This is a genomic window from Gemella sp. 27098_8_155 (genome assembly GCF_041433725.1).
Classification (GTDB): Bacteria; Bacillota; Bacilli; order Staphylococcales; family Gemellaceae; genus Gemella; species Gemella haemolysans_D.
Genome location: NZ_JAPWCA010000002.1, coordinates 1 through 57,671, shown reverse-complemented (window position 1 = coordinate 57,671; position 57,671 = coordinate 1). Strand labels below are relative to the sequence as shown.

Annotated in this window: 50 protein-coding genes, 1 tRNA gene and 1 other RNA gene (1 of these 52 running past the window's edge); 46 read left to right on the top strand and 6 right to left on the bottom strand. The window is 29.8% G+C overall.

The genetic code is table 11. The annotated features are described in order from the left end of the window. The 8 genes from O5Y44_RS01315 to O5Y44_RS01280 all read left to right on the top strand — a co-directional run. A protein-coding gene (locus O5Y44_RS01315) for a hypothetical protein (RefSeq protein WP_371465272.1) crosses the window boundary here: on the top strand, nucleotides 1-734 show its 3' portion. It extends 703 nt beyond the left edge of the window; 734 of the gene's 1,437 nt are visible here — the last part of the coding sequence; the start codon falls outside the window, past its left edge; it ends in the stop codon at nucleotides 732-734. Nucleotides 735-744: 10 nt separating this feature from the next. Further along, nucleotides 745-945, top strand: coding sequence for a YqgQ family protein (locus tag O5Y44_RS01310; protein ID WP_003146438.1), 201 nt, complete (start codon nucleotides 745-747; stop codon nucleotides 943-945). Nucleotides 946-955: 10 nt separating this feature from the next. Next, nucleotides 956-1,240, top strand: coding sequence for a DUF1507 family protein (locus O5Y44_RS01305; RefSeq protein ID WP_271965060.1), 285 nt, complete (start codon nucleotides 956-958; stop codon nucleotides 1,238-1,240). A 1-nt stretch (nucleotide 1,241) separates the two neighbouring features. Further along, entirely contained in the window at nucleotides 1,242-2,456 is a 1,215-nt protein-coding gene (locus O5Y44_RS01300) for an FtsW/RodA/SpoVE family cell cycle protein (protein WP_271987811.1), read from the top strand. A 319-nt stretch (nucleotides 2,457-2,775) separates the two neighbouring features. Beyond that, the gene (gene queA, locus O5Y44_RS01295) at nucleotides 2,776-3,804 is read left to right on the top strand and encodes a tRNA preQ1(34) S-adenosylmethionine ribosyltransferase-isomerase QueA (RefSeq protein WP_371465269.1); all 1,029 of its coding nucleotides are present in this window, start codon (nucleotides 2,776-2,778) and stop codon (nucleotides 3,802-3,804) included. 21 nt (nucleotides 3,805-3,825) lie between these two features. Further along, on the top strand, nucleotides 3,826-4,980 hold the full coding sequence (gene tgt / locus O5Y44_RS01290; protein WP_271965064.1) for a tRNA guanosine(34) transglycosylase Tgt: 1,155 nt from the start codon (nucleotides 3,826-3,828) through the stop codon (nucleotides 4,978-4,980). Nucleotides 4,981-5,070: 90 nt separating this feature from the next. Then, nucleotides 5,071-5,334, top strand: coding sequence for a preprotein translocase subunit YajC (gene yajC / locus O5Y44_RS01285; RefSeq protein WP_271965065.1), 264 nt, complete (start codon nucleotides 5,071-5,073; stop codon nucleotides 5,332-5,334). Nucleotides 5,335-5,711: 377 nt separating this feature from the next. Further along, complete coding sequence (locus O5Y44_RS01280; protein ID WP_371465267.1) at nucleotides 5,712-9,245, top strand: Rib/alpha-like domain-containing protein; 3,534 nt, start codon at nucleotides 5,712-5,714, stop codon at nucleotides 9,243-9,245. Between the two features lie 47 nt (nucleotides 9,246-9,292). Here the strand turns inward: O5Y44_RS01280 and O5Y44_RS01275 are convergent, their stop codons facing one another. From O5Y44_RS01275 to glyA, 4 genes are all read right to left on the bottom strand, one after another. Continuing rightward, the gene (locus O5Y44_RS01275; RefSeq protein WP_048802077.1) at nucleotides 9,293-9,763 is read right to left on the bottom strand and encodes an S-ribosylhomocysteine lyase; all 471 of its coding nucleotides are present in this window, start codon (nucleotides 9,761-9,763) and stop codon (nucleotides 9,293-9,295) included. Nucleotides 9,764-9,878: 115 nt separating this feature from the next. Then, nucleotides 9,879-11,192, bottom strand: coding sequence for a uracil-xanthine permease family protein (locus O5Y44_RS01270; protein WP_271986865.1), 1,314 nt, complete (start codon nucleotides 11,190-11,192; stop codon nucleotides 9,879-9,881). 36 nt (nucleotides 11,193-11,228) lie between these two features. Next, on the bottom strand, nucleotides 11,229-12,587 hold the full coding sequence (gene guaD / locus O5Y44_RS01265; RefSeq protein WP_271986866.1) for a guanine deaminase: 1,359 nt from the start codon (nucleotides 12,585-12,587) through the stop codon (nucleotides 11,229-11,231). Between the two features lie 188 nt (nucleotides 12,588-12,775). Further along, nucleotides 12,776-13,993 carry a serine hydroxymethyltransferase gene (glyA, locus tag O5Y44_RS01260; RefSeq protein WP_371465264.1) on the bottom strand — a complete coding sequence of 406 codons (1,218 nt, stop codon included), beginning with the start codon at nucleotides 13,991-13,993 and terminating at the stop codon, nucleotides 12,776-12,778. A gap of 519 nt (nucleotides 13,994-14,512) precedes the next feature. On the opposite strand from glyA, the gene O5Y44_RS01255 reads away from it, so the two are divergent. The 6 genes from O5Y44_RS01255 to murB all read left to right on the top strand — a co-directional run bounded on the left by O5Y44_RS01255 (nucleotide 14,513) and on the right by murB (nucleotide 21,993). Further along, nucleotides 14,513-15,463: a ribose-phosphate diphosphokinase gene (locus O5Y44_RS01255; RefSeq protein ID WP_003146418.1), complete on the top strand. Its 951-nt coding sequence runs from the start codon at nucleotides 14,513-14,515 to the stop codon at nucleotides 15,461-15,463. A gap of 95 nt (nucleotides 15,464-15,558) precedes the next feature. Continuing rightward, nucleotides 15,559-16,116 (top strand): aminoacyl-tRNA hydrolase, encoded by a 558-nt coding sequence (pth, locus tag O5Y44_RS01250; protein WP_371465262.1) that lies wholly within the window; start codon nucleotides 15,559-15,561, stop codon nucleotides 16,114-16,116. Between the two features lie 218 nt (nucleotides 16,117-16,334). After that, on the top strand, nucleotides 16,335-19,886 hold the full coding sequence (mfd, locus tag O5Y44_RS01245) for a transcription-repair coupling factor (protein ID WP_271965074.1): 3,552 nt from the start codon (nucleotides 16,335-16,337) through the stop codon (nucleotides 19,884-19,886). After that, a complete protein-coding gene (locus tag O5Y44_RS01240) occupies nucleotides 19,879-20,442 on the top strand; it encodes a DNA-3-methyladenine glycosylase I (RefSeq protein WP_371465260.1) in 564 nt (187 codons plus the stop codon). The genes mfd and O5Y44_RS01240 overlap by 8 nt, the downstream gene beginning before the upstream one ends. Before the next feature lie 134 nt (nucleotides 20,443-20,576). Continuing rightward, entirely contained in the window at nucleotides 20,577-21,098 is a 522-nt protein-coding gene (locus O5Y44_RS01235; protein ID WP_371465258.1) for a GrpB family protein, read from the top strand. Next, nucleotides 21,091-21,993, top strand: a complete 903-nt coding sequence (murB, locus tag O5Y44_RS01230) for a UDP-N-acetylmuramate dehydrogenase (protein ID WP_371465256.1) — start codon at nucleotides 21,091-21,093, stop codon at nucleotides 21,991-21,993. The genes O5Y44_RS01235 and murB overlap by 8 nt, the downstream gene beginning before the upstream one ends. Nucleotides 21,994-22,036: 43 nt before the next feature. On the opposite strand, the gene O5Y44_RS01225 is transcribed toward murB, so the two are convergent. Then, on the bottom strand, nucleotides 22,037-23,284 hold the full coding sequence (locus O5Y44_RS01225; RefSeq protein WP_371465255.1) for a replication-associated recombination protein A: 1,248 nt from the start codon (nucleotides 23,282-23,284) through the stop codon (nucleotides 22,037-22,039). 151 nt (nucleotides 23,285-23,435) lie between these two features. Here O5Y44_RS01225 and ssrA point away from each other — a divergent pair. The 17 genes from ssrA to O5Y44_RS01140 all read left to right on the top strand — a co-directional run bounded on the left by ssrA (nucleotide 23,436) and on the right by O5Y44_RS01140 (nucleotide 35,713). Then, nucleotides 23,436-23,792, top strand: a transfer-messenger RNA (tmRNA) gene (ssrA, locus tag O5Y44_RS01220). Between the two features lie 226 nt (nucleotides 23,793-24,018). Next, nucleotides 24,019-24,264 (top strand): hypothetical protein, encoded by a 246-nt coding sequence (locus O5Y44_RS01215; protein WP_371465253.1) that lies wholly within the window; start codon nucleotides 24,019-24,021, stop codon nucleotides 24,262-24,264. 139 nt (nucleotides 24,265-24,403) lie between these two features. Then, nucleotides 24,404-25,123, top strand: a complete 720-nt coding sequence (locus O5Y44_RS01210) for an MBL fold metallo-hydrolase (RefSeq protein ID WP_204644283.1) — start codon at nucleotides 24,404-24,406, stop codon at nucleotides 25,121-25,123. A gap of 6 nt (nucleotides 25,124-25,129) precedes the next feature. Then, the gene (locus tag O5Y44_RS01205) at nucleotides 25,130-25,753 is read left to right on the top strand and encodes an NfeD family protein (protein WP_371465251.1); all 624 of its coding nucleotides are present in this window, start codon (nucleotides 25,130-25,132) and stop codon (nucleotides 25,751-25,753) included. 21 nt (nucleotides 25,754-25,774) lie between these two features. Then, complete coding sequence (gene floA, locus O5Y44_RS01200; RefSeq protein ID WP_271986875.1) at nucleotides 25,775-26,764, top strand: flotillin-like protein FloA; 990 nt, start codon at nucleotides 25,775-25,777, stop codon at nucleotides 26,762-26,764. Between the two features lie 23 nt (nucleotides 26,765-26,787). After that, nucleotides 26,788-27,267 carry a crotonobetainyl-CoA--carnitine CoA-transferase gene (locus O5Y44_RS01195; RefSeq protein WP_271965085.1) on the top strand — a complete coding sequence of 160 codons (480 nt, stop codon included), beginning with the start codon at nucleotides 26,788-26,790 and terminating at the stop codon, nucleotides 27,265-27,267. Continuing rightward, nucleotides 27,264-27,596, top strand: coding sequence for a hypothetical protein (locus tag O5Y44_RS01190; protein ID WP_271965086.1), 333 nt, complete (start codon nucleotides 27,264-27,266; stop codon nucleotides 27,594-27,596). The genes O5Y44_RS01195 and O5Y44_RS01190 overlap by 4 nt, the downstream gene beginning before the upstream one ends. Nucleotides 27,597-27,613: 17 nt before the next feature. Then, a complete protein-coding gene (locus tag O5Y44_RS01185) occupies nucleotides 27,614-28,162 on the top strand; it encodes a hypothetical protein (RefSeq protein ID WP_271965087.1) in 549 nt (182 codons plus the stop codon). A 60-nt stretch (nucleotides 28,163-28,222) separates the two neighbouring features. Beyond that, a complete protein-coding gene (locus tag O5Y44_RS01180) occupies nucleotides 28,223-29,527 on the top strand; it encodes a thymidine phosphorylase (protein WP_271965089.1) in 1,305 nt (434 codons plus the stop codon). 10 nt (nucleotides 29,528-29,537) lie between these two features. Beyond that, nucleotides 29,538-30,176 (top strand): deoxyribose-phosphate aldolase, encoded by a 639-nt coding sequence (deoC, locus tag O5Y44_RS01175; RefSeq protein ID WP_271965091.1) that lies wholly within the window; start codon nucleotides 29,538-29,540, stop codon nucleotides 30,174-30,176. 260 nt (nucleotides 30,177-30,436) lie between these two features. Further along, a complete protein-coding gene (locus O5Y44_RS01170) occupies nucleotides 30,437-31,768 on the top strand; it encodes a DEAD/DEAH box helicase (protein WP_048803064.1) in 1,332 nt (443 codons plus the stop codon). Further along, a complete protein-coding gene (locus O5Y44_RS01165) occupies nucleotides 31,768-32,643 on the top strand; it encodes a deoxyribonuclease IV (protein ID WP_271965747.1) in 876 nt (291 codons plus the stop codon). The genes O5Y44_RS01170 and O5Y44_RS01165 overlap by 1 nt, the downstream gene beginning before the upstream one ends. A gap of 18 nt (nucleotides 32,644-32,661) precedes the next feature. Next, the gene (locus O5Y44_RS01160; protein WP_204644273.1) at nucleotides 32,662-33,111 is read left to right on the top strand and encodes a Fur family transcriptional regulator; all 450 of its coding nucleotides are present in this window, start codon (nucleotides 32,662-32,664) and stop codon (nucleotides 33,109-33,111) included. Continuing rightward, nucleotides 33,111-34,034, top strand: a complete 924-nt coding sequence (gene truB, locus O5Y44_RS01155; RefSeq protein ID WP_271965748.1) for a tRNA pseudouridine(55) synthase TruB — start codon at nucleotides 33,111-33,113, stop codon at nucleotides 34,032-34,034. Before O5Y44_RS01160 ends, truB begins: the two co-directional genes overlap by 1 nt. Before the next feature lie 10 nt (nucleotides 34,035-34,044). Next, nucleotides 34,045-34,962, top strand: coding sequence for a bifunctional riboflavin kinase/FAD synthetase (locus O5Y44_RS01150; protein WP_271965749.1), 918 nt, complete (start codon nucleotides 34,045-34,047; stop codon nucleotides 34,960-34,962). Between the two features lie 155 nt (nucleotides 34,963-35,117). Further along, nucleotides 35,118-35,390 (top strand): 30S ribosomal protein S15, encoded by a 273-nt coding sequence (gene rpsO / locus O5Y44_RS01145; RefSeq protein ID WP_003146386.1) that lies wholly within the window; start codon nucleotides 35,118-35,120, stop codon nucleotides 35,388-35,390. Nucleotides 35,391-35,639: 249 nt separating this feature from the next. Further along, a tRNA-Arg gene (locus O5Y44_RS01140) sits at nucleotides 35,640-35,713 on the top strand. A 68-nt stretch (nucleotides 35,714-35,781) separates the two neighbouring features. On the opposite strand, the gene O5Y44_RS01135 is transcribed toward O5Y44_RS01140, so the two are convergent. Continuing rightward, on the bottom strand, nucleotides 35,782-36,036 hold the full coding sequence (locus O5Y44_RS01135) for a NifU family protein (protein WP_003146384.1): 255 nt from the start codon (nucleotides 36,034-36,036) through the stop codon (nucleotides 35,782-35,784). Between the two features lie 492 nt (nucleotides 36,037-36,528). Here O5Y44_RS01135 and O5Y44_RS01130 point away from each other — a divergent pair, with 492 nt between their 5' ends. The 15 genes from O5Y44_RS01130 to O5Y44_RS01060 form a co-directional block, all read left to right on the top strand. Next, nucleotides 36,529-36,891: a HesB/IscA family protein gene (locus tag O5Y44_RS01130; RefSeq protein WP_271965750.1), complete on the top strand. Its 363-nt coding sequence runs from the start codon at nucleotides 36,529-36,531 to the stop codon at nucleotides 36,889-36,891. Between the two features lie 36 nt (nucleotides 36,892-36,927). Next, on the top strand, nucleotides 36,928-38,118 hold the full coding sequence (locus tag O5Y44_RS01125) for an NAD(P)/FAD-dependent oxidoreductase (RefSeq protein WP_271965751.1): 1,191 nt from the start codon (nucleotides 36,928-36,930) through the stop codon (nucleotides 38,116-38,118). Nucleotides 38,119-38,324: 206 nt separating this feature from the next. Continuing rightward, nucleotides 38,325-39,899 (top strand): aminotransferase class V-fold PLP-dependent enzyme, encoded by a 1,575-nt coding sequence (locus O5Y44_RS01120; protein WP_271965752.1) that lies wholly within the window; start codon nucleotides 38,325-38,327, stop codon nucleotides 39,897-39,899. Continuing rightward, entirely contained in the window at nucleotides 39,899-40,117 is a 219-nt protein-coding gene (locus O5Y44_RS01115; protein WP_003144942.1) for a DNA-dependent RNA polymerase subunit epsilon, read from the top strand. The genes O5Y44_RS01120 and O5Y44_RS01115 overlap by 1 nt, the downstream gene beginning before the upstream one ends. Continuing rightward, nucleotides 40,110-41,780 carry a ribonuclease J1 gene (gene rnjA / locus O5Y44_RS01110; protein WP_172497835.1) on the top strand — a complete coding sequence of 557 codons (1,671 nt, stop codon included), beginning with the start codon at nucleotides 40,110-40,112 and terminating at the stop codon, nucleotides 41,778-41,780. Before O5Y44_RS01115 ends, rnjA begins: the two co-directional genes overlap by 8 nt. Nucleotides 41,781-41,782: 2 nt before the next feature. Further along, on the top strand, nucleotides 41,783-42,451 hold the full coding sequence (gene sdaAB / locus O5Y44_RS01105; protein WP_271986882.1) for an L-serine ammonia-lyase, iron-sulfur-dependent subunit beta: 669 nt from the start codon (nucleotides 41,783-41,785) through the stop codon (nucleotides 42,449-42,451). Between the two features lie 11 nt (nucleotides 42,452-42,462). After that, nucleotides 42,463-43,335: an L-serine ammonia-lyase, iron-sulfur-dependent, subunit alpha gene (sdaAA, locus tag O5Y44_RS01100; protein WP_371465245.1), complete on the top strand. Its 873-nt coding sequence runs from the start codon at nucleotides 42,463-42,465 to the stop codon at nucleotides 43,333-43,335. Beyond that, on the top strand, nucleotides 43,328-45,337 hold the full coding sequence (recG, locus tag O5Y44_RS01095; RefSeq protein ID WP_271986884.1) for an ATP-dependent DNA helicase RecG: 2,010 nt from the start codon (nucleotides 43,328-43,330) through the stop codon (nucleotides 45,335-45,337). Before sdaAA ends, recG begins: the two co-directional genes overlap by 8 nt. Before the next feature lie 9 nt (nucleotides 45,338-45,346). Further along, nucleotides 45,347-45,982, top strand: a complete 636-nt coding sequence (locus O5Y44_RS01090; RefSeq protein ID WP_371465243.1) for a class A sortase — start codon at nucleotides 45,347-45,349, stop codon at nucleotides 45,980-45,982. Beyond that, nucleotides 45,975-46,961, top strand: coding sequence for a phosphate acyltransferase PlsX (gene plsX / locus O5Y44_RS01085; RefSeq protein WP_371465239.1), 987 nt, complete (start codon nucleotides 45,975-45,977; stop codon nucleotides 46,959-46,961). The genes O5Y44_RS01090 and plsX overlap by 8 nt, the downstream gene beginning before the upstream one ends. Before the next feature lie 5 nt (nucleotides 46,962-46,966). After that, complete coding sequence (locus O5Y44_RS01080) at nucleotides 46,967-47,197, top strand: acyl carrier protein (RefSeq protein ID WP_003144982.1); 231 nt, start codon at nucleotides 46,967-46,969, stop codon at nucleotides 47,195-47,197. A gap of 225 nt (nucleotides 47,198-47,422) precedes the next feature. Further along, complete coding sequence (locus tag O5Y44_RS01075; RefSeq protein WP_371465237.1) at nucleotides 47,423-48,733, top strand: isochorismatase family protein; 1,311 nt, start codon at nucleotides 47,423-47,425, stop codon at nucleotides 48,731-48,733. 121 nt (nucleotides 48,734-48,854) lie between these two features. Further along, nucleotides 48,855-50,021, top strand: a complete 1,167-nt coding sequence (locus tag O5Y44_RS01070; RefSeq protein WP_271986888.1) for an ATP-grasp domain-containing protein — start codon at nucleotides 48,855-48,857, stop codon at nucleotides 50,019-50,021. A gap of 11 nt (nucleotides 50,022-50,032) precedes the next feature. After that, complete coding sequence (locus O5Y44_RS01065; protein WP_371465233.1) at nucleotides 50,033-51,115, top strand: zinc metalloprotease; 1,083 nt, start codon at nucleotides 50,033-50,035, stop codon at nucleotides 51,113-51,115. Nucleotides 51,116-51,590: 475 nt separating this feature from the next. After that, on the top strand, nucleotides 51,591-57,671 hold a 6,081-nt coding region (locus O5Y44_RS01060; RefSeq protein ID WP_371465231.1), incomplete at its 3' end, for a Rib/alpha-like domain-containing protein.

Below are 57,671 nucleotides of genomic sequence, written 5' to 3'. Positions count from 1 at the left end.
CTCTTAACATATTAAAAAGCATTGGAATATTATTAATAGTTTCCTTAGTATTAAATCTCCTGTTGATATTTGGATATTCAGGAACGCTAGATATTGCCCTGGTTTCAAATATTGCGCTTTTAGGTTCTATTTTTATGGGACAGCTTAGTAAAAAGAATGATAATTTGAAATTCATGTATTCTGGTGCGATCTCAATTGTCTATCTAGCCTTGGTTTCAATATTATTTGATACTTATATAGTTTTATATATTTTTTCTTTTGTATTAGGAGTATTTATAGAATTATTCTTAGTTAAGAAAAGAGTTTATATAGCACTAATTTGTATGGTAGTCTTTTGTCTGCTTGGTGAAATATTGTTATTCGCAGGTGTTAATACGAAAAGTATAATTAACAGATTTAGAGTTTCGAGGGTTGATAGTAGGTTGCTAAAAACATATAGTGATGAAGATATATTTAATTTAGAAACAGAATTAAACTCTAAGAATAAATCAGCTTTAACTTATTATGAGTTAGGCATGGTGAAGATGACGACTGCAACTAAACAAGATGCTAAAAAAGTTTTTCTTGAGGGAATAAATTTTGATGATTCTTTTGCACCGCTTTATTATAATTTAGCAATAATTGAACGCCAAGAAGGTAACTATTCAAAAGCAAAAGAGTATGCAAAAAGAGCTTATGAATTAGACGGTAGAGAAACTAATAAAAACCTAGTTGATGAATTGAGTAATTTTTAAGGTGATATAAATGAAAAATTTTTATGATTTACAACAATTTTTGAAATCATTTGGTATAATTATATATATGAAGGATAGAAAACATACATTAAGTATGGTAGAATATGAAGTGAGAGAATTAAGACGATTAGAATTAATTTCAAAAGAAGATTTTATAAGAGCAATTGCTATAATAAGACATGAAGTTAATTATGAATTATCAAAAGGATAGGTGATAAGAGATGGAAAATAACCTAATATTTATTAAGGTTCGTAGAAGAATAGAAGAAGATGTTGTGAAGATTGAAGAAATGATTAATGCTTGTGTATCGGTAAAAGGTCAGAGAAAATGTCCACTTTATCAAGATGTTATTGATACTCAAATATATGGTCTTACTAAAGAAATAAACTTAGCAGTAGAAATAGGTTGTATTTCACAAGAAGCTGGGCGCATAATTCTAGCTGATTTAGAAAATAAAGCTAGTGAAATGTACTCTAATATAGAAGAAGAAAGTAAAGCAAATTAATATGAATTTTGTAAGAAGAATACATAGATCAATTAAGCATGAGCGTAGACATGTAAGATTAGATTGGGTAGTGGCATTAACTCTTTTAGTATTGTTAATCTTAAGTTGCATGATGGTCTATAGTGCTAGTATGATAGGGAATAAATATGGTACCTTTACATCAGGTATTCCAGTAGGTGAAACATATTTCTTACGTAGACAAGCGATGTGGGCAGTACTAGCTTATATAGCGTTTCTAGTATTCTCTGTTGCAATACCTTTTGAAGTTTTTAAAAATAAAAGCTTTTTAATGAATGGATATCTAGTAATAGCATTTCTACTATTTGTACCTTTATTTATGCCATCAATAAATGGTGCTAGATCTTGGATAAGAATTGGTGCGTTCAGTTTTCAGCCATCAACTTTAGCACAGTTATTTATCATTATGTATATGGCATATATTTTAGAGACAAGAAAAGTTAAATTAAGACAAATTTGTACGAGTTCAGAATTACTAAAAATGTTTGGTATACCGCTAGGATTAGTTACTATAATAGCTCTACAAAATGATACTGGTATGATACTTATCACGTTGTCAGTTATGGGGATTATGACTTTATGTTCTAATATGCATTCTCAAAACATAAAAAAAATATTATCACTAGCGATAGTGGCAGGTGTGGCAGTATTGATGTTATTTATGTTGAAGAGTGCATTGTTCAGTAGCGGAACTTCGTATAGAACAAATCGACTTAAGGTTTTTCTTAATCCATTTTCAGATGACTTAGCTGCAGCCGCAGATCAGGTAATAAATTCATATGTTGCGTTTGGTAATGGTGGATTATTCGGTAGAGGATTAGGAAATTCTATCCAAAAACTAGGTTATTTACCAGAAGCACATACAGACTTTATACTTGCTATTATAGCTGAGGAGTTAGGTTTTATAGGAGTTTTATTCGTAGTTACTTTATTATTAATTATCATTGGAAAAGTAATATTTTCTGGTACAAAATCAAGAAATACTTTTTCAGCTATGTACTCATTAGGATTCGCAAGTCTATTAGTAGTACAGGGAGTAGTAAATATTGGTGGAGTTACGGCTTCTATCCCGATGACTGGAGTTCCACTACCATTTATAAGTAATGGTGGTAGTTCAATTCTTGTATTAAGTATTGGATTAGGAATAGCTACTAATATTTTATCCCATGTTAAATACTTAAGAAGTAATAAAAAATAATGATGATAAATCGGATTAATATTTTAAATATTGGTCCGATTTTTTTGATTGGGAGTGACTCGAAAATCATGATTTTGTAGAAATCGATTTTGTCGAGTCACCCCCGCACAGTTTATTAGACATCTAAATAGCTTTTATAAAACGAATTTAGATATCAATAAACCACTGCGTCTATGAGTTCTTATACGAGCTTTGTTAAAATTTTAGGACTTTTGGGTCAGCCCTAAAATTGAAAAATTTATATTTTATTATGATGAGACTTGCTAACTTATAATAATCAAGCTATAATAGTAAAGGTAACTTTTAAAGGAGATTATAGATGAAATTAGAACAATTTGATTTTTATTTACCAGAGGAACTTATTGCACAAACTCCTCTTTTAAAAAGAGATACTAGTAAATTACTGTGTGTAGATAGAAAAAGTGCTACACATGAACATAAAGTTTTTTCAGATATTATAGAATATTTTAATCCTGGTGACACTTTGGTATTAAATAATACTAGGGTAATGCCGGCACGTTTATATGGGGCAAAAAAAGATACAGGTGCTGCGATAGAAGTATTATTATTAAAAAACTTGGGACATAATGATTGGGAATGTCTAGTTAAGCCAGCCAAAAGAATAAAAGAGGGAAATATTGTATCTTTTGGTGATGGAATAATGGAGGCGGTGTGTACAAAGGTACTTGATGATGGATTTAGACATTTTGAATTTGTTTACGAAGGAATATTCCAAGAAAGACTAGATGAACTAGGTACAATGCCTTTACCCCCGTATATAAAAGAAAGATTAACTGATAAAGAAAGATATCAAACAGTTTATTCTAAAGAAGTAGGAAGTTCAGCTGCTCCAACTGCTGGCCTTCACTTTACAAATGAATTATTAGATCGAATTAAGGAAAAAGGCGTAAATATTGCGTATTTAACTCTTCATGTGGGGTTAGGGACATTTAGACCAGTTGCTGTAGAGAATATAGAAGATCACGATATGCATTCAGAATATTATACTCTAGATGAAAAAACAGCGGAACTTATTAATAAAACAAAAGAAAATGGAGGAAGAGTATTTTCTGTAGGTACCACTTCAACAAGAACATTAGAAACAATTGCTCGAGACAATAATGGAAAAATAGTTGCAGCATCAGGTTGGACAAATATTTTCATCTATCCGGGATTTGAATTTAAATGTGTTGATGGATTAATCACTAACTTTCATCTACCAAAATCATCATTAATAATGCTTGTTAGTGCATTTTATGATAGAGAAAAAGTTTTAGAATTATATAATATAGCAGTTGAAAACAAATATCGTTTCTTCAGTTTTGGAGACGCGATGATAATAATATAGTTATTGAAAGGAAATTTTTAAATGAGAGATGTTAAAGAAAATGCAGTTTGGTATGAGCATATAAAGACATGTAAGCAGTCAGGTGCAAGATTAGGTATTGTTCATACTCCACACGGTAGCTTCGAAACACCAGTATTTATGCCGGTTGGAACACAAGCTACAGTAAAAGCAATGTCACCAGAAGAAGTAAAAGGAATGGGTGCTGATATTATTTTATCTAATACATATCACCTTTGGTTACGCCCTGGTGAAGAAATTGTTGAAAAAGCAGGTGGACTTCACAAATTTATGAATTGGGATGGAAGCATCCTAACAGACTCAGGTGGATTCCAAGTATTTTCTCTTAGTGAAATGAGAAAAATTGAGGAAGAGGGAGTTCATTTTAAAAATCATCTGTCGGGAGAAAAATTATTCTTGTCACCTGAAAAAGCAATGCATATTCAAAATGCTTTAGGTTCAGATATAATGATGGCTTTTGATGAATGTCCAGACTATAATCATGACTATAAATATATTCGTCAATCAGTAGAAAGAACTAGTCGTTGGGCTGAGAGATGTCTAGAAGCACATAAAAATCCAAAAACACAAAGTATTTTTGGTATAGTTCAAGGAGCAGGATTTAATGATTTGCGTGAACAAAGTGCTAAAGATTTAGTAAGTATGGATTTTCCAGGTTATGCTATCGGAGGTTTATCGGTTGGTGAACCAAAACATGAAATGTACAGAGTTTTAGAGCATGTTACGCCATTATTACCAGCTAATAAAGCAAGATATTTAATGGGGGTAGGATCACCTGATGCACTATTTGAAGGAGTACTTAGAGGAGTAGATATGTTTGACTGTGTACTACCTACGCGTATTGCACGTAATGGAACATGTATGACTTCTGCTGGACGTGTTGTAGTTAAGAATGCTAAGTATGCGGAGGACTTTACACCACTTGATCCAGAATGTTCATGCTATTGCTGTAAAAATTATACAAAAGCATATCTTCGTCATTTATTTAAAGCTGATGAAATATTTGGTGCTAGACTAGCGACTACTCATAATATTCATTTCTTAATTAATATGATGAAAGATATTCGTCAAGCTATTAGAGAAGATAGATTACTAGATTTCAAAGAAGAATTCTTTGAAAAATATGGATTAAATCAAGAAAATCCTAAGAATTTCTAATAATCTAGTAAAAAAAATATGATAAAAGGTTTATTTTTTACTTCTTATATAGTAGAATAAACATATATTATAAATAAACGGAGGTAAAACATGCAAGGTTCATATATTAATATTATTATGATAGTATTTCTTTTTGGATTCATGTACTTCATGATTATTAGACCACAATCTAAAAGAAATAAAGAATTAAAACTTCTACAAGATTCATTAAAAGAAGGAGATAGAATCGTAACTTTCGCTGGAATTTACGGAGATATCGTTGAAGTAGGGACAGTAACAGTAAAAGTAAGAATTGCACCAAAAGTAGAAATCGAAATAGATCGTAATGCTATTCGTAGCTTAGCTGCAAAATAATAAATATTTAAGCGGATTATATTAATAATCCGCTTATTTTTTTGGAAAAATTTTTTAATTTTATGGGAGTTTTGTTAAGTACATAGTGTATTAATTATTTTGAAATGTTATTATTTCTATAAGTATATTTGTTAGTATATAAATGCAATATTATAAAGAAAAGATAAAAACTAAATAAAAATTGTAATAAATAAATTAGATAGGTAAGAATTACGTCACTTCTAAAAAGTGAATTAATATAAAAATACTATTGAATTTAAGTTTGTTATATTTGATATTTTCATGTATACTTAAACAATATAGAGTAATTAGTTAACTTAAAATAATGTTAATTAAATTCTAAATACATATATTTAAGATGGAATCTTGGAGGGAATATGTTTAAAAATAATATTGATAAAAAAATAGTAAAATATGGAATAAAGAAACTTAGTTTAGGAATAGTATCAGTTGCAATAGGTACATTAGTATTTTTAGGTGGTTCAGCAAGTGCCCATGATGAAAATAGTTTAAATGAAGATGGTAACACAGTACATGAAAAACTTAAAATTTTAGAGAAAAATTCTGAAACTACTAATAATTTGGAAAATAAAACTGCTAAAGAAAGTAATAATATTTCTAATGATAATACGAAATCCTCAGTAAGTGAAAATAATATAGAAAATAAGAATTTAGCTACAGATTCAACTTTAACTACTACAGTAAATGCAAAACCTGAAAAAAAAGATGTTACAACAAACTCAAGTTCTTCAAATTATAATTTAAATGTTCTAGATAAACGAATAGATGATAGTAGTGATATTGCTAATCTACTGACGAAGATAATTAATAAAAACTTAGAAGAAAATAAAGTTACAACTGAGGAAGTAGAAAATACTGTAGAACCTGTAGAAAAAGGAACAAAAATCATTTCTAGACTTACTAGCAAATATGCTGAAGATATAGCAAAAGGTTATATAGGATTAGAGGGAGGTAAGTACGATAGTTTAATTTATAAAAAGGCAATATTAAATCCTGATGGAGATGATGATGGAGATGGTATAGCAAATAAAGATGAATTATATATTTATAAAAAAGACGGACGTACTTATCTTGGGTATGATATTCATCCAAGACTTGCCGATACTGATGGAGATGGATTAAACGATAAAGAAGATAAAGATAAATTAATCTGGAATGTATCAGCAAGAGATATGGCCATGTTTATAAATTTAGTTTATGAGAATGATAAAAAAATAGATGATATTCTTAAAAAACAAGCTCCAGCAGGTACTCTTTCAAACAATATTCAAAAGATGACTAATAATGAGCTTGGACCATATTGGAGAGTAAAAGAAACATTTCATCAGGATAATGGTCTAGACGCGGTATTTTTTGAAACAACTAATAATTTTCCATTTTTAAAAGGTGATAATATCCAAGTTCTTGCTTTTGCAGGCACAAATGTTGCGCAAGCAGGGGATTTAAAAGCCGATTTAGCATTATTCTTTGGTAATGAATCAAATCAGAGTGAAGCAGCTATTCAATTAATGAAAAAAATAAAAAATGATAGTACAATTACAAATTTATATATCACTGGACACTCATTAGGTGGATATTTATCATTAAGAGCTACGGCAACGGCTGAAAAGGAAAAATTTGGGAAGTATAAACAAACTTATACGTTTAACGCTCCAAAAGTTAAGAGTGGTTGGTTATGGGGAGTTCCTAAGGATGATGTAAGAATTTCTGAAGAGCTTGCAAAAACTGGGAAGATAAAAAATTATTATACTGATAATGATAATATAATCCCTGGAAATCTTCAGCCTAATAATAAAATAAGCATAGGTAAAAGTGCAGGAGCTCATTCATCAACGTCTTATTTTGAAAATAGAGTAAATTCAAATCCAGATTTTAATTTTGGAAAACGTCAAGGAATGGATGGAGTTGGATATCGTGATGAAAATATAAATAATTTAAGTATAATTGATCCAGAAAATGGAACATTGAGTAAGACGTTTTTACCAACTTTAGTAGATGATAAACCAGTATCTATAATGATAGGAGACAAACTTAAAGATAAGGATATAATCAGTAAAGTTAATAGAAATTTATTACCAGTTAATACTAAGTTATCATTAGTTTATAAAGATGAATTAACATCTTTGGGTATGAAATATGCTACAGTAAGAGTTGCATATTTAGATGATAATAGTAGTAATGACATCAATATTCCTATATCAGTAAATGAAGCAGATAAAAAAGAGCTGATATCTGTAGTCAATGCTGCTCAAAAATTAGTAGAGTCAGTTGTAGATTTATCAGATAAGACTAAAAAATCAGCTGAAAATTATAATTTATCAAAATCAACTTTAACAGAAAAATTGAAAGAAGCGGAAGCTACAATTTCGAATACACTTTCTCCACAACTTGCTATTAATAATATTACTAGAGAAATAGCTAGCTTAGGACTGGATGTTATAAATTCACGTGCTGCCTTAGAACTAACAGAAGCAGGAAAATATGAACCAAAACTTTTAAATGATGAAAAGATATTATTACATCAAGGAAGTAGTTTAAATGTAAATGAAGTAATTAATAAGATAGTTAAAGATAATATCCCACAAAATATAAACTATGAAATATTAAATTCTACAGATTTTGGAGAATTAGGAGATGTCAATGCAAGGGTAAGAATAACATATTCTGATGGTTCAAATGACATAGTTAATGTACCTATTAGAGTATATACAGATTCTAAAGGCGAACCAGTAGTACAAGAGGAGAAACCAGAACTAGTAATAAGTGAAAAAGGTGAGCCACTAGTACAAGAGGAGAAACCAGAACTAGTAATAAGTGAGAAAGGTGAGCCACTAGTACAAGAGGAGAAACCAGAACTAATAATAAGTGAGAAAGGTGAGCCACTAGTACAAGAGGAGAAACCAGAACTAGTAATAAGTGAGAAAGGTGAGCCACTAGTACAAGAGGAGAAACCAGAACTAGTAATAAGTGAGAAAGGCGAACCAGTAGTACAAGAGGAGAAACCAGAACTAGTAATAAGTGAGAAAGGCGAACCACTAGTGCAAGAGGAGAAACCAGAACTAGTAATAAGTGAGAAAGGTGAGCCACTGGTACAAGAAGAGAAACCAGAATTAGTGATAAGCGAGAAAGGTGAACCACTAGTACAAGAGGAGAATACTAAAGCCAATCTTGAATTACTAAAAAGTTTAAAACTTGGTGTGGAAGTCGAGTTGTTATCTAATATCAATAATATATCATTGAATGTTAAAAAAATTGAAAATAGCAATCAAATAAAAATGATTAGTAGGAAACTATCTGTAGAAAAAGATAAAATTAGGGTATTAGATTTAAAATTATCTAAAGATAATAATGAAGTACAACTTGAAAATGACAGAATAGTTCGTATAGCTTTATTAGAAAATGAAAGTAGTGAGATAAAGATTTATCATGTTGAGAAAAATGGAAGTCTAACATTAATTCCATCAGAAGTCAAAAATGGAATAGTTCAGTTTAATATAAATCATTTTAGTTTATTTGCAATTGTTGATTTTAGTAAAACTGAACCAATATCAGAAAAGGATAAACCAAGAGAAATTTCATTAGATGTTAAGAAAGAGATGAGCACTACAAATAAAATAAATGAGCAAGAAAATATAACTACATTTAGTAAAGACTTAAATTCAAAACCAAAAGAGGTAATACAGGTTGTTGAGGAAAAATATAATGTAAGAAATAACCAAGAAACTTCTAGCGGTAGTATTAAAGTTGAAAAGCTTGAATCTTTAAATAATAATTTCACACAAAATTCTATCCTTCCAAAAACCGGAGAAGATTCTTCAAACACAATTCCTATTGCAACTGGGTTAGGCTTAATTATAGGAGTTTTAGGTATTAGAAAATATAACAGATAATAAATAAAAATCAAACTGGTAAAAAATATCAGTTTGATTTTTTTATATTATTTACTAAAAACGTTTTTCCATTCAGAGCGTTTTTCTAAGAATTTTTTAGCTTCCATTTGAGCACCTTCTAAAGAGTGAGATGCAGCCCAACCACATTGTACTTCATTACATGCTGGTACTTCAGTAGCAACAAGAACATCTTCTAATGTTTTTGCTAGAGCTTCTTCAACTTCTTCGTAGCTGTCATTGTTAATTACTGATAAGTAGAATCCTGTTTGACATCCCATAGGTCCGAAATCTAATACATTATCAAGGTGATTTCTGATTAATTCAGCGATTAAATGTTCTAAAGAGTGAAGGTTTGGCATTTCTAAGTGTTCCTTGTTTGGTTGACAGAATCTAATATCATATTTATAAATTTTGTCCCCATTATCTCCAGAATAAACCCCAACTAATCTAATATAAGGTGCAACAACTTTAGTATGATCTAGGTTGAAACTTTCAACATTCATTTTCTTTTCAGTCATCTATATTTCTCCATTTCTTTAATTTTATTAGCAGTTATAATTATACTATATTTTTAAAAAATATAAAATAAATAAGAATAAAAACTGATGCTCATGGGAACATCAGTTTTATGTTTTATTTTTTCAACGGGATAAGTTTATTCATAATAATTGCTACAATTGCCCCAACTGCAATAGGAGAACCTATTAAGTATTGAAGTAATTGTGGAGCGCTAGCTTTTAATTCTGCTGGAATAAATAATAATCCAATTGTAAACATTAAAGGTACTCCGATAATGTATAATTCTCTTTCAGAGAAGTCTAAATCTTTAACAACTCTAAATCCATTTAATAAGATTATGATACATACTACAGAGAACACACCTCCGATTACAGCAGAAGGTATTGAATTAATAACTGCAGAAAGTTTACCTAAGAATGATAATCCGATAAACCAGAATGAAGCCATAACGAATACTTTTCTACTAGCTACACCAGTGATAGAAATAATACCAGCATTAGTAGAGTATCCAGTAACAGGAGTTGCACCAACTAAAGCAGCTGCTAAACATCCGATTCCTTCTCCGATTACACCTTTGTTAACTTGAGTATCGCTTAAAGGTTCGTTAATAACTGAACTTACAGCATACCAAGTTCCTGTTGTTTCAGCTAAAAGTACCATGTAGATAATAATCATTGTTATAATAGCTGAAATTTCAAAGTGTATGCTATAGTCTAAAAATAATAGTTTTGGCATTGAGAAAAAGCTAGCATCTTTAATTCCTTGAGTATTAAAACCTCCCATTAAATATGCAGAAAATGTTCCGATAGCTAAGGCTATAATTACTGAAGAAATTTGGAAAATTCTTTTGAATTTATTAACATAATTTCCTAATGTAGAAAATAGTATTAATGAAGCTGCTGTAATAAAAGCTAATAATACATTATGTTTCATAGTAAGACCGTTACCTTCAATGTAGATATTACTTACAAATGCTGAAGGAAGTAAAGTTAATCCTACGATCATAATTATTGTTCCACTAACGATAGATGGTATGTAATTTTTTACTATATATTTATAAATGCCAGAATATCCAAGTAAGATAACTAAAATAGCACCTACAATACTAGCACCTAGAACAGTACCAAGGTTTTTAGTTCCCATATAGATACCAATAATAGCACCTAGGGGAATAAATGATGGACCTTGACATACAGGTAGTTTTAAGTAGAATAAAACTTGAATTAATGAAGCAATACCAGCTCCTAAGAAAGTAGATTGAATTAATCCTGTAGCATCACCAGGTGATAGTGCAATTGCTGTTGCTAATATAAAAGGTGGTACATAAACGTCCATAGCTAAAACGTGTTGTAAACCTAAAATTAGGGATTGTGAAAATGGAATATTTTCTTCAACTCCTATTGTTAAATGATTTTTATTTTTTGACATAAAAACTTTTTTCTCCTTATGTTAAATTTAATTTTACTATTTTTTAAGAATTTGTTTACCTTGAACCCAAACTTCACGGATATTTTCTGAAGTAGAAAGATATAATATCTTTTGAAGAAGATGTTTATTTTCTTCATTATCTAGATAATTAGGAAGTTTATTGTTAGGTGTATTGATATCAATTACTTGGAAATCGCAAATATAACCTTCTTTAAAAAGCCCAAGTGGTAATTTTAATGCTTCACCACCGCCTGTAGTAGCAAGGTAGAATGCTTCAAATACACTCACTTTCGAATCTTGAGTACCGCGATTATTAGCATCCAGGCTATTGTCAACCCCGTCATTTAACATCCTACTAACCATGACTGTATGTTTTATGTTGTCATAAAGACTAGGGGAGAATCCTCCAGAAATATCAGTGCCTAAGCAGATGTTTAAGCCTTCTTTTTTTAGTTTATTAACAGGTAATACTGCATTTGCGAAATAAGAATTTGAGATTGGACAATGGCAAACTGAAGATTTTCTATGATTAAAGATCTTTACATCGTCAGAATTCACGAAGTTACCGTGAGCCATTATTGATTTATCAGTTAATAGACCAAATTGATCTAAAACTTCGGTATCTCTTTTTCCAAAACGTTCAAAAACATAATTATGCTCCCAATCACTTTCACTACAATGACTTTGTATATAGCAGTTATATTTCTTTGCTAATTTTCCTAACTCTAAAAGAGCAGCATCTGTACAACTTGGAACAAAACGAGGAGTAATAACTGGATATACACCTTGAGGAACATCTTTTGAAAGATTATGTACATCATTAATAAACTTTTCAGTATTTTCAATCGCTTCTTTTGTACTATTATCACGGTAAAAGTCAGGATTCATATTTTTATCATCCATAACGACTTTTCCTACGAAGCCTCTTTGACCAGAGTTAGCACAGATTTTTGCTAATTCCAAAGTAGCTTCATTATGAATAGTTCCAAAATACATTGCAGAAGTAGTACCATTCGCTAATAATGTTTTGACCAAATCGGTATACACTTCTCTAGCATAATTGATATCTTTATATTTCGATTCTAAAGGAAACGTGAAATTATTTAACCAATAGCTTAATTCATCATCCAGTGCAAGACCAGCTTGTGGCCATTGAGGAGCATGGATGTGCAAATCGATAAAACCAGGTAAAAGAACTTTATCTTTAAAATCAAAAAAGTTACTTTCATGTGAGTATTGATTTAAAATTTGTTGATAATTTTCATCTTCTTTATTAATAATTTCAGAAATAATTCCATTTTCAGAAACTAAAAGTACAGCTTGTTCCAGAAATTCAATTTCTCCATACTTTGGGCTATGAAAAAAAGATGCTTTAATAAATTTTTTGGTTTTCATATTTTTGTTTCTCCTAAAGAATTTTTATAAATATAACATATAAAACGAACGATGTCAATAAAAAAATTAAATTATTAAAACTTATTTTCTAAATAACGAACGATATATACTTCTATAAAAATTAAAGTTCGTAAAAAAACGACGAAGAATGTTTACTTCGTCGTTTCAAAATTTATTATATCATTTTGTTATCTAAATTCTTTTCTTTCTTTAGAAACTAGTGTAGCCACTCTTTCTTGAGCTTTTTCTAAGTAGCTTTCTCCATTTTTTAGTAAATCACAAATAATATTTGTAATTTCAACAAAATCTTCTTCTACATATCCTTTAGTAGTCATTGCCGCAGCCCCTAAACGAAGGCCACTAGTTTTCATTGGAGGTAATGTATCAAATGGAATACCATTTTTATTACAAGTGATTTTAGCTCTACTTAATAAATCACTAGCATCATGTCCTGTTACGTTATAAGTAGAATATGTATCGATTAGACACAGGTGATTATCACTACCGTTAGAAACTACAGGAATATTGTTAGCTTTAAATGCTTCAACCATAACCTTCATGTTTTTTACAACTTGTTGTTGGTATACTTTAAATTCTGGTTTAAGTGCTTCAGCAAAACAAATTGCTTTTGCTGCAACAACGTGTTCTAGTGGACCACCTTGAGCTCCAGGGAAAATCATCTTATTAATTTTAACAGCAATTTCCTCGTTATTAGTAAGGATAATACCTCCACGAGGTCCCCTTAATGTTTTATGTGTAGTAGATGTAACGACATCAGCATATGGTATTGGATTAGGGTGTAATCCTGCTGCTACAAGTCCAGCTATATGAGCCATATCTACCATTAAATAAGCGCCAACTTCATCAGCAATTTCTCTAAATTTTGCAAAGTCAATAATACGAGAATATGCACTTGAACCAGCAATAATCATTTTTGGTTTATGTTCTTTTGCGATACGTAGTACTTCGTCATAATCAATAAGGTGAGTATCTTTTGTTACACCGTATGAAACTGAATTGAATAATTTTCCAGAGAAGTTAACTTTACTACCGTGAGTTAAGTGCCCACCTGCATCCATGCTCATTCCTAAAACAGTATCCCCAGGTGTAAGAAGAGATAAGTATACAGCAATATTTGCACTTGATCCTGAGTGTGCTTGAACATTTACGAATTTAGCATCGTAAAGTTCTTTTAATCTATCTATAGCAAGACTTTCAATTTCATCAATAACTTCACATCCGTCATAATACCTTTTTCCAGGATATCCTTCAGCATATTTGTTAGTTAGAATACTTCCTGTAGCTTTTAGGATATCTTTAGAAACAAAGTTTTCACTAGCAATAAGCTCAATATTAGTATCTTGTCTATGTTGTTCTTTTTCAATTAATTCAAAAATTTTATCCATAATGAATCTCCTTTTTTTATATTTTTTAGAATAACTGGAATTTATATTTTTATAAATATAAACTTATAAATAAATGTATGTATATTAGAAACTATGTTAACTCACAAAAATAGTACTAGTTTAAAAAATAAATATTTATAAATTAGTTGTTATTCATTGTCTTATAATAATAGCATAGTATTAAAAATAAATAAACTAAAAAATAAAAAAAATAGTCAAAATTATTAAAAAATTTAATTAATGATATGAAAATGCGAACATTAAATGTAAAATAAGTAAAAAATTTAAAATCACTAGTACAGATTATGAATTATTTGTAAGATTGAAAGGAGATATGTATAAAATATATAATAATATAGTTCTATAGAAAGAAGAATAAATATAAATAGTAAAAAAATTAGTGAATTTTAATTGGTCTATACTTGATAACAGTAGAAATTATCAAATATTTATGCTATAATAATTAACGGAATACATCTGTATTACTATCGAACCAAATTTTAAGGAGAAAAATTTAATATGCTTGTAGATAAACCATTAAAGCTGTTTTCATTAAATGCTAATATTCCATTAGCAAAACAAGTAGCGAAGTCACTAGGAGTAGAATTAAGCAAATGTAGTGTAAAGAAATTTAGTGACGGAGAGGTTTCAATTAATATAGAGGAAAGTGTACGTGGTAGTGAAGTTTTCGTACTTCAATCAACTAGTGGTCCTGTAAATGACAATTTGATGACTTTATTAATTATGATAGATGCGCTTAAACGTGCATCAGTGGACACTATTAACGTTGTAATCCCTTATTATGGATATGCACGTCAAGACAGAAAAGCAAGAAGTCGTGAACCAATCACAGCTAAATTAGTAGCTAACTTATTAGAAGTAGCAGGAGCAGATCGTGTAATTGCATTAGATCTTCACGCACTTCAAATTCAAGGATTCTTTGATATTCCGGTTGATCACCTTATGTGTGTACCAATTATTGCAAAATATTTCAAAGAAAAACTTCCAGATATGGAAGAAGTTGTTGTTGTATCACCAGACCACGGTGGTGTAACACGTGCTAGAAAATTAGCAGATGCATTAAATACGCCAATCGCAATTATCGATAAGAGAAGACCAAAACCAAATGTTGCTGAAGTTATGAATATTGTAGGTAACATTGAAGGAAAAACATGTATTCTTATTGATGATATTATCGATACAGCGGGAACAATTACTTTAGGAGCTCAAGCACTTAAAGATAGAGGAGCAAAAGAAGTATATGCAAGTTGCTCGCATGCTGTATTAAGTGGACAAGCATTAGATAGAATTGAAAATTCTCCAATTAAAGAGTTAGTATATGCTAACACAATTGATATACCAGAAGAGAAAAAATTAGATAAAATGGTACCGTTATGTGTAGGTGATTTAATTGCTAAAGCTATTTACAAAATTCACAATAACGAACCTGTAAGTGTTCTTTTTGAATAATCATTAATTAAATTAATTTTTAAAGAAGGCAGCGGTGTCCGTTGCCTTCTTTAAGTCGTATATTCGATAGTAAAAAATAAAAGTGAGGATAATTTATGAAATTAATAGTTGGATTAGGTAATCCAGGTAAACAGTATGAAAATACAAGACATAATATTGGATTTATGGTGCTTGATGAACTAGCTAAATCTTGGAATGTAAGTTTTGATAAAACGAAATTTAACGCCGAATATGCTATAGCATATCACAATGGAATTAAATATTTATTAGTAAAGCCAACAACGTATATGAATCTTTCAGGAGAAGCAGTAGGTAAGTTTTACGATTATTTTGAAATTGATATTGAAGATATATTAATAATTTATGACGATTTAGATACAAAAACTGCAAACTTTAAATTAAAAGCTAAGGGAAGTAGTGGTGGTCATAATGGAATTAAGAGTATTATTAGCCACTTAGGAACAGAGAAATTCAATAGATTAAAAATTGGAATAGATAGACCAATACCGCCAATGAAAGTAGTTGATTATGTCTTAGGAAGATTCTCAAAAGACGAAATGAATGAAATTGAAAAAATCTATTCTAAGAGTATAAACTGTATTGAAGATTTCTCAAAAATGAGTTTCGTAGATCTAATGAATAAATATAATTAAAAACAATTGCAGCAAAAGGTGCATCCCAGAAGTCCTAAATTTTAAAAGTTTATATGTAATTTATAGGTGAAGTGGACTATAGATATCTAAATATTCCTTATAAAAGTATGTTAGATATCTAATAACCTTTGTGGAGTCTCGATAAAATCGATTTTTCTAAAATCGTGATTTTTCAGTCACTCCCTTTTTGCTGCTATTTGTTGTAGAAAGGAGCGTATATGATAAAAGATAGTCTTTTGGAAATTGTTAATTTACAATTTGAAAAAAAGAATAAAAATATAGGTGTATATGGACAAAATTTAACAACACGTGCTTTAGAAATATATAACGAATATAAAAATAGTGGCAAGACAATTGTAGTGTTATCACAAAGTAAAGCAGAAGCTGAAGAATTGTTCGCTATTCTAAATGATTTCGAAGGTGAAACATATATTTATCCAGAAATTGATATATTAAAACGCCATACTTCTAAAAGTAATGACTTGGTACAAAATTCTATTAAAGTTCTTGAAAATCTTGTACATAATATTCAAAGTATTATAATTGTACCGATTGAATCAATTTACAGAACTGTAAAAAATCCTAGTGATTTTAAAAATAATAGCTTTGAGATTAATGAAGATACTGTTATTAGTTTTGATGAATTACAGAAAAAACTAGTTAATATGGGGTATCGTCGTGTTGAAACTGTCGATGTGGTAGGAGAGTTTTCAAAAAGGGGGAGTATAGTTGATATCTTCAGCCCTTTAAGTGAGAAACCTATTAGGTTAGATTTTTTTGATGATGAGCTTGATAGTATGAGAACTTTTGATGAAATTACACAAAGATCGTTAGAAAAAATAGATAGTGCTGTTATTTATCCTACAAGTGATTTTTTCCTTACATCTGAAGAAAAAGATGTAGTTGTTGAGAGAATACTTACTAAGTTAAATGATAACAAATTAAGAGAAGAAGAAAATTACCAAGAAATTAGTACCTATCTTCAAGAAAAAATTGAAATTTATAAAGCAACTGGCGATTTTAGTGATTTAGAAAGTTTTTCAAATTTAGTTTATGAAAATACATATAGTATTGCCGACTATTTAACAGATGATATTATAGTTTTCTATGACAATTATCATAAAATCTTAGAGAAAATAGAAGGACTAAGAGAATACTTTTTAACAAGTCTTCAAGAGATGAATAGAAATTATATATATCAAGATGTAATAGATAATGTAGCTTTTGAAAAAATTCAAAACTTAGATGTAAGAAAATTCTATTTATCTACCTTAAAACTCAATGATAAGATTATAGAAAAAAACTACAATTTAGATATAATTGATTTGGCTTATTATTCAAGTGAAGAATATTTAGCTAAGGAAATACGTGAAAAATTAACGGATAATTATAAGGTAATTATTTCATTAAACACTCAAAAACAAAAAGATTATGTAGAAAAGGTACTATTCGATAATTATTTCTATGATGATATTTATTATGGTGTTAAAGAAGGGAAAATCTTTATCGATGTGAATAAGTATCATCTAAAAGGATTAGAGGATAGAAAGAATAAAATATTTTTACTTACCCCACGCGAACTTTTTACTGAAGAAGAGAGAAAAAAACGTCGAGTAAAATTTAAATATACTAACTCAGAAAAAATTAGAAATTACCAAGAACTAAATGTTGGTGATTATATCGTTCATGTTAGTCATGGGATAGGGTTATACGAAGGGATAGAGAATGTTGAAGTTGGTGGAGTATACAAAGACTTCTTGAAAATTATCTACGATGGTGGTGATATTATTTATGTGGACATAAATAATATGAACTATATCCAAAAATATACCGCGTCTACTGACAATAGAAAACCAGCATTAAATAAACTAGGAACAAAAAATTGGCAGAAGACTAAAAGTAGAGTCCGAAAAGAAATTGAGGATATATCTGAAGATCTTATTAAGTTATATATTAAACGTGAATTAAGTTCTGGATATGCGTATAGCTTAGATGGAAGTATGCAGTCTGAATTTGAAGCCGATTTTGCATATACACCAACGGATGATCAGGTGAAAGCTACTGAAGAAATTAAAAGGGATATGGAAAAACAACGTCCTATGGATAGACTTCTATGTGGAGATGTTGGTTTCGGTAAAACAGAGGTAGCGATGAGGGTTGCGTTTAAAGCAGTTACTGATAATAAGCAAGTTGCGGTATTAGTACCAACGACTCTTCTTGCTGAACAACACTACGATAATTTCGTAAGTAGATTTGCGAATTTCCCAGTAAATATAGAAGTAGTGAGTAGATTTAAATCTGCAAAAGATATTACTGAAATTTGTAAAAAACTTGAAGAAGGTAAAATAGATATTATTGTTGGAACTCATAAGCTATTAAATGACAAATTTAAATACAAAGATTTAGGTTTATTAATAATTGATGAAGAGCAACGTTTTGGAGTTAAACATAAAGAAAAAATAAAACATCTTAAAAATACAGTAGATGTTCTTACCCTTAGTGCAACTCCAATTCCTAGAACATTACATATGAGTTTAATAGGTATTAGGGATTTATCGGTGATTGAGACACCTCCAAGAGAACGTCAACCAATCCAAACTTTTGTGACAGCTCAAAATAAAATGGTTATAAAAGAAGCGGTTATGAATGAAATTAATCGTGGAGGGCAGGTGTTTTATGTTTATAATAGAGTAGAAACTATTGATGAAAAATATCTAGAGCTAAAACGATTATTGCCTGATATAAACATAGCGTATGCACATGGTAGAATGAGTCAAAGAGAACTTGAAAATATTATGTCTGACGTTATAGATAGAAAATATGATATGCTAATATCGACGACAATTATTGAGACAGGTATTGATATCTCTAATGTAAATACATTAATAGTTGAAGATGCCGATCGCTTTGGATTAAGTCAATTGTATCAACTTCGTGGACGAGTAGGTCGTAGTAGTAGAGAAGCCTATGCATACTTAATGTACGAACCGTTTAAGTCATTAACTGAGAACTCAGAGAAAAGGTTATCTGCGATCAAGAACTTTACTTCTTTAGGTAGTGGTTTTAAAATCGCTATGCAGGACTTATCTATTAGAGGGGCTGGAGATGTACTCGGCGGAAGACAACATGGTTTCATTGATTCAGTAGGTTATACATTGTATTCTCAAATGTTAGAACAAGAAATTCAAGAGAAAAAAGGAATTTTAGAACCGTTATTAGAACAAGATCGAACACAAGATGTTAGTTACTATGAAAATATAATTAAAGAAGCTACTCCGAAAATTAAGAAAGATATTTTTGAAGTCAAGACAGATGATCTAGAAATTAAACTTAACGTTGATGCATTTATTCCAAAAGAGTATATTACTAGTGATGCAGATAAAATAGATTTCTATAAGAGATTAAATAATGTAGTTAGTGATGAAGAGATTGATAGTATTGTAGAAGATCTAATTGATAGATTCTCTGATTTTGGAGAAGAAGTTAATAACTTAATAGATATATGTTATCTGAAAGTTATGGCGAAAAATACTATGGTGACTAGCATTAAAGAGTTAGCCAATAAAGTAGTTGTAACTTTTGATAAAGACATTATGAACAGTCTTAAAGGAAAAGAATTATTTACAGCTTTAACGCCGCATAAGGACACACGTATCATTGCAAAAGATGGATTCTTCCTTGAAATAGATAAAAAAGAAAGATATAACATTAGACGAATTAGAGAAATGTTAGCCTTAGTATATAATAATTTGGAGAAGAATGATGAATAAAAATAGATGCCCTTGGGCTGTAAATCCATTAGATATTGAATATCATGATAATGAATGGGGGAGAGAAACTCATAATGATCAAATGTTATTTGAATATCTAATACTAGAAGGAATGCAAGCTGGTTTAAGTTGGTCAATAATACTTAAGAAACGAGAAAATTTCAAACGTGCTTTTGATAATTTTGATTATAATATCTGTGCCAATTATACCGATGAATACTTAGAATCGTTAAGACAAGATGCTAGTATAATTAGAAATAAATTGAAAATATATTCTGTTAGAAAAAATGCTGTAGCATTTCTTAAGGTTCAAAAAGAATTTGGGAGTTTTGATAAGTATATCTGGGGATTTACAGATTATAAAAAAATCAACAACAAATTAGAAAGCTACAAAGATGCAGCAAGTGAATCGGAGTTATCTACTAGAATAAGTAAAGATCTGAAAAAAAGAGGATTTAGTTTTGTAGGAAGTACAATAATTTATAGCTATATGCAGGCTATTGGAATGATAAATGATCATGAAAAAGGATGTTTTTGTTATAAAGAATGTTGCTAAGAAATGTTATTAAATCGGTATTATGGAAAGTATTATAAATAAGAGAATTGTTCAAATTTAGATATAACTTTACTTTATAAGAAATACGGTCTATAATATATAAGTATGTTTAATTTTAAGATTGGATTTTATAAATGGATAAGAGAACTATTAAAATTGAAGAAATAGCAGACAATAAAATGTTTGTTGAAACATTTTTAGAAGAGATAAAAAAGATACAAGAAATTCCTAAAATGCCTAAATGTGAGTTTTTACATATTGGAGCTACGAGTAATACACAGGTATTAGGGGAAAAGATTGTTGATATACTTGTTGTTGTAGAAAATTTACATGAGATAACAACATTCGATGAAAAAAGACTAAATAATATCAGTTATCATAGAATAGCTCACAATGGTACAAAAGGTGTAATAAAATATGCTAGAATTATCGATTATCTAACAATGAGCTATGATGTTGTATTAAACGTTGTACAACGTGATACGGAAATACATAAAGATTTTATAAAAATTAAAGAAATTTTTAATGATGAAGTTTTAAAAAATGAATATAATTCATTTAAAAATAATAATAAAGAACTTTCGTTTAAAGATTATTCAACGAAAAAAGTAATATTTATAAATGATATGTTAAAAAGGATTGAAAATAATGATTAAAATAAAAAATATTGAGGAGATCATTCAAAATAGTGAAGTACTATATAATGAACCTTTAAGAAAATATAGTTTTACAAAAACGGGTGGAAACGCAGAAGTTTTAGTAAAATTAACAAACGAACAAGATTTACAAAATGTTATTAAATATAGCAACGAAAATAACATAGAACTAACTATTTTAGGAAATGGTTCAAATGTGTTAATATCAGATAATGGTATAGCAGGAATAGTAGCTATAACTAGCAATATGAACAAGATTGAATTATTAGATGATGATGTTATTTCTTGTTATGCGGGATTAACGTTAAAAGAACTTACAGACTTTTGTATTGAAAATAGCTTAACAAATCTTGAATTTTCATGTGGCATTCCAGGAAGTGTTGGTGGAGCAATCTTCATGAATGCTGGGGCATATGGCGGTGAGATGAAGGAAGTTGTTCAAAAAGTTGAAGTTTTCACTAAAGTTGGGGAAAAGAAAATCTACACAAATGAACAGATGGAATTTTCATATAGACATTCTGTAATTCAAGAAACTAAAGAAATTATTTCTAGAGTCTATTTCCAAATGAAAAAAGGAAATAAAGAAGAAATTATCTCTAAAGTAGAAGAATTAAATAAAATGCGCTCAGATAAACAACCTTTAGAATACCCTTCATGTGGTTCTGTGTTTAAACGACCAGAAGGATATTTCGCAGGGAAATTAATCCAAGATGCGGGGTTACAAGGATTAACTGTAGGTGGAGCGCAAGTTTCAAAAAAACATGCCGGATTTATGGTTAATATAGATTCAGCAACTTGTGAAGATTATAAAAACTTAATAAAAGAAGTTCAGAAAAAAGTTTTAGAAGATTCAGGTGTTGAACTTGAGTGTGAAGTTAAAATTTTAGGTGAATAATAAAGAAAGTGATTCGAATAATTTCGAATCACTTCTTTTCTTTTTATTTCATATTATCTATAAATTTTTTATATTGTGCAAGATTTTGTTCATTTTTATTATTAGTTTTTGGTGTATAAAATGATCTTCCTACTAAGTTATCAGGGAGATATTGTTGCTTAATATAGCCTGTGGGGTGGCTATGTGGATATTGATAACCAACACCACGATTAAGTTTATCAGCACCATAATAATGTGCATCTCTAAGGTGATCAGGAATAATAAATTTTGGATTTGTCTTTGTTTCATGTAGTGCATTGTCAATTGCCATATAAGCACTATTAGATTTTAATGAAAGAGCTAGTTGAATAACAGCGTTGGCTAATGGTATTCTAGCTTCGGGTAATCCAAGCATCTTCGCACTTTCAATAGCAGCATGAACAAAAGGCCCGATATTTGGATTAGCAAGACCGATATCTTCATAAGCTATAACACTCATTCTTCTATAGATAGTGTCTAAATCACCACTATCTATCAGTAGTGCTAAATAGTATAGTGCAGCATCAACATCACTTCCACGTATAGACTTTTGAAAAGCGCTAATAATATCATAAAAAGCATCACCATCTTTATCATAGGCTTTGAATTTTCCTAGAGATAAGTTTAATAGTTTCTCTTTTGTAATAATTTCACCTTCATTTGATAAATTATATAAAATTTCAAAAGTGTTTAAAGAGAATCTCAAATCACCCGAAGAGTTTAAAGAGATTGTTTTAAATACATCATCTTCTATTTTTAACTCTTTGGGAAATATTTCTTTATTATTTGATATTTTTTTTAGATATTCATAAATATCTTCATTTGAAACTTGTTGTAATTCAAAAATAATTAGACGTGATCTAATCGCAGGATTTACCGTATGATATGGATTATTTGTTGTACATCCAATAACGTATATATTATCAAATTCTATTTCAGGAAGTAGAATATCTTGCATAGGTTTAGTTAATCTATGAAATTCATCAAGTAGTAATATTACTTTTTTAAACCTTTTAGATTCTTCTATTACTGCAGTTAAATCCTTCTTAGTACAATTTACAGCATTTAATATTTTAAATTTATAGTCTAGTTCATTAGCTAAGGCATTAGCGATTGAAGTTTTTCCTGTTCCAGGGGGACCATATAAAATAAACGAGAACATTTTTTTACTTTCTACTATCTTAGAGAGAACTTTTCCATCTCCAATTAAATGATGTTGACCAATAATATCACTAATTTTATTAGGTCGTAATTTATTTATAAGTGTTTCCATGGTACCTCCTTAGTTTATATTTTATAATATAAATTATATCATAATTGAATTGGTTGTTGTTAGTAAGTTTAATTAGTAGTGGTATTGTATTAGAAAATAATAAAATTTTACATAATATCAATTTTATGGTAAAATATAATAATCACAATTAGGGGATGTTTAGGATTCGACAGGGATACTAGTCTTCTTGGTGGCATGTAGGAGGGTTGTCTCCTTTAACAACACATCAGTTAAATATAACTGGCGAAAAAACAAATTACGCTTTAGCAGCTTAATAAGCTAAAGGCTGATTACTTTGTTTGACTGTGACAAAGCTAATCGGTTCATTCTTAGCAGTCTACGATTTTTTTCTTCCGTTTGTAGAAAAAAATAAGAGATTAATCAAGCTCGTTTTTCATTGCCTGTTTATCGGCTTAAGTGGAGAATTAAATTCAATAGGTAAACTAAACATGTAGAAGCTAAGGGGAGGTATTTTTGGACGCGGGTTCAAATCCCGCCATCTCCATACTATTGAGATTAATCTCAAATAAAAAATACACAGTTAGAAACTGTGTCAACGAGACTTGAAATCTTTAAAATAAAGATTTATGAGTCTCTTTTTTTATATCTTAATAATATGTTAATTCGACAAATTTTATTACAAAAATCTAATTGTAATCGCTTGAAATATATATATATATATATTATAATATTAATATAGAGATAATAATAAATTACCAAAAGGGGAGGTGATTATGATGAAATTATTAACAATGTTTAAATTTACTAATTTAGAGAATCAAGATGAAGTTTATGAAGGCGGAGTAATTTCTATTCTTTTAGCAATAGGTAGACATTTATGGGTGGGTCTAGCTAATATTGTTAAAGCACTAGGGTATGCTTATTATCTATTGATTTGGCTGATATATGTAGTAGCAGTAATAGTAGGAGTAGGGTTTATTTTCTATTATTTGTATCTCGTTGGATTAGCTCTATTTTAGTAAAAAAATTTTTTTAAAAAAACAGCTGTAACTAGAATTTGTAAAGGTTTTAGTTGCAGCTGTTTATTTAGTAATGTTGGTTTGTAAATAGTTATTAGGTATGCTATAATGTAACTATAATCAAAAGGAAGTAAAAAGGATGCTAATTAAATTTTCAGATAGATTTTATTATACAAAACAACGATATATGTATTTAGAACCGACACTTGGTTATTTAAAAGGTGAATATTTTTCTGTAATGTTAGATTCTGGAAATGGACCTACACAAGTTGAGAATTTTCTAAAGGAATTAAAGGAAAATGACCTGCCGATGCCAAGTTATGTAATATTGACCCATCATCACTGGGATCATAGCTTTGGAGCGGCCTATCTAGATATTCCAGTAATCTCTACAGATAGAGCTAGAGACTCTTTAATTGAGTTATCGCAACTTAAGTGGGATGATGAGAGTCTTTACCAAAGGGTAAAAGATGGAACTGAAATAAAATATAGTGCGGATGTAATAAAAAGAGTTTATGAAAATAATGAAATAAAAATTAGAATACCAGATATGCCAAAAATGGCTGATTTCAATTTGAATCTTGGTGGAGTTAAAATAAATTGTATATATAATGATAACTCACATTCTAATGATGCATTTTTAATTTATATTCCAGAGGAAAAACTATTGTTTTTAGGAGATAGTCATGCTAAAAACTATTATACTAAACCGATGGCATATAATAAGCAGAAGCTCCGTGATTATATAGATAGAATAACAATTCTTGATTTTGAATATGCTGTTCCTGGTCATGGTAATATATTTACGAGAGAGGAATTGTTAGATTATCTTGAAAAAGAATATACAAAAATGAGGTGATTACATATGAATTTAATGATGTCTCTCGATTGGATTCTTTTAATTACTATGTCATTAACTTTCTGTCAGCAATTATTCTCAAAGAAATTTAATCTATTTGGAATATTGTCAATAGTCAGTTTAGCGACATACATTGCCTTACATTCCTATTCTACAGGACTTAGTATTTTTGTTCTATTGCTGTTCATTGGAGGACTTTGTTTAATAGGACTTGAAATGTTTGTCCCAGGAGGAATAGTGGGCACTGTAGGTATCATTACCGTAGTATATGCAATAATTTATGTAAATAAATCAACATATTATATTGCATTTATCTTAATAGTTTCTCTAATACTTGCAGTTATGCTGTATTATGTAAATAGGAGTATTTTTCATAAAAAGTTGGTTTTTCTAGATAGACTTGTATTAACTGATGCTATCTCAACAGAAGATGGCTATGTAGCAAGTGAAAGTAGATTAGAACTTATAGGTAAGAAACTTCGAGCATATACAGATTTACGTCCGGCAGGAGTCGCTGTATTTGGCGATGAAAAATTGGATGTAGTTACTGATGGAGACTTTATAGAAAAAGGTAATGAAATTGAAATTATACGTGTTGAAGGAATGCGTATAGTAGTTAAAAAAATATAAATATTTTAAGGAGGTAGTATTATGCCAGAATTAATTTTCTCAGGTATTATCGTCATAGTAGTACTTATTGTACTATCGATATTCTTTACTTTCTTTCCACTTGGTCTTTGGATTAGTGCGATTGCCGCAGGCGTTAAGGTAAGTATCTTCACACTTGTTGGTATGAGATTAAGACGTGTTATACCAAGTAGAGTAATAAATCCAATGATTAAAGCTCACAAAGCAGGGTTAGCTGTTACTATTAATCAATTGGAAAGTCACTATTTAGCAGGGGGGAATGTGGATAGAGTAATTAATGCTCTAATTGCAGCTCACAGAGCTAATATTGTAAGTTTAACTTTTGAACGTTGTGCAGCTATTGACTTAGCAGGACGTGATGTTCTTCAAGCAGTTCAAATGAGTGTTAATCCGAAAGTTATTGAAACTCCATATATCGCTGGGGTTGCAATTAACGGTATCGAAGTTAAAGCGAAAGCTAGAATCACGGTTCGTGCAAACATTGAACGTTTAGTAGGGGGAGCTGGAGAAGAAACAGTTATCGCCCGTGTAGGTGAAGGTATCGTTTCAACAATCGGTTCTTCAGAGTCACACACTGTAGTTTTAGAAAATCCTGATCGTATTTCTAAAACAATCTTAGACAAAGGTTTAGATGCAGGTACTGCATTTGAAATCTTATCGATTGATATTTTGGATGTTGACATCGGTCAAAATATCGGAGCAAACTTACAAACTGAGCAAGCTATTGCTGACAAAAACATTGCACAAGCTAAAGCCGAACAACGTCGTGCGATGGCAGTTGCAGCTGAACAGGAAATGAAAGCTAGAATTCAAGAGATGCGTGCAAAAGTAGTAGAAGCAGAAGCAGAACTACCACTTGCTATGGCTAAAGCTTTCCAACAAGGTAATCTAGGTATTATGGATTATATGAATTATAAAAATCTAGAAGCTGATACAGGTATGAGAGATTCAATTAAACGTATGTCACAACCTGAAACAGGAGCGGGTAAATAATTAGATAAAAAGGAGGATGTGAAATGTCATTTTTAATTTTCGCAGCACCAATAACATTTATCATAATTTTTGCTATTTTCGTAATTGTTTTTGCTTCTGACAGTAAAAGATACAGAAAAAATTTAGATAATTCAAAACAAATGGAATTAGACAATGCTCGATCACAGGCTTTAAAAGCTGTCGAAGAGATGAAAAGAATTAAAGAAGCTGCTGATAAAGACTCTAATGCTTTAAGAAATAGACAAAGTTCATTAAGTGATCAGCAAGTGTATGAAGAAGATATTTATGAACAACAAGTTGATAGTCCATCTATAAATAAATATCAACAATATTATAATGAAAATTATAATAGAGGTAAAAATAAATTTTCAATGCAAAGGAATTTCGATAACACTAATGTTGTTCAAGAAAATTCAAAAAAATTAGAGTTTACACAAGAAAATATAGTTCGTGGATTGATTGCTAACGAGTATCTTAATAAGAATTCTAGGAGGGGAAGATGAGTAGTTTATATATCCCGTTAATCTTTCTATTAGTTTCATTTATTATTGATAAAGTAAGAGAAAATAATAAAACTAAAGAAAATCCTGGTAAGAAAGCTAAGAAAAGGAAGACAAAGGTAAAAAATACCACGTCTAAAAGTCAACAGCAAAAAGAAAATCCCGTAATAAATCAGCAAACTCTAACTCGTAAATCTTTTGAGAAAAAACAAAGAGTTATAGTAGATAGAGAAAAAGAAATATTTTCAAATTCTTTAACTTTTGATAAAGAAAAAGTTGTTAATGATATAATTTTTTCAGAGATTCTGTCTAAACCGAAGAGTAAAAGATAATAAATAGGAGGTATAAGATGAAAAAATCATTTAACTATATTAGTTATTGTATCTATTCATTTATGCCTCTTTATTTTGTTTTACTTATTTATACCTTTGTAAAACAAGATTTGGAAGATCTTTTATTGAGTACAATATTAATAATAATTTCTATATTCTCTCTAATAATTCAAAATGGTAGTAAACCTACAAATATATTCGTTTGCAGCAAGAAAGAAATCTTTAAACAAAGAGGCATAGATTACTATTATTTAGTTTTGATGATAATTATTACATTCTTAATTATAAATCAAAAAGTACAATTAATTTTTAAAATAGCTATACTTGTATTTATCTTTTATCTATTATTTTGTATGTTGTTTAAGTACAAAAATTATACATTAATATTATTAGGCTACAAAATGTATTTGATTCGTGATAAAATAGTATATAGTAAAAAAGATCAAAAAGAATTATATAAAATATTGAAAGATAAGAAAAGTTTGCAGATATTAGAAATCTCTAATAACATATATATAGAAAATGAAAAGTATGGTATGACAAATTTTTATTGTAATGATTTCTAGACGAATTAACTAATACTGTAAAGTTTATTTTAATTAAATCAATAAATAAGGAGATTAGCTATGAGAGTTGTTGATATCATAGATAAAAAGAAAAAAAATAATGAGCTAACTAAAGCTGAAATAGAGTTTTTACTGGACGGATATCTTTCGGGTAAAGTTCCGGATTATCAGATGAGTTCATTTTTAATGTCGGTATATTTTAATAATATGACTAAAGATGAGCTTACAAACTTTACATTAACAATGAGAGATTCGGGGGATACTATTTTCTTTGATGATTTAGACCACTATTTAGTTGATAAACACTCTACTGGAGGTGTTGGAGACAAAGTAACAGTTGTATTAGGACCAATTCTATCAGCTGTAGGAATGGCTACAACTAAACTTTCAGGTAAAGGTCTAGGTCATACAGGAGGGACAATAGATAAATTTGAGTCTATTAGAAACTTTAAATTTAGTACAACAAAAGAGGAATTAGTAGAAGTTGCTAGTAAAACTGGAGTTGGATTAATGGGGTATAGTGATAATATTGTTCCGTTAGATAAAAAAATATATGCCTTACGTGATGTTACTGCAACAGTTGATAGTATTCCATTAATCGCTAGTAGTATTATGAGTAAAAAATTAGCTATTCAATCAGATTTAATTATTCTTGATGTTAAAGTTGGTGATGGTGCCTTCATGAAAACTATTGAAGATGCTAGGGAACTGTCACGTCGAATGGTAGAAATCGGTAATAGTGTTGGAAGAAAAACGATAGCAGTACTAACTAACATGGAAGAACCATTAGGTTATAATATTGGTAATGCTAATGAAATAATTGAAGGTATAGAGGCTTTAAAAGGAAATTGGTCAAGTGATCTTAAGGAAGTTGTATATGAAATTGTTTATTTAGCGTTAAAACATAAAGGCGAAGTGAAGACATTCGAAGAAGCTAGTGAAAAAATAGATGAAGTTATTAATAATGGTAGTGCGTTAGACTTATTAAAACAGTTTATAGAACTTAGTGGTGGAGACGGTGAAGTCGTGAATAATTATGAGTTATTACCAACACCGAAATCAGTATTAGAAGTATTTGCGCATGAAGATGGATATGTTACTAAAATTAAAGCCGAAGAAGTAGGTAAAGCAGCTATGGTAATAGGAGCAGGTCGTGCGACAAAAGAAGATGAAGTAGATCATGCTGTAGGAATAGAGCTTAAGAAAAAAGTAGGAGATAAGGTAGAAAAAGGTGATCTTATCGCTGAAATTTATTACAATGATGATAAGAATGTAGAATCTAGTAAAAATATGTTATTAGATGCTTATGTTATCGGAAATGAAAAAATAGAAAATATTAAAAATATATTAGAAATAATAGAATAGAGGTAAAAAAATGGGATTAAATAAATATATTGATCATACAATTTTAAAAGCTACGGCAAGTAGTGCCGATGTCCAAAAGTTATGTGAAGAAGCTATTGAACATGAATTTTATAGTGTTTGTGTTAATGGTTGTTACGTTGCGGATGCTAAACATCTTTTACAAGGTACTGATGTTAAAGTAGCGGCAGTTGTTGGATTTCCATTAGGAGCAATGACAACAACATCAAAAGTTTTTGAAGCAAAAGAAGCAATCGAAAACGGTGCAAGTGAAATAGATATGGTTATTAATGTTGCAAAATTAAAAGATGGTGAGTTTGATTACGTAGAGAATGAAATTCGACTAATTAAAGAAGCGATTGGTAATAATGTCTTGAAAGTTATTATCGAAACATGTTATTTAACTGATGAAGAAAAAGTTAAAGCTTGTGAATTGTCACTAGTTGCCAAAGCTGATTTTGTAAAAACATCAACAGGATTTGGAACTGGTGGTGCAACTTATGAAGATGTAAAATTAATGAAATCTGTAGTCGGAGATAATGCTAAAGTTAAGGCGAGTGGTGGAGTTAGAGATAAAGAAACTGCTCAAAAATATGTTGATTTAGGAGCTGAAAGGTTAGGAACAAGCTCAGGAATTGAGATAGTAAAATAATATTATTAAGTAGTTCAGAAGATTGTAAAATATTTTCTGAATTACTTTTTTATTTTCAGGAGGAAAATATATATAGAAAACGAATAATAGGCAATAATACGGTGTTTTTTATAGCTAAATCTATGTATTTATAGTATAATAAAGGGTGGTTTATTATAACGTGAAATATAAAAAGTTATTTTCAATCATTTCATGTGTGAAATTGAAGATGGGGAAAACTCCCATATATTTAGATAGAAAAATCATAAAGGAGATTTTAAATGTTACCAAAGTCATTTGAACAATATAAATTTAATGAATTTGTAAATAAGGCAGTAATAGATTTAGGGTTTGATAATCCTACAAAAATTCAAGAGAGAGTATTTTCACCAGTTTTAAAAGGAAAAAACATAGTAGCTAAATCACAAACAGGAAGTGGAAAAAGTCATTCTTTCTTACTACCAATTTTTAGCAAATTAGATGTAGCTAAGAAAAAAACACAAAGTATTATTTTAGCTCCAACTAGAGAACTGTCAAGACAACTATATGATATGGCATTACATATTGCTAGTTTTTCTGAAGAAGATATTAAAATAACATTATGTATTGGTGGTCAAGATTTAAATAGAGATATAGAGAGAGTATCTAATGCGCCACATATTATTATTGGTACACCAACACGTGTATTAGAGTTAGATAGAGCGAGTGCTTTAGCAATTAAAGAAGTAGAAAGTCTTGTAATCGATGAATGTGATATGATGATCGATTTAGGATTCATGGAAGATGTTGATAAAATTTCTAAAAGAGCAGCAGAAAACTGTCAATTTCTAGTATTCTCAGCAACTATTCCAACTCAAATGAATCACTTCTTGAAGAAATATTTAAAAAATGCTCAATATATCGAAGTTGATAACGCTAAATTCGGTAAAATTGAATATATTTTAATACCAGAAAAGAGTTCATCTCGATTAGAAAAATTACATGAAATCACTACAGTTATTAATCCTTATTTAGCTCTTATCTTTGCTAATAAGAAAACTGAGGTAGAGGAAGTAAGTAGCTATTTAATTTCTAAAGGATTAAATGTAGGAGTACTTCACGGAGATTTAACACCACGTGAACGTAAGCAAATGCAAAGAAGAATTAATAATCTAGATTTCACCTATGTTGTAGCTAGTGATTTAATGAGTCGTGGGATTGATATTGAAGGAGTAAGTCATGTAATTAACTACAATATTCCTAATGACTTAGACTTCTTTATCCACAGAGCAGGGCGTACAGGGCGTGCTGGATTAAGCGGTGACTGTATTACAATTTATAATAATAAAGATGAAGAAAAATTACAAGATTTAGAAAAACGTGGTATTGAATTTAATCACCAAGATATTAGAAATGGTGAGTTTGTTGAAGCTAAAGACAGAAACAAACGTCAAAGTAGAAAGAAAGTCGTAGCTGACCATAACTTAACTGAGAAACTGAAATCAAAAGTAAAAGTTTCTAAAAAAGTTAAACCAGGTTATAAGAAAAAATATAAATATAAAATGGATAAACTTAAACAAAAAGAAAGAAGAAAATTTGCTAAACGTAGTAACAAAGCAAACAGAGGTAAGTAATGAAGAACTTGAAAATTGGATCTCATGTATCAATGTCAGGAAAAGAAATGATGCTAGGCTCTGTAAAAGAAGCGGCTAGTTATAATAGTGATACATTTATGATTTATACAGGTGCTCCTCAAAATACAAGAAGAAAACCTATTGAAGAATTGAGAATCGAAGAAGCGCATAAATTAATGAAAGAAAAAAATATTAGTGATATAGTAGTGCATGCACCTTATATTATTAATTTAGCAAATACAGTAAAACCAGAAATCTATCAGCTTGCAGTTGATTTCTTAAGATTAGAAATTGAAAGAACTGAAAAAATTGGTGCTAAGAATATTGTTCTTCACCCAGGATCACACGTCAAAGCAGGTGCTGATGTTGGGATAGCAAGTATCGTTAAAGGTTTAAACGAGGTGCTAACAAAAGATATGAAACCTAATATTGCCTTGGAAGTTATGGCTGGTAAAGGTAGTGAATGTGGAAGAACTTTTGATGAAATTGCACAAATTATTGATGGAGTTACTTTAAACGAAAAATTAACAGTAACTTTTGATACTTGTCATGTATTTGAAGGTGGATACGATATTGTTAATGATTTAGATGGTGTTCTTACTGAATTTGATAAAATAGTGGGATTAGATAGGATTCAAGTGCTTCATATTAATGATAGTAAAAATACATTAGGTGCACATAAAGATCGTCATGAAAATATCGGATACGGTGGAATTGGATTCGATACGATAAATAGAATTGTTCATTTAGATGAATTTGCAAATATTCCTAAAATTTTAGAGACTCCTTGGTATGGAGAAAAGAAAGACATTGCACCTTATAAAGATGAAATTGAAATGTTAAGAAACAAGACGTTTGTGGACTTTAAAAAATAGACTATGTAGGAGGTACTTATGAAAATATCAGAAGAAAAAGTTGATAGAATAATGAAACTTCTAAAGGAAAAAGGGTATAAATATACTGATAAAAGAAAAGCTATGGTTGAACTTTTAGTAAAAGAAGATAGATATATTAATGCAAAATATGTATCTGAAACAGTAGGTAAAATGTATCCTGGACTAAGTTTTGATACTATTTATAGAAATCTAAGTACTTATGAAGAAATAGGTATTTTGGAAACTACAGAAATTAAAGGGGAAAAATATTTTAAAATTGGATGTTTGGAAACAGATCATCACCATCACCATCATATATGCTTAAAATGTGGAAAAGCAAAAATAATACATGTACACGTATGTGATGATTTAGAAATTGAAGAATTGAAAGGCTATCGAATAGATGGTCATAAATTTGAGGTTTATGGTTTATGCCCAGATTGTTTGAAAAAAGAGGATAAAAAATAATGTTTGAAGGTATTTTACCAATTTATAAAGAACGTGGAATTACTAGTCATGATGTTGTATTCAGAGCTAGAAGAATTCTTCAAATGAAAAAAATAGGTCATTCTGGTACATTAGATCCTGAGGTAGATGGAGTGTTGCTTCTCTTATTAGGAGGAGCGACTAAAGTTAGTGATTATGCAATGGATTTAGGTAAAAGTTATAGAGCAGAAGTATGTTTGGGAATTAAAACTACGACTGAAGATCTTACAGGAGAAGTTGTTGAAGAATGTAAAGTTACTGACATTAGCGTAGATAAAATTAAAGAAATTCTTAAATCTATGATTGGTGAAATAGAGCAAAAGCCACCTATATATTCAGCTATTAAAGTCAATGGTAGAAAATTATATGAGTATGCTAGACGTGGTCAATTTGATGTAGAAATTCCAACTAGGAAAGTAAATATTTATAACATTTCATTTATAGAAAATAGTGAATATTATAAAGATGATAAGTTTTATTTTTCTATAGATATAAATTGTGGAAAAGGGACCTATGTCAGAACAATAGCTACTAGTATAGGTGAAAAACTAAATTTACCAAGTACCATGAGTAAATTAACTAGAACTAGAAGTGGTGAAATAACATTAGATAATTGTTTAACACTCTCTGAGGTAGAACAACATCTAAAAGATGAAACCTTAGAAGAAAAACTTCTAAGGAAAGAATATGCTCTAGAAGAATACAAATTTGTAGAAATACCAAAATTTAGAGCAAAACAAGTAATGAACGGTTTGAGATTTAGAAGAAATCAATTTCCGGATCATGATTTTACAGATGGAATAGTTTTTACTTATGAAAATGAAGCGATAGCAATATATCATTTGAAAGATAAAGATGATGAATTGTTATCTGTAAAAACTACATTTCCAAAAATAATAGAGTAGGTAGATGAAGATGGAAATATTTAATATTTCAGATATTAGTGAAATAAAAAAAGATAATGTGAGAAGAGTAGCTGCTTTAGGTTTTTTTGATGGTATTCATAATGCTCATCAGAAGATTATCTGCGGAGCAGTAGGTGCAGCTATTGGAGATTATAAGTCGATTGTTATAACGCTTGATAAGAGCCCAAAAGAATATTTTGGAAAAACGAGTGAGGAGTTATTGACACCAATAAATAAAAAAAATGAGTTATTAGAGAGTTTAGGTGTTGATGAAGTTTATTATTTAGAATTTAATGAAAAATTGCAAAATTTATCTGCAGAAGATTTTATAGAATTTATTTTAAAAGAGTTAAATGTAGATAAGGTATTTTGCGGATTCGATTACAGATTTGGAAATAAAGGATTGGGGACACCAGATTTAATAAGTGAAAATGGAATAGATATTGATGTTCAAGAAGAGCAAATGATTGAAGGAGAAAAAATATCTACGACAGTACTAAAGAAATTTGTTCGAGATGGAGAGTTCCAAAAGTATAGAGAATATTCAGGAAGATATTATTCAATTTCTGGTCTTGTAGTAAAGGGAAGACAGCTAGGAAGAACTATTAATTTTCCAACTGCCAACCTTCAATTATCAGAAAAATATCTCTTACCAGAAACTAATGGAGTTTACATTACGAAAATAAAAGTTCATGGTGAGATTTATAAATCAATTACTAATATAGGTTATAATCCAACAGTTTCAACTGGAAAAAATAAGAAATTTATTGAAACACATATCTTAGATTTTGATAAAGATATTTATGATGAAAAAATAGAAATTTTCTTCTATGAATTTTTAAGAAAAGAACAAAAATTTGAGAGTTTTAATCACTTGAGAGAACAGCTAAAATTAGACAAAAAAACTTGTGAAGAAAAAGATTATTAAAATCATATTTATATATTGATTTTAGATGTTATCACTTGAATTATTACAAAAAATAGTGTACAATTACTTATGTTCCTTATTCGTGGTATAGAAACCCTCCAGGTTCTACACTAGGATTAAGGTCGCAAAAATATAATTATATGGAGGAAATTGCAATGGCAGCAATTAGTCAAGAAAGAAAACAAGAAATTATCGCTAAATTCCGTACTCATGAATCAGATACTGGTTCTCCAGAAGTACAAATCGCAGTATTAACTGCAGAAATCGATGCTTTAACTGAGCACTTAAACACTCACAAAAAAGATCACGCAGGTCGTCGTGGATTACTTAAAAAAGTTTTCCGTCGTCGTCACTTACTAGACTACTTAATTAAAAAAGATATCCAAAGATACCGTGAATTAATTAAAGCTCTAGGATTAAGAAGATAATTTTTAAAAAGCTTATAGGAAAGCCGTTTGAGACACTTCGGCTTTCCTTTTTCTATAAATGTAACGAAAGAGTAGCGATATTTTTTCTTATATTTTTGATATATTTTTAATTATGCTTATACCACGTAATATTCTTAGAAAATCACAATTATAAAAAATATTTATATTTATATCGAAAAAAGTATTGACATAATATTGAAAAATTGATATACTATTAAAGTACTTCAGAGAGAGGTAATTATTAAATATGTCTCAGTAGCTCAGCAGGATAGAGCAACGGCCTTCTAAGCCGTCGGTCAGGGGTTCGAATCCCTTCTGGGACGTCACTTAGAGTAGATGAAAATCTACTCTTTTTTTATTTTTATAGTTAATGAAAATAAAAAAAGAACGTCTAAACAACGCTCATTTTCACTTCTATAACTTTATTCACTTCTGGTATTTTTTCAACAATTGTTTTTTCAATTGCATATTTTAATGTAATGTGTGATAGTTCGCAATGTGCACATTCACCTAAAAATCTAATTTTTAAAATTCCATTTTTAAAATTAATAAATTCTATATTTCCACCATCTTTAATAAGTTTAGGGCGTATTTTTTCTAACTCAAATTTAATTTTATCAACAGTTTCATAATACTCTTTATTCAAAACGAATCCACCTCTCTATAAAATATTATACTGTTCGGTAAAAGAAAAGTCAATAAAGTAAGAAGATATAAATATTTGATATTGCAAGTAATTTAAAACAGTTTACATATAAATATTAAATAAAGATAAAGTTTTATTAAATAGGATGTAGAAGAATCCTTTATAGATAGACTATATACTAAAATTAAAGAGAAAATAAACGAAAAAATAAATATTTAAGTATGAAGTTAAATCAAAATAATTTTTTAAAAATGTCTACAGATGTAAATTCTATTAATGTTATAAAGATTAGAGATTAATATTAATAGAAGCCTTTAGAATAGTATAAGCAACTATACTAACAAAACAATATCATGTAAATTTAAAAGCTTTAAAAAAATTCATAAAATATTCACAAATTATTTTATAAAATATAAGCAATATACTGTTATTTTATTAGAAAAACGGTTATAATATTAAATAGAAAATAAAAAATAAAGAGGGAAACATTTTATGGCTAATACAGATAATCAATTAATTTTGATAACAGATGTAGCGGTTGGTAAATTCCAAGAAATGTTATTTGATGCTGATAAACGTGATAGTTACTTGAAAATTTCTATCGCTTTAGAAGGAACACAAATGCATTACGCTATTGATATTAAGGACGAATTAGAAGACGGTGATAAAGTTCTTAACTTTGGAGATCTTAAAGTTCTTGTTAATGAAGAAGATGAGCTTCTTTTGAAAGGTCTTGAAATAGATTACGTTCAAGATGAATATGGTAGTGAGTTTACACTACACAATCCAAATATGATTGAAATTTATGATGATGAAGATGGCGGTTGCTGTGGAAACGGCTGCTGCTGTTGTTAAAATACAAAATAACATATAAAAGGAGAAATGGATACTATGAAAAACGTAGTTATTTTAGGTGCTGGTTATGCAGGACTTACGACTTTAAAAGGATTAAAAAAAGCTGCTAAAGCTGGAGAGGTAAAAGTTACTTTAGTAAACAAAAATTCTTATCACTATGATACAGTAAACTTACACGAAGTTTCTGCAGGGAACATCCCAGCAAAAGATATTTGTATTGATATTAAAGATTTAGTATCACCAGGTGTAGAATTTGTTCAAGACGAAGTAATTAAAATTGATGTTGAGAAAAAATTAGTGCTAACTAAAAAACATGAACTTGACTATGATGTACTAGTTGTTGGATTAGGATTCCAACCTGAAACATTTGGAATTGAAGGTATGGCTGAAAATGCATTACCAATCGCAAATGTTAATGCTGCAGAAAAAATTGCTGCTACATTAGAAGACAACTTCAGAAAATATGCTACAAGCGAAGAAAAAGATGTAAAAGATATTTCAGTTATCGTAGGTGGAACTGGATTAGCAGGTATGGAATTCTTAGGGGAATTAGTTCACCGTAAAAAAGAATTATGCTCTAAATACGGAATTGATGAAAAATTAGTTAAAATTTACGGATTAGATGCTGCTCCAACATTATTACCAATGTTTACTAAAGAGTACAGTGACTACGCAAGAAAATACTTAGAAGACAATGGAATCGAAATTATCTTAGGTGCTGGTATTAAAGGTGCTACTAAAGATAGCTTTACTATCGAAGTTGATGGAGAAAGAAAAGATTTATATGCTTCTACACTAGTGTGGACAGCCGGAGTTCGTGGTAACAAACTTATGGATGAAACATTCCCAGAACTTGCTAAACGTGGTCGTCTTGTGACTACACAACAATTAACAGTTCCTGGACACGATGAGATTTACATCGTAGGTGACTGTGCTGCATTTATTGAAACTGGTCAAGAAAGACCTTACCCAACAACAGCTCAAATCGCTAATCAAATGGGAGCATATGTAGGAGCTAGAATTAGTGGAAAACAAGTTGGAGACTTTAAATACATTAACCGTGGTGTTGTATGTTCATTAGGTCACAAAGATGGTATCGCAGATGTTATGGGTGGTAAAAAGGCTAAAGGATTCAAAGCAGCTAAACTTAAAAAAATTATCGAAGCTAAAGCAATTTATGAATTAACAGACTTCGTTACTGCACTTAAAAACCAACGTATTTTTTAATACGATTTTAATAAAAATTATTTATGTAGGCCCAATTAATTTTGGGCCTTTTTATTTTTGAATGTAATAAAAAAAATAATGTAAATTTAGTATTAATATTTTTTAAATTATAGTATTTTTAGCCATGTTAATTTGAAAAAAAGTTGTAATTATGGTAAGATATAGTGTAGAGAAAATTTAACCAAATAAAGTTATGGGGAAAAATTATGATATATAAAATAGCAAATACAGCGGAAGAATATGAACAAATTTTCAAGTTGAACTATGAAACATTTGTCGAAGAAATTCCTCAACATGAAAAAAATGAAACTAAAAAATTAAAAGATAAATTTCATGATAAAAACATATATATAATAGCCAAAAAGAAAAACGATGTAGTTGGTATGATTGCATTATCAGATCAACGCCCGTTTTCTTTAGACTTAAAGCTTAATGATATAGATAAATATTACAAAGGCAGTTATAAAAAACCTGTAGAAATAAGACTATTATCAATAAAAGAAAAATATAGAAAAACTAAAGTTTTTACAGAATTATTGCAAAGAACATTTAATTATATTATTCAGAATGCCTATGATATTGTGTTTATTTCAGGCACAACTAGACAAGAGAAACTTTACAAGCATTTAGGTTTTACAAAATTCCATGAGAACGTAGGAACTAAAGATGCTGAATATATGCCGATGTATCTTTCACTTAAGAGTGAAAATAAGGTTCTTGATAGAATGGCAAAAGCTCAAAGAATTAACTTTTTACCAGGACCTGTAGATTTATCTCAAGATGTAATAGATAAATTATCTAAGCAATTGTATTCACATAGAAGTAATGAGTTTGTAAGTCTAACTAAAAATACACTTTCAAAAATAGAGAGAATTTTAGATGTAGAAACAGCGACTATATTACATGGATCAGCTACATTAGCTAATGAAGCTATAATGGCGCAATTGAAAGGTAGAGGTCTTAATAATGGTCTTGTTTTAGCAAATGGTGAATTCGGAAATAGATTAGTTCGTGAAACAAAACGTCACGGCTTAAATATCGATTGTTATTCTGTAGGTTTTGGAGAAAGTTTTGACTTAGAAGTTGTAGCTGAAAAATTAAAATCAGGAAATTATGATTTTGTCTATTTAGTTCATAACGAAACTAGTGTTGGAATATTGAATGATTTAGAAGAAATTACAAAAATCGTTAAACAAAATAATTTAGTACTTGCAGTTGACGCAGTTTCTGCAGTAGGTGCTATTAAATATAGTTATAAAGATGTTGATTATGTAGCATGTTCATCAGGTAAAGCCTTTTGTTCTGTAGCTGGGTTAGCAATTGTAGGAACTAATTGCGAATTAGTTCCACTTGAAAACACACCGTTATACTTAGATTTACATTATGCTAATAAAATGACATCGATACCTTTCACTCAACCATCTATTTTAATGGAAGCACTAAATACAGCTTTAGATGCCTTTAAAACAGATGAAAGATATGAAAAGGTTCAGGAAAAATATTCATATATGAAGGCAGGACTTAAAGAATTAGGTCTTCCAATAATGAAGATAAAAGAAAAAGAAGTTTCACCGGTGATTGTAACTGTAGAATTACCTGAAAATATTAGTTCACTTAACGTTGGAGCCTCACTTGCAATAAATAATATTTTTATTCATTATAAGAGTTCATATCTTCAAGAAAGAAATATTATTCAGTTTTCATTTATAAATATTAACACAACAAAAAATGAATTAGATTACACATTAAATATATTAAAAGAAATGATAGGAGATTATTAATGGCAGTATTTAAAGTATTTTACCAAGAAAATTCAAAGGAAATTCCAGTAAGAGAAAACACACAAGTGTTATATGTAGAAGCTGATGGAGTACCAGCAGTAAGAAAGTATTTAGATGATAGAAACTATAATGTAGAACTTGTTCAAGAATTAAGTGAAGCATATTTAGAGTTTGAAAAACAATCTGAAGACTTTAAAGTGGAGAAAGTTAATGGATAAAATCATTAAAAAAAATGAAGTAGGAGTAGCTGCTATTGGTGGTTTAGGAGAAATTGGTAAAAACACCTACGCTATTCAATACCGCGACGAGATTATAATAATCGACGCTGGAGTTAAGTTTCCTGGAGATAATATTCTGGGAATTGACTATGTAATACCTGATTACTCATATATTGAAAAAAATATTGATAAAATTAAAGCGTTGATTATTACTCATGGTCACGAAGACCACATTGGTGGATTACCATTCTTACTAAGAAAAGTTAATTTACCAATATATGGTGGACCATTAGCAATTGGATTGATTAGATCAAAATTAGAAGAACATAACTTACTGGCTAAAGCTGAGCTTAATGTTATTGATGAAGATACTGTGTTAAGTTTTAAATATTTAAAAGTATCATTCCATAACACAACTCACTCTATTCCAGATTCATTTGGAGTCATTGTAAATACTCCACAAGGGAATATTGTTCATACAGGTGATTTTAAATTTGACTTTACTCCAGTTGGGCAAGGATCAAATTTACACAAAATGGCAGCAATTGGAGAAAAAGGAGTATTATGTTTGCTTTCTGATTCAACAAACTCAGAAAGAACAGAATTTACTCAAAGTGAAAAAGAAGTAGGTAAAACTATTTCTAATATTCTTCGAAAAGAGAAACATAGAGTTATATTTGCAACATTCGCATCAAACGTATACCGTGTAAAACAGGTTGTAGAAGCATGTATCGAACATGGAAGAAAGATTGTTGTATTCGGACGCTCTATGGAAAAAGCTATTAAAATTGGTACAGAATTAGGGTATATTAAAGCACCTAAGGAAACATTTGTTAATAGTAAGTACTTAAATCAAGTAGATCCTAATAAATTACTTATTTTATGTACTGGTACTCAAGGAGAAGAATTAGCAGCGTTAAGTAGAATAGCAAATGGAACACATAAGAAAATTACAATAATGCCAACGGATACGGTAATATTTGCTAGTTCGGCAATTCCAGGGAATACTCTTTCTATTAATAAAAACATAGATTTATTATCAAAACTTGGAGCAAATGTTATCACTTCTAGTGTTAACAATGTTCATACATCTGGGCACGGTTCGAAAGAAGAACAAAAACTAATGTTTAGACTTATCAAACCTAAATATTTTATGCCAATTCATGGTGAGTATAGAATGCAGGTTATACATGCTCAAACAGCAGCAGAATGTGATATTCCTCTAGAAAACTCATTCATCATGGAAAATGGTGAGGTATTAGCATTAACTAGCGATAGTGCAAGAATTGCTGGTAAGTTTGATGCATCAGATGTCTATGTAGATGGACTTGGAATTGGAGATATCGGAAGTGTTGTAATTAAAGATAGAAAAGAACTTTCAGAAGAAGGTGTTATCGTAGTTTCTATTGCAATTGACTTTGAAAATAAAAAATTAATGAATAATCCTGATATAATAAGTCGTGGATTCGTTAATGTAAATGAATCAACAGAATTATTCGGACAATCTAAAGCAGTTGTTAAAGATGCTGTTTTATCTGTACTATCTAATGAGGAGTGCGGAGTATATCAAGTTAGACAACAAATTTTAGAATCTTTAGGGGAATTTTTAGAAAGTGAAATAGGAAGGAAACCTGTTATTTTACCAACAATATTGGAGGTGTAAATATGAAATACAGAAGTGTATTTGATATTATAGGTCCGGTAATGGTAGGACCGTCAAGTTCACATACGGCAGGAGCAGTTCGTATTGGTCTATTTACAAGATATATTTTTGGAATGCAACCAGAAGATGTAAAAATAACATTATATGGTTCGTTCAAAGAAACTTATAAAGGCCACGGAACAGACATTGCTCTTATTGGTGGATTATTAGGGTATAATACGTCTGATAAGCGTATAAGAACTAGTATGGAAGATGCAAAAGCAGCAGGAATGGAGTTTGAATTCATAGAGAGTGAAATTGAACATATTCATCCAAATACAGCAAAAATAGAAGTTCAAGCTGGTCGACATAGTCTCGATCTTATTGGGAAATCAATAGGTGGAGGAAAGATGGTTATATTTGAACTGCTAGGATTCGATGTGAATTTATCAGGTGACTTCCCAACTTATTTCATTTTTTATAAGTTTAATGACAAAAATAAAAAAGAATTATCATTGAGAATTCAAGAAATATTTGGTGATAAAAAAGTAAGTGAGAAATATTCTAGTTCTATTTTAGAAGGAACTAATTTACTTGTAGTTGAGTCTCTAGAGGAATTAAATGAAGAAAGCATTCAAAAAATAACTGAGCTAGAATTTGTTAATGAAGTAAAATTTGCAGATAAATTGTAGAGGGTACAGAAATGTTTACTAGTTTAGAAGAAATCGTAGAAAAATCAAAATTAGAACAAAAACCTGTTTCTGAGTTGATGATAGAACAAGAAATTGAAGTGAATGGTGTAACTCGTGCTGCAGTAGAAAAATTGATGAAAAGAAATTTAGCTGTTATGATGCAAGCTGTTGAAGAAGGATTAGCTGGAGTAAGTTCAAAAACAGGACTAACAGGTGGAGACGCTAAAAAATTACAAGAGTATATAAATAGTGGTAAATCAATTACTGGTAGTGATTTTTTAAATGGAGTTGCAGCAGCAATTGCAACAAACGAAGTTAATGCATCTTTAGGATTAATTTGTGCAACTCCGACAGCAGGATCGGCTGGAGTACTTCCAGGTTGTATTCATGCGTTAAAGAAAAAATTCAATATTGATGAAGAAACGCAGTTAAGAATGTTATTTACAGCTGGAGCTTTTGGATTCGTAGTAGCTAATAATGCCTCTTGTTCAGGAGCAGAAGGTGGATGTCAAGCTGAAATTGGTTCGGCTAGTGCAATGGCAGCGGCAGCTATAGTAGAAGCCATGGGAGGAGATGCAGAGATGAGTGCTCATGCATTTGCCATTGCTTTAAAAAATATGTTAGGACTTGTTTGTGATCCAGTAGCAGGATTAGTAGAGGTACCTTGTGTAAAAAGAAATGCGGCTGGAGCTTCTACAGCTTTAATGGCAGCAGATTTAGCTCTAGCAGGAATAAAAAGTCGTATTCCAGCTGATGAAGTGTTAGAAGCAATGTATAAGATAGGACTTGAAATGTCTACTACATTAAAAGAAACTGCTAAGGGTGGTTTAGCAATCACAAAAACTGGAGAAAGATATAGGAGTTTATTATTCGGTAATGATTAATATTTTAGAAAAATCGGTAGAAACTATAAAAGGTGTTGGAAAGAAATATTTACAGACTTTAAATGAATTAGAAATATATACAATTCGTGATATTCTGTACAATATTCCTTACAGAGTATCTAGTTCTACTGATTTTTCTTCTTCTGTAAAGGATAATGAGAAAGTAATAACTACAGGAAAAGTAGAAACTAGAGTAAGTACACAGTTTTATGGAAATAGAAGAAGTAGATCTTTTTTTACATTGTCAACTTCATCGGGAAGTATTAAAATAGTATTTTTTAATCAGCATTATTTGAAGAAAAATCTTGTTGAAGGTAGAGATGTAGTAGTTAAAGGTACATATAATGCAACTAATAATACGATAACTGCTTCTAGCGTAAGTTTCAATATAACTGAAGAAAAACCTAAAGGTGATACTATTGAAGTTTTTTATCATCTGAAACAAGGGATTACACAAAAAAAGTTTATAAAACTTGTTGAAGAATCATTTAAAATGATAGATGGTGAAAATGTAATATTAGATTTGGTTCCTGAAAATTTTAAAGGGATTTGGAAGTTAGAAAGAATACTTTACACTTTACATTACCCAAAAAATTCAGAAGAGTTTGATAAGGCAAGAAAGATGTTTGCTTTTCATGAGTTGTTTAATTATCAGTTGAAATTGCAACTTCAAAATATCAATAATAGAATTGAAGATAATAGATATTCTGTAGGTGTGAATGAGAAAGATATTAAAGAATTTAAAGATAGTTTACCTTTTACATTAACAGGAGCACAAAGTAGAGTTATTGATGAAATAGTAACGGATTTAAATGAACCTTATAAAATGGACAGATTGTTACAAGGTGATGTAGGTAGTGGTAAAACCGCAGTTGCAGCGGCAACTTTATATGCAACAATAAAAGCAGGATATCAAACAGCTATTATGGCACCGACAGAGATTCTAGCAAATCAACACTTTGAAACATTCTTTGAGTTTTTTAAAGACTTAAATATTTCAGTTGCGCTTTTAACAAGTAGTACACCTAAGAAAGAAAGAAATACTATTTTAAGTCTACTTGAAGTAGGTGAGATAGAATTATTAATTGGAACTCATTCTTTAATTCAAGAAGATGTAAAGTTTAATAATTTAAAATATGTAATTACAGACGAACAACATCGTTTCGGAGTAAGACAACGTCAATTATTAAGTAATAAAGGTGAAGCTGTTAATTCATTGATGATGACAGCAACACCAATACCAAGAAGTTTAGCAATCACTTTAATTACTGATATTAAAGTTTCAACAATAGATGAGTTACCAGCAGGTAGAAAAAAAGTTCAGACTTATAAAGCTAATAATAAGAGTTTTTATAAGGTGCTAGATAATATTCGAATGGAACTTGATAATGGAAGACAAGGTTATGTAGTCTGTCCATTAATTGAAGAATCTGAGAAAATGGATCTTCAAAATGTTGAAGAAACATACGAAAATATTAAAAATTATCTACCAGATGATTATAAAATTGCAATACTTCATGGTAAGATGAGTAATAAGGAAAAAGACGCAATTGTTGAAAAATATTTAAATAAAGAAATACATATATTAATCTCCACAACAGTTATTGAAGTTGGAGTAAATGTTCCTAATGCAACATTTATGATAATAGTAGATGCTCATCGCTTTGGTCTTGCTACTTTGCACCAACTTCGCGGTCGAGTAGGAAGAAGTAAATATCAATCATACTGTATTTTAGTGACAGACTCTAAGAGTGAACGAATTGATATAATGTGTTTAGAAAATGATGGATTTAAAATTGCAGAATTTGACTTAAAACAACGAGGACCAGGAGATTTCTTTGGTACGAAACAAAGTGGTGTTCCTAGTTTTAAAGTTGCAGATTTAATAAATGACGTAGATTTAATGTATTTGGCTAAAAAATTAGCGGTGAAAATTATTGAAGTAACCGATAATAAAGAACGATTATTACAGTATGTTGGATTAGAAGAGACAATAATTTAGGAGGATTCAATGAATAAAAAACTTAAAAATACAATATTAAATATTCTTATTGTAGTATTGCTATGTACGTCAGTAGTGTTAATATTCAAAAATCAAATTAGAGAATATTTAACAGGAAATGCTAACGATAAGATAATAACAGCTTATAAAAATGGTAAAGGTGAAGTAGACATACCATGGTGGCAAAAAATGTTTACAGATAACGAATCAAAAATTAAACTAACTGATTCAATGTTAGGAATTTTAAAAATTGATAGTGTACAAATAGAAGAGCCAATTTTCCAAGATGTCACTGAAATCAACTTAATTAATGGAGTAGCAACATCACAAGAACCATCAACTTTAGATGCACAAAACGTAGTTATCGCAGGTCACAGTGTGCAAGGTGTGGGTATAAGATTTAATAATTTAAACAAAATCAAAACTGGAGCTAAGATTCAAATTATTTCAAAAGATAAATTACGCACATATGAAGTAAATAAACTTTATGATGTAGTGCCAACGCAAGTTGAAATTTTAGAACAACATGAAAATGAACCGAAGATATTAAAATTATTTACATGTGATAACTTTAACCCACAAACAGGAGAATGGGAAAGTAGGTTTGTAGTCGAAGCAAAATTAATAGGAGAAGAAAGTGCATAATATTATGAAAATAGGTATTGATATATTAGGTGTTGATGAACCTAGTAGAATTGTTAACTTTGTAAATAGTTATAAAGATGAAGAAGTAGAACTTTATGTTTATGGACTTGAAGAAAATTTAAAACAAATAACTAAAACAGAAAATATTGTTAAGAATGTTTGTACTGAAGAAGTATTGATGTCTGATGATGCGGCGCGTGTTCATAGAAAGAAAAAAGATGCCTCAATGATTAGAATGTTATCTGATTTAAATGAAGGAGTAATTGATGTAGCAATTTCTGGTGGAAGTACAGGAGCTTTCATGGCGAGTTCACTATTTATGTTAGGTCGCATAGAGGGAATTTCGAAACCAGGATTAGCGTCACTATTACCTACAAAAAGCGAACATAAGTTTTTACTTACAGATTTAGGAGCTAATGTAGAAGCTAAACCAGATGATTTAGTAAATTATGCTAGACTAGGTCAATTATATATGAAATATATTTATAATATAGAAACACCTTCTGTAGCATTATTAAATGTAGGTGTAGAAGAATCAAAAGGAAACAAAGTATATAAAGAAGCGCATAAGTTACTTAAAGAAGATATTAATAACTTCAAAGGAAATATTGAAGCTAGAGAAATTCTTGAGCATAAATATGATATAGTTATCGCAGATGGTTTTGCAGGAAATGTATTATTAAAAACTATAGAAGGTGTTGCTAGTACTTTAGGTTCTATGATTAAAGGAATCTTTATGGAAAGCATTATAACTAAAATTTCAGCATTACTTGTAAAAAGTGGAATTACGAAATTTAAAAAGAAATTTGATTATAGTGAATATGGTGGAGCATTCCTACTAGGAATTAAGAAACCAAGTATAAAAGTTCACGGTTCTGCTGATGAAAATGCACTATATTATGCAGTTCAACAAGCAAAACAAATACACAAAACAAAACTTTATGATATAATGATAGAAACGATGGAAAAAGGAGAATAAAAGTAATGGCAATTTTCGAAGAAGTAAAAGAAATTATTACTAAATATATTAAAGTTGATGCAGATAAAATTACATTAGAATCAAGATTAAACGAAGATCTAGATGCTGATTCAATTGATGTTGCAGATGTAGTAATGGATATTGAAGAAAAATATGGTTTTGAATTTTCAGATGAAGATGCAGAAAACATTGTAGAAATCAAAGACTTAGTAAGAGTAATTGAAGAAAGAAAATAAAATGAATAAGAGCTAGAGTTTTACTTTAAGTATGACTCTAGTTTTTTATTAAATTCTTTTATTATAGGTACGAAAGTAAATATTTAAACTAGTTGTAAGTTTTATATGATAAGATAATTTTCAATATTATTTATATCATATAGAATTTACCTTTTTAGCTTTTAAGTGAAAGTAAAATATGATATAATTTATTAGAAAATAAATAAAAAGGAGAATAGTTTATATATGGAAATGTTATTTAAACTATTGGCTGAACATGTATATATAATATTATTTGTGTCACTTATCTTGGAGTTTGCAGCTTTGCCTTTACCAGGTGAAACTATGATGGTAGTAGCTGGAATAATGGCATATAATAATCATGGAAGTTATATAGGGATGATTGTTGCAAGTGCATTAGGAACTGTTTTAGGGATGCAATTTTCTTATGAAGTTGGGAGAAGGTTAGGAACTAAGGCAGTTGATAAGTATGGTTCATATATTGGACTTACACCATATAGAATGACGAAAGCAGCTGAGTTTTTTAATAGATTTGGTAACATAGTAATAGTAATTGCGTACTTTTTACCAGGAGTTAGACACATACTTGGATATTTCTCTGGTATTTCACGTATAAATGCTAAAAGATTCCATGTATATTCAACAGTTGGAGGTATCCTTTGGGTAGTAGTGTTTATTACGCTAGGATATGTATTAGGGCCTAGTGCTCCACATGCATTCAAATTATTACATAAATATGGAACAATGTTGTTTATTGTGGCTATAGCTGCGTTGTTTATTTACTTAATATTTAAAAAATTAGGTGCAAAAGATTTTGCGGTGTTCTTTAAAAAACGAATTAAATATATAGTGGTACTTTTAATTGTAGAGGCTGCTGTATTAATGAAATTTGTAGTATTAGATGAAAGAGCTCATCCAAAATTTAAATCAGTTATAATCTTTTATTGCTTAGGATTTTTAGCCTTTGTAGCATTTTTACTATATCTAAGAGTAACTTTAAAACATGATACATCTGAGAAGTTACTTGTAGTTGTTGATTATCAAAAAGATTTTGTTGATGGTGCATTAGGTTTTGAAACTGCTGATCAACTTGATAAAGTCATTGCAAATAAAATTGATGAATATTTAAAAGCTGGTCAAGATGTAATATTTACAAAAGATACACATTACACAAACTATCTTTCAACTCGTGAAGGTAAACATTTACCGATTGAGCATTGTATAATAGATAGTGAAGGTCACAATTTATATGGAGATGTTGCTAATTATGAAAGTTATGCGAAAAGAGTATTTAATAAAACATCTTTTGGTAGTATTGATTTAGCACATTATATCTCACGTAGTGACTATAAAGAAGTAGAATTTTGTGGTTTAGTTTCAAATATCTGTGTACTAAGTAATATTATTATGACACAAACATATAATGAGAAAGTTGAAATTACGGTTGACTTAAATGCTACAAAAGGATTGAGTGAAGAAGTAAATTCAACATTTAAGACATATCTACAGAATTTAACAGTAAATGTAAAAGAATAAAATCAAATACGAATTATTTTCTAAACATTATGAAAATAATTCGTATTTTTTTGTTTTTTAATAGAAAATAAGTAGATTTTATGTTAAACTAGTAGATAAAATTAGGAAAGAAGGGATTATTATGAATTATTTATTAGTATCACCAAATTTTCCAACTTTTCAGGAAAATTTCGCAAGAAAGTTAGTAGAAAAAGGAGTTAAAGTATTAGGAATAGGTAGTGAAAGTTACGATAATCTTTCTAGTGGTTTAAAGGATGCTTTAACTGAATATTACAAAGTAAATGATTTAGAAAATTATGAAGAAGTTTTAAGAGGTGTAGCGTTTTTAATCTATAAGCATGGAGTTATAGATAGAGTGGAGTCTAATAATGAGCATTGGTTATTTTTAGATTCAATAATTAGAGAACAGTTTAATATAACTGGTGTGAAACCGAAAAAACTAGATTTTACAAAATATAAATCGAAAATGAAAGAAAGATTTATTAAAGCTAATGTTCCAGTAGCTAAGGGACGTGCTGTAAAGAATATTAAAGAACTTGAAAAAGCAATTAAAGAGATAAAATTACCAGTAATAGCTAAACCAGATAATGGTGTGGGAGCGAGTAATACATATAAACTTTTATCAAAAAAAGATGTAGAAAATTTTAAAAAACAATGGACTCAAGAGGTTGTATACTTTATTGAAAGTTATATAGACAATGGAATTCTTTGTACGTATGACGGACTAATTGACTCAAGAGGAGAAGTTGTTTTTGAAACTAGTTTTTATTACACAAAACCTACATTAGATCTATTAAATGATAGTCTTGATTATGGAAATATTATATCAAAAGAAATAGATCCTAAATTAAGAGATTATGGGAGGAAAATTGTTAAGGAATTTGATATGAAAGAGAGATTTTTCCATATTGAGTTCTTCAAATTGCCAAATAACGATTATATCGCTTTAGAATATAATAACCGAATAGCGGGTGGATATACAGTTGATTTATATAATCATACTTATGAATGTGATTTATTTGAGATGTATGCGGATGTAGTAGTTGGTAATTCACCGAAAAAAGTGAATAATAACTATAATGGCATTGCTTTATCAAGACGTGATAAATATACTTATAAATATTCTAATGAAGATATTTATAATAAATACTCAAAAGAAATTCGCTTAATAGATAGAGTACCAGCGGTTTTTGCAACAGCTATGGGAGAGTGGATGTATATCTTAGTAGACGAAAATATTGAAAATATTAGCGAAATGATGACTTATATTCATGAAAAAAATGAATAGGAGAAAAATTTATGAAGAGTAAGATTATTAACGGACTTTTACAAATATTAGGAATTATGATCGTTGGTGCAATAATAGGATATGCAGTTGGTAAGATTGTAGGAGATTCACTTTCGAGGGTTGATAAACCAAATATTATATTGTTATTAATAACGGGAGTTATAGCTTTCATACTACATGTTATAATCCATGAAGCAGGGCATTTAGTATTTGGATTATTATCTGGCTATAAATTTATAAGCTTTAGAGTATTTGATTTTAAAATTATAAAGGATGAGAATAGGAAATTTAAAATCAGATATGAAAGACTGGCAGGAACTGGTGGTCAGTGTCTAATGAGAGCCCCTGAATATATTGAAGGAAAATTTAAGTATAAATTATATTTATTAGGTGGAGTAACGTTTAATCTAGTGTTTTCTATTGTATTTTGGCTAATTCTACCGAGTTATTATACATTATTATTTGCTTTAATAGGATTTGCATTAGCTTTTCTAAACTTGATTCCGATGGGATTCAATGATGGAATGACTTTTTATCATGCTAGTAAAGATGAAACTACTAGATTTGTTCTATACTTACAATTAGAATACGTATATTATCAAAGTATTGGTAAGAATTTATTAATAGAAAAACCTGAAATAGTAGAGAAGATAAATTCATTAGAAATAACTAATACTAATTATTTAACTGATGCATTAGAATTTATTAAATTAGAAGGATTGGAATATTTCTTTGAATTTGATTCATTATACAATGAAACAAGAAAACTATATATTGAAAGAGATGATTTATTACCAGTTTATAAAATTGAACTTATGGCATTGTTAGTGAAATTAATAAGCTTGGTTAATCCTGAAGATGAATTATTAGAAGAACTTATGAATGATAAAACTTTATTAGCAAGGTTTAAACAAAAAAATCCACAGACAAAAAATATACTCGCGACATATGAATGGGGAGTAAAATTAGACGATGAAAAAGCTATGATCCTAATTGAAGAAGCTAGAAAATTAAAAAATAAAGCGCCTAATTTATATGTTCAAAATCTAGAAATGAAATACTGCGATTATTTAGAAAATAAAATTTTAAATTAATAATATAATTGTCGGTAGCATGAATATGCTACTGATTTTTTTGTTTAATTTACGAAAAAAAGGTGTATGTTAAAAGAAAAACTGTAAACGTTCTCGAAAAAAGTTGAATTATATATATAATAATTTTATTAATAAATTATGTAAACATCAGAAAAGCTATAATAAAAAGTATTGGCAGTTTTAAATATTAAGATTATGTAAATTGATATTTTTCTTAAAAAGATGTTATTTGTTAAATTAAACAACTATTTTCTTATGAAAAAAACAGTTATTTTTATAACTTAAACCTACTTAAAATATAGAAAAAGCTATTGACACAAGTTTATTTTATAGTTAAAATTAACTAAAGTGATTATAAAATAAAGTAATAGTTTAATATTCATAATCACATAATTATCATTGTTTTTAAAAATATTTTTATATTTATTTTAAAGGTGAATTATATTTTTTATTGTTTATTTAGGAGGGAATAGTAATGTACAGTAAGAATAATAAGAAAATGATTATTCAAAAAAAACAAGAAAAAATTAATTACTACGGTATAAAAAAATTTAAGATTGGTACAGCTTCTGTATTGATAGCGGCTGGATTCGCATTTTTAGGATCAAATGCATTTGCAAGTGATAGTCAACAATCTAATTCTAACGTTAGTGTAAATAGGGTAGAGGGTAATACTAACAGCGTCACAAGTGAGAAGAATGTAGGGATTAATTCAAAAGTAGATAGTACTGATAAAAAGGAAACACTTGAAAAAACAACACAACAAGTACAAAAAGATCAAACAACACAACCCATGCAACCAACGGTTGATAAACAAATTAATAAATCAGAACTAGTTAATTCTATTAATAGATTACAGACTGCTATAGATTCTGCCGATGTTAGCGATAAAACGAAATCTACTATAGAAGAAGCAAAATTAGAATTAACTTCAGCAAAATCTTTAGAACAAAGTTCAACAACTACTCAAGAAGAGATAAATAGAAAAGTGGTAGAACTAAAAAATAAAGCTTTCGTTTTAGAAAGTATGAAAAAAGCTACTTCCGATAAAAAAGAGGAAAAAGTAAATAAAAATAATGATCCTCGAAATGGAAAAGTTATTCCAGGAAAAGGGGAAAGTGGATTTAGAGCACCCGAAACTCAAACTAACAATGATGTAGCAGTTGACGGAGGAAAAATTACAGCAAGTGGTTCTATATCTACAGAACCTAGAATGGGTAGTTTTAGTGGAGTTAATAATATTACTTATAACTTAAAATTCAAGGATGGAGCTTATAAACAAGGAGATAAATTTTCACTTACATTTGAAGAATTAGGAAATGGAGATAGCTTGCCTAAAGAATTAAGTAAAGACGGCAAAGTTTTTGCAAAGTTAAAGGAAACAAAAGAGTTATATAATCAGCGTTATGGAAAAAATGGAACACAGAATAAAACATCTTTTTGGGCACAACGTGATGATTCTGTATCTTTAGAAGAAAAAGAAGCAGGACATTTTCAAAATAGAGGGACTAAAACACAATTTATTTATGAATTCACTTCAGCCATTGAGAGTTTAACTGATGTAACATTTAAAGGTTCTATTAATAATTATAGTTTACGTTATCCACAAATCAGTGAAGACAAAGAAGTGACAAGTAAGATTCTTGTTAATGATCAACCTGTTGTTGAGAAAAAATATATCATGAATAAAACTAATATCGAAGTTGATAAAGAAAGTAATGCACCTTCAGTACTTTCAACTACAGGTAGTATGGATATTAGTGAAAACGGAGAATTATTATCTCACAATGAAGAGTTCAGACTCGCATCTAACAAGTATGAATATGATACAGGTACAACCATAAAAATTAAATTAAAAAACAAGAATCTAAATAAATTTGCTAAAATTGGAAATTTTAATCCTGCTAAAGCAAATGTCCAAAATAACATTACAACTGCTAACTCAAAAGTTAATGAAAATGGAGTTATTTTAAAAGAACCTCGAGGTGATGTTTACTTCCAAGTGACTAATTTAACAGAAGATGAAGTAACGGTTAAAATAGTAAAAGGTAAGGCTAGTAAAGGAATATTATATAAAGTGGACTGGGCAGCGTTAGGTGTATCACGTGAACCAGTGAAAGATACTTTAAAACTTTATCACAGTGACACTAAAAAATTTGGTCCAACAGAAGAAGAAATTACTGTTACAAGAGATGGTGAAGAAGGAAACTTAAATGGTCAGTTTTCACCAACAATGACATTTGAATGGATATATCCGAAAAAAAATACATTCGATACTAATGGTACATGGTTAGCAGATTATTTAGAACTTGGAAATGTTGCGATGCGTTATGTTAATGCTGCGAATAATAATTCAATATTAAAAGCAAAATCTATCGTTAAAGATGGAACAGCAGAGGTAGATAAATTTGCAACTAGTGCTCCAGAAAAAGATTTTACAGAAGCAAATGTAGCTACAGAGACTAACAATACTACAAAGAAAGTAGAAACTCAAAATGGAAACATAAAAACAACAACAGCTACTGCGCCATATATTATTAAAGGAGCAGACAACAAATATTACATATTTAAAGAATATGTGACTAAAAATAGTCCTTACAATAGAACATCGACAAGTGGTACAGTATATGATGCTGTTTCAAATATTGTAGCAGCATATGATGAAGCCAAATATGGTAAAGTAACTGTAAAATATGTTAAGTCTAATGATACTTCATCGGTAATTAAAGAAAATGTTTTAAAAGATGGAACAGCAAAATTAGAAAATATTGTTGGAAATAATTATTCAGTAACTCCAGATGAAGAATTTACAGAAAATGGAGTTGTATATAAGTTAGTTAAAACGGATTTACCAAATAATTCTTCAGGAACGCTAACTGAAAATCCTATCGAAGTTATATACAAATATGTAGCTAAAAATCAAAAAGCTAATGTAGTAGTTAAAACTACTGACGGTAAAAGTACAACTACAGTTGAATTAACAGGAGAGCCTGGAACATCTTTACCGAATAGTAACGAGATTGTTAATAAAATTAAAGAACTTAAAGGAAAAGGATATGAAATAGAAAGTGATTCATATAATATAAATGGAGTTCACCCTAACTTTGATGATCAAGAGGATACTGTGGCAGGAGTTTCTAAACCTTCTCAAACTTTTGAGATTGTTCTAAAACCTAGAATCGTTGAAGTACCTTCATCAACACCTCATGAAAAAGACAGTCCAGTAGATCCAAATGGAGAAACTCCTGAGCTTAAATGGCCTGAGGGACTGGCTGAATCCGATTTAAATACATCAGCAAAACGAGTAATTTCTTATGTGAAAAAAGAATCAGATACAGAAGCTGAAGAAAAAGCGAAAGACGATACAATTCAGAAAGTATCATTCACAAGAAAAGCGAGCGTTAATCTTGTTACTAAAGAAGTAACTTATACTGATTGGGAAAGTCCAAATAAATCATGGAATAAAGTCGAGGTAGGTGTTCTACCTGGATATATTGCAGATAAAAAAGAAATTCCAGCTAAAGAAGTAGCAACTCCAGATAAAAATACTAAAGTGATTCCTGATGAAACTGAAAAAGTTACTTATACGAAGATTGGAAGCTGGATTCCAGTTGATCCAACAAGTGGTAAAGATGGAGAACCAATTCCATTCCCTAATGATCCAAACGATCCAACGAAAACAGGAGAAATTACGCAAATTATTCCTCATAAAGATGGATATACTCCGAAAGATGGAAATGGAACACCATTAGAACCAGTAAATCCTGCAAATCCAGAACAAGGATATAAACCACCGAAAATTACAGATCCAAAAGCAAATATCAAGATTACTTATGAAAAAGACGATCAAAAAGCAAAAGTTAAATTTGTTTCAGTAGACCCAAAAACTCAAACAGAAACTGAATTAACTGAGCATGCATTAACGCTTACTGGTAAAACAGGTGAAATAATTCCTGAAAGTGATGTACAAACTCGTATTGATGTACTGAAATCAATGGGGTATGATATTGTAGATAATCCGTTTGATAAAGATCCAGTATTTGATACTAAAAAAGATACGGATGGAAATATAAGTCAAGAATTTACGATTAAAGTAAAACCACGTGTATCAACTGCAAAAACGGTGTACGTAGTTGAAGGTGATAAACCATCTTCTGAAAAAATAGGAGAAGCTGTAACACCTGGTAAAGACGGTAAAGTTACTAATCCTGATGTAAGTAATATTTCGACAGAAGGAAAAGCAGGTCAAGAGATTAAAGTTTCAGTAACAGTAACTTATGGAGCAAATCAATTTAAACGTGATGAATCGGTTGAAGTGACTGTGAAAGTTCTACCAAAACCATCACCAAAAGGGGTTACGGTCTTAAACGGAACACCAAATGAAACTTTAATTGATGCGATCCGAGCAAGCGTTAAAAAAGCAATAGATGGATTGACAAATGTTCCTAAAGGTGTAACTCCATTCATAACAGATGATGCTATCGTCACTCCAAAAACTGATAAAAACGGTCAACAAACTCCAGTAACAGTAACAATTAAATATAGAGATAATGCTACAGGAAAAGTTATTGATGATGTCTCTGTTAACGTGGATGTTCCTGTTAATGTAGTTGGTTCAACTCCAACATCTAAAGTAGTATTTGAAGGAGATGAAATTACAGCTAAGGATATAACTGACGCTGTTACTCCTGGTGAAAATGGAACTAAAGGTGAGCCTAAAGATTTAGCAAAAGATATTACAGCTAAACCAGGTGTGAAAGAAGTCACTGTGCCAGTGACTTACACAGATCAAAATGGAGAAACTTTAATAGAACCAGTAAAAGTTAAAGTAATAGTTCTTCCAAAACCAACACCGAAAGGTATAATTGTTGCTAAAGATAGTGATAAAGAAAAAGCAAAAGAAAAAGTTCTTGCTAAGGCAAAAGAATCAATCGAAGACAGTGAATTTAAAGGAAAACTTCCAGCAAATGTTACGAATGTAAGTATTGGTGAAAATGTAGAAAATCCAGATTTATCAGATAATACAGATGTAAATGTTACAGTAAAATATATTGTTGACGGAGAAGAAAAAACAACCGTTATTAAAGTTCCTGTGACAGTTGTAGAGGGAGTTCCTCAAATTGTTCCAGTTGATGAAAATAACAAACAACCAAATCCAGAAAACAGTATTGACAAAACTGAATATCCAGATGGTTCAACATTTGAATATGATCCAAAAACTCCAATTGATACTACAACACCTGGAGATTACAAAGTAAATGTAATTGTTAAAGATAAAGAGGGTAATCCTATTGTGGAAGTTCCCGCAACAGTACGTGTTGTAGAAAGTTATCCGCAATTTGTGTCTGTTGATAAAGATAACAAACAACCAAATGCGGAAGGAAGTATAGATCCTAAAGCATTCCCTAAAGGTACAGAGTTCTCTTATGAAACTCCAGTAGACACATCGACACCAGGAGAGAAAGATGTCGTAGTAGTAGCTAAAATTGGAGATAAAGTTATTACGAAAATACCGGCTAAAATAGTAGTTGTAGAGCCTAAAACTCAATATGTAGCAGTAGATAAAAATAATAAACAACCTGATGCTTCTAAAAGTATTGACCCTGAACAATATCCAGATGGAATAACATTTAAATATAAAGCTCCAGTAGATACAAAAACACCAGGAGAAAAAGATGTAATAGTAGAAGCAAAAGATGGAGACGATACTCTAGTAGAAGTCCCAGCGAAAGTAAAAGTTGTTGAAGGAAAAGAACAACTAATACCAGTAAATCCAACTGAAAAACCACAAGCAAAAGACAGTATTACTCCAGGTGATTATCCAGAAGGTTCTACATTTGAATACAAAGTTCCTGATGGAGAAACTGAGCCGTTTGATGCAACAACTATTGGAGATAAACCAGTAACAGTAGTTGTAAAAGATAAAAATGGAAAAGTATTGGTGGAAGTCCCAGCTACAATTAAAGTTGTTGAAGCAAAACCTACACCAATTGAAACACCGGTAACAAATACACCGATAACAAAAGATGATATTGCTAAATATATTAAAGTGCCAGAAGGTGGAAAAGTTACGAAAGTAGAAAATATTCCAGACTTAACAACACCAGGTAAGAAAAATCCTGTTAAAGTTACAGTTACCTTACCAAATGGAAAAACAACTATAGTAGAAGTACCGGTAAATGTAACACCTGTTAAACCAATAGAAACACCGGTGACAACAACACCATTAACACCGGAAGACTATACTAAAGGAATTGTGATTCCAGAAGGTGGAAAAGTAACGAATGTAGAAAATATTCCAGACTTAACAACACCAGGTAAGAAAAATCCTGTTAAAGTTACAGTTACCTTACCAAATGGAAAAGTAGTTACAGTAGAAGTACCAGTAAATGTAACACCTGTTAAACCAATAGAAACACCGATGACAACAACACCATTTACACAGGAAGACTACACTAAAGGTATTAAGATTCCAGAGGGTGGAAAAGTAACAAAAGTAGAAAATATACCAGATTTAACAACACCAGGTAAAAAAGATCCAGTTAAAGTGACAGTA

What these genes read in the sequence shown, in the direction of transcription:
- O5Y44_RS01165 (WP_271965747.1), top strand. Translation starts at nt 31,768, where the DNA reads ATGAAGAACTTGAAAATTGGATCTCATGTATCAATGTCAGGAAAAGAA.
- guaD (WP_271986866.1), bottom strand. Translation starts at nt 12,587, where the DNA reads ATGAAAACCAAAAAATTTATTAAAGCATCTTTTTTTCATAGCCCAAAG.
- sdaAB (WP_271986882.1), top strand. Translation starts at nt 41,783, where the DNA reads ATGAAATACAGAAGTGTATTTGATATTATAGGTCCGGTAATGGTAGGA.
- O5Y44_RS01215 (WP_371465253.1), top strand. Translation starts at nt 24,019, where the DNA reads ATGATGAAATTATTAACAATGTTTAAATTTACTAATTTAGAGAATCAA.
- floA (WP_271986875.1), top strand. Translation starts at nt 25,775, where the DNA reads ATGCCAGAATTAATTTTCTCAGGTATTATCGTCATAGTAGTACTTATT.
- O5Y44_RS01150 (WP_271965749.1), top strand. Translation starts at nt 34,045, where the DNA reads ATGGAAATATTTAATATTTCAGATATTAGTGAAATAAAAAAAGATAAT.
- O5Y44_RS01070 (WP_271986888.1), top strand. Translation starts at nt 48,855, where the DNA reads ATGAATTATTTATTAGTATCACCAAATTTTCCAACTTTTCAGGAAAAT.
- O5Y44_RS01075 (WP_371465237.1), top strand. Translation starts at nt 47,423, where the DNA reads ATGGAAATGTTATTTAAACTATTGGCTGAACATGTATATATAATATTA.
- O5Y44_RS01170 (WP_048803064.1), top strand. Translation starts at nt 30,437, where the DNA reads ATGTTACCAAAGTCATTTGAACAATATAAATTTAATGAATTTGTAAAT.
- sdaAA (WP_371465245.1), top strand. Translation starts at nt 42,463, where the DNA reads ATGTTTACTAGTTTAGAAGAAATCGTAGAAAAATCAAAATTAGAACAA.
- O5Y44_RS01270 (WP_271986865.1), bottom strand. Translation starts at nt 11,192, where the DNA reads ATGTCAAAAAATAAAAATCATTTAACAATAGGAGTTGAAGAAAATATT.
- O5Y44_RS01195 (WP_271965085.1), top strand. Translation starts at nt 26,788, where the DNA reads ATGTCATTTTTAATTTTCGCAGCACCAATAACATTTATCATAATTTTT.
- pth (WP_371465262.1), top strand. Translation starts at nt 15,559, where the DNA reads ATGAAATTAATAGTTGGATTAGGTAATCCAGGTAAACAGTATGAAAAT.
- glyA (WP_371465264.1), bottom strand. Translation starts at nt 13,993, where the DNA reads ATGGATAAAATTTTTGAATTAATTGAAAAAGAACAACATAGACAAGAT.
- O5Y44_RS01090 (WP_371465243.1), top strand. Translation starts at nt 45,347, where the DNA reads ATGAATAAAAAACTTAAAAATACAATATTAAATATTCTTATTGTAGTA.
- deoC (WP_271965091.1), top strand. Translation starts at nt 29,538, where the DNA reads ATGGGATTAAATAAATATATTGATCATACAATTTTAAAAGCTACGGCA.
- O5Y44_RS01280 (WP_371465267.1), top strand. Translation starts at nt 5,712, where the DNA reads ATGTTTAAAAATAATATTGATAAAAAAATAGTAAAATATGGAATAAAG.
- queA (WP_371465269.1), top strand. Translation starts at nt 2,776, where the DNA reads ATGAAATTAGAACAATTTGATTTTTATTTACCAGAGGAACTTATTGCA.
- O5Y44_RS01240 (WP_371465260.1), top strand. Translation starts at nt 19,879, where the DNA reads ATGAATAAAAATAGATGCCCTTGGGCTGTAAATCCATTAGATATTGAA.
- mfd (WP_271965074.1), top strand. Translation starts at nt 16,335, where the DNA reads ATGATAAAAGATAGTCTTTTGGAAATTGTTAATTTACAATTTGAAAAA.
- rnjA (WP_172497835.1), top strand. Translation starts at nt 40,110, where the DNA reads ATGGATAAAATCATTAAAAAAAATGAAGTAGGAGTAGCTGCTATTGGT.
- O5Y44_RS01180 (WP_271965089.1), top strand. Translation starts at nt 28,223, where the DNA reads ATGAGAGTTGTTGATATCATAGATAAAAAGAAAAAAAATAATGAGCTA.
- O5Y44_RS01185 (WP_271965087.1), top strand. Translation starts at nt 27,614, where the DNA reads ATGAAAAAATCATTTAACTATATTAGTTATTGTATCTATTCATTTATG.
- O5Y44_RS01235 (WP_371465258.1), top strand. Translation starts at nt 20,577, where the DNA reads ATGGATAAGAGAACTATTAAAATTGAAGAAATAGCAGACAATAAAATG.
- murB (WP_371465256.1), top strand. Translation starts at nt 21,091, where the DNA reads ATGATTAAAATAAAAAATATTGAGGAGATCATTCAAAATAGTGAAGTA.
- O5Y44_RS01120 (WP_271965752.1), top strand. Translation starts at nt 38,325, where the DNA reads ATGATATATAAAATAGCAAATACAGCGGAAGAATATGAACAAATTTTC.
- O5Y44_RS01255 (WP_003146418.1), top strand. Translation starts at nt 14,513, where the DNA reads ATGCTTGTAGATAAACCATTAAAGCTGTTTTCATTAAATGCTAATATT.
- recG (WP_271986884.1), top strand. Translation starts at nt 43,328, where the DNA reads ATGATTAATATTTTAGAAAAATCGGTAGAAACTATAAAAGGTGTTGGA.
- tgt (WP_271965064.1), top strand. Translation starts at nt 3,826, where the DNA reads ATGAGAGATGTTAAAGAAAATGCAGTTTGGTATGAGCATATAAAGACA.
- O5Y44_RS01225 (WP_371465255.1), bottom strand. Translation starts at nt 23,284, where the DNA reads ATGGAAACACTTATAAATAAATTACGACCTAATAAAATTAGTGATATT.
- O5Y44_RS01065 (WP_371465233.1), top strand. Translation starts at nt 50,033, where the DNA reads ATGAAGAGTAAGATTATTAACGGACTTTTACAAATATTAGGAATTATG.
- O5Y44_RS01205 (WP_371465251.1), top strand. Translation starts at nt 25,130, where the DNA reads ATGAATTTAATGATGTCTCTCGATTGGATTCTTTTAATTACTATGTCA.
- O5Y44_RS01210 (WP_204644283.1), top strand. Translation starts at nt 24,404, where the DNA reads ATGCTAATTAAATTTTCAGATAGATTTTATTATACAAAACAACGATAT.
- O5Y44_RS01130 (WP_271965750.1), top strand. Translation starts at nt 36,529, where the DNA reads ATGGCTAATACAGATAATCAATTAATTTTGATAACAGATGTAGCGGTT.
- truB (WP_271965748.1), top strand. Translation starts at nt 33,111, where the DNA reads ATGTTTGAAGGTATTTTACCAATTTATAAAGAACGTGGAATTACTAGT.
- O5Y44_RS01160 (WP_204644273.1), top strand. Translation starts at nt 32,662, where the DNA reads ATGAAAATATCAGAAGAAAAAGTTGATAGAATAATGAAACTTCTAAAG.
- O5Y44_RS01080 (WP_003144982.1), top strand. Translation starts at nt 46,967, where the DNA reads ATGGCAATTTTCGAAGAAGTAAAAGAAATTATTACTAAATATATTAAA.
- O5Y44_RS01305 (WP_271965060.1), top strand. Translation starts at nt 956, where the DNA reads ATGGAAAATAACCTAATATTTATTAAGGTTCGTAGAAGAATAGAAGAA.
- O5Y44_RS01115 (WP_003144942.1), top strand. Translation starts at nt 39,899, where the DNA reads ATGGCAGTATTTAAAGTATTTTACCAAGAAAATTCAAAGGAAATTCCA.
- rpsO (WP_003146386.1), top strand. Translation starts at nt 35,118, where the DNA reads ATGGCAGCAATTAGTCAAGAAAGAAAACAAGAAATTATCGCTAAATTC.
- O5Y44_RS01275 (WP_048802077.1), bottom strand. Translation starts at nt 9,763, where the DNA reads ATGACTGAAAAGAAAATGAATGTTGAAAGTTTCAACCTAGATCATACT.
- O5Y44_RS01300 (WP_271987811.1), top strand. Translation starts at nt 1,242, where the DNA reads ATGAATTTTGTAAGAAGAATACATAGATCAATTAAGCATGAGCGTAGA.
- O5Y44_RS01190 (WP_271965086.1), top strand. Translation starts at nt 27,264, where the DNA reads ATGAGTAGTTTATATATCCCGTTAATCTTTCTATTAGTTTCATTTATT.
- yajC (WP_271965065.1), top strand. Translation starts at nt 5,071, where the DNA reads ATGCAAGGTTCATATATTAATATTATTATGATAGTATTTCTTTTTGGA.
- O5Y44_RS01125 (WP_271965751.1), top strand. Translation starts at nt 36,928, where the DNA reads ATGAAAAACGTAGTTATTTTAGGTGCTGGTTATGCAGGACTTACGACT.
- O5Y44_RS01310 (WP_003146438.1), top strand. Translation starts at nt 745, where the DNA reads ATGAAAAATTTTTATGATTTACAACAATTTTTGAAATCATTTGGTATA.